The sequence below is a fragment of the Pseudomonas sp. PDM26 genome, from assembly GCF_019219185.1.
Lineage (GTDB): Bacteria > Pseudomonadota > Gammaproteobacteria > Pseudomonadales > Pseudomonadaceae > Aquipseudomonas.
On record NZ_JAHUWC010000014.1, the window covers coordinates 1 to 57,355 of the forward strand.

Below are 57,355 nucleotides of genomic sequence, written 5' to 3' on the forward strand. Positions count from 1 at the left end.
ACGTCAGGCGCGACTCTCATCGTGGCGCGGGGCATGCCCCAGATAGACGCCGGATAGATTTAAGCAAGCCAACCACTTCACCCATTAATCAGTATTGCAAAAATGGGGGTGACCATAGATTTTTTTGGATCAATTACCAGCCGATCATATCCTTATTGTGACCTCGTCATTTTCCGGAGCATGAGATCCGCGCAACTTGCCAAATGTAGTGAAGTGCCAACAGTGTTGGCCCCAGGACTGCCCAGCTAATCCATATGTCGTGGTCGGGGTATGTAAACAAAATCAGCAACGGAGGAAACATCGCCAGTAATCCCATCATTAACATTGCTGTTATAGCCAGCCTACGTCGCGACTCGGTAGTAGCGGGTCTGTTTAACGCCGCCAAAACAAGTCCGCAGGTTCCTAGCCATGCGAGCGTGCTGAGCAACACGTAAAAAACCTCACCGGACCCATAAAAACAAGGCTGAGAAACGCCAGTCCTAAGGCAGGCAGGATGCCTCCAGCTATATACATAGCTGACCGAAGAATGCATACAACCATGTATATCTACTCCATTAAAAAGTTCTCGAGCTGCATAAACTCTCGAAAGCGCGAGTCAAGGATTAACCCACGGCCTGGCAACTTGTAGTTTGATGAGATAACGCTCCTCTGTGGGACGCTTGTCGTCTCTAAAACGATTGACCACCAGCATCGCTTGATACTGATTACCCGCTTGCCAGGTAGACGTGCCGCCTTTGTTCACGTCTCGCAACCGAGCACGCCATTCGGGAGTGTCAGCAAACGGTGGGTCGTCGTTGACCCGAATCGGTATCCAGCCACCGTGGCGCCATTGCGCCTGCAAATCCAGCACGACTTTGAGTGTATCGTCGAGCAACAGTGGCTCGATTTGCGGGGACATGCGCAGACTTCTGACTAACCCATCACGATCGAAACTAACCGTGAAAAAGCGAGCTAATGGGGTCACGAATCCGAACTGAGAATCCAGGAAACGAAGACGAGCATCCGACTTGGGCAATCTCCCCCAAAAATGCCCAGCAATGGCTGGATCAATGACCGCGCTGGAGCGCTGACGCATGATTTCCCAAGGCTCGCCAATCACCAGTGCAATCTCCGGCTCGCCCGAAAGCGCTCGGACTGCTGCCACTATCAGCAGCGCCGCGACTGCGAGTGACAAGATCCTGCGTCGCCAATCCATGCGTCGCAGCAGACTCATCGCACGCCCCGGCCTGCGGCAATGTCGAGAATCGCCTGTTCGATCAGGTGGCGATCAGAGCGTCGTAGCAGATCATCAAATTGCGTCGCGGCCTTGAGCACAAAGGGCATGCGCTGGTCGATATCGGCCAGGTTGGCAAAGTAATCGCTGCTGAAGCCAACTGTACGTCCGTCTTCGCTGGGACGGCACTGGCTGGCCAGGGTCAGTTCGACGGCTGCAGCGGCGCCGGTGGGGAAGTTCGTGACATAGGCAAATTGATTGTCACGTAGCAGAGATACCAGCTGCGCGTCGCTGTACATTGCTGATTGCAGAATGTTCTGTTGTTCGTGCCAAGCCAGATGCACAACGCTTTCGGCAATGTTACCAGCCTCAATGGCCGCAAAGGCTTGCAGTATTTCCTCATGGTAAGTGCCAAACTCCAGTTTCTTCTGCTCGATCGGCCACAACACCGGTTGTTGTACATGCCCAAATATGTTTTTTCGTGATGCGAGGCATGTCTTGAGCGCCCACAATCCACGCTCCTTGTAAAAAGCATGCAACGGAAATACATCCAGAAACAGCGTGGTATTGCCCAGCGCCAGCATGTCGTGCACGTACTGGAGTTGCTTCTGCACGTACGACAATGATTCGCCGTCGTTACGCAGGTCAACGCCCGGTATCGGGTTATTGCTTCGGGTTAGCTCGTAGTCGCGTTGAGACTGTTTGTCTGTCTTGCCGAACAATTCAATCCCAAAGAATTTCCAGCGACGCTGGGCGCTGTCGACCATGCGCTTTCCCGCCTCGTATTCATTCTGAACCCTCTCGACTGATTCAGCCGCATGCAACAACCCACAACCCACCTGCTTGGAGGCGAACGCCGCGAGGCCCGCCCATTGGAAGCGCTGATCCTCCAGCCACAATCGGGCGTACGCCGCATTGATCGCGCGATTACGCGCCTTTGGGTCGGCAATCAAGATGCCACCCGGTGCCACGATGGCCTCGGCTCTTTGCTGGTAGCCGCGCCACAAGTTCTCGCAAACCAAAGACGGTGTCGCGGGGCTTGCGGCAGGTGCAAGACCAGAGGGACGCGGTGCCGCTCGCGCGGGACTGGTTGCAGACGGCGCGGCAGATTGGGCAGCGGCTCTTGTCCCCGAGGCGACCTGCACATCGTCGAACTGTTGAGAACGGAGTGTCTGGTTAGCAATCAACCTGGGTGGCGGGTCGCATTTGCATCTGCAGAGATCGTTGTCCAAGGCAGCCTGGCGGCCGTCCATCTCATCCACCAAGTGCGGGCCGTCGAGGACAATCACACCGATGCTGTCGCACTTCGGGCAATAGACTTCATCACCTTCGCGGGCCATGGCCTGGTCTTCGATGGTGCTGTACTGATAGCCCGTACGCACGGTGCCACCGACGGTGGTTCTAGCACCGACAGTGATGTGATAGCGCTTCATGCGAAATGTGTCCTTGTCAGATCGAAAGGACGCACGCTAGAAGAGGCGAAGCGGAGGAAAAATCAGACGTTTCCTTGATTGATGTAGGTCAATTCTGAAATGAGACTGGATAGGGACGTCGGTGTGCTCGAGTTAACCGTCGAACATGAAAATGCCCCGCCAAGTGCGGGGCATTTTTTGCGAGCGTTAATCCTGCGGGTCGAGGTTATCCAGTGCCTGATTCACCGCCAGCTCGCCCAGCATGATGACCTGCGCAATCCCCAGCATTGTGCTGCGTTGCGAGCCTTCCAGCAGTCCGGCGAAATCGCTGGCCATGACATTGGCCGAGGCGAGTGATTCGCAGGCGTGGGCCAACAGGGTTTCGGTGTCGAGGCCGGGCGCGATCAAGAATGTTCGGCTGGGTTTGCGCGGGGTGGTGTTGATGTGGGCGGAGAGGTTGTCTGGCTCTGGAGGATCGGGGGTAACTTTTAGCATTGATGAATCTCCTGGAGGAATTAGGAGCCATCACTCTCGCTACCAAACGAAGGTGGCGGCCATACGCAGGTTGGTAGACCGGTCCAGGAACCCGGCGCGCTCGCAAACGCCCTACGCATGACCACCATAAAAAGCAGATTCGAAAACCTGCCGAAGGTTGAGCCATACGCCTGGAAAATCCGGGCTACCAAACCCGATCACTGATTGTCAGCGACGCGGAAACGATAGAAGCCAGCCTCCAAGCATACAAGTCGGCGGATTCTGAAGTAGTCGTAGTCCCTTACGCAAGAATGTGCGGGTAGTCACTGTCAGAAATGACGATCAACCAGATCCTTTTTTCTCCACTCAGCCTCATTGCGCAAAGCTCGTTCAAGAAGTGAGCAAACAGATATGATCAAATATTGTTAAGTTCTAACATGCATTTACGAAGAATGTCGAATTTTCCTACATGCATACTGCCTGATTCCTAACTCTAACGAGCATATACTCTAGGAATTAATGGCCTACGAAATGATTAATCACTCAAAAAAACACCTAAAAAATAAGTTTTTGCTAGCACCTAGCCAACGAATACACATAGCGCTATCTTCAATAGGCAGGCATACAAGCCATGGGGACATTCACGTCTAACAAAAGGTCTTGCTTGAAAAGGATTTAGCATGCGTTTTGACGGAAGCATTGACGAACTAAAGAAAAAACTTGAACCAATTTCGTCGACCGGAGAATGGAGAGAGATAAACAAAAACCAATATCAGTTCAAAACAAAAAGCAAAGGAAGTTTAAATTGGTATCTTTCAACGGGCGGAATCCATTTTCAAGGAAAAGCTCACTCCGCGCAAAAACTAAAGATGCTAGTAGAACCACTTCTGAATACGGAGACGCGTGCAAATTTATTAGCCGAAGACATATCTAAAAGCACGCAAAACATAGTAGAAGATTTATCGACCGAAGACTTTTCAGAAAACACTTATTTCATAGACGGCACTTATTCCGACTCAGAACTTATTATCGGACTAGTCGGCACTATTGGAACGGACCTTCCCGAAGTTTCAAAACTCATATCAGATAGATTAAAAACATTCAAATACGAAACAAGAATTATAAAAATATCTACGGACATAATCGCAAACATTGGAGATCCGTCAAAAAGCACGCATGAGTTCGATAGAATAACTTCATATATGGAGGAAGGTAATCGACTCAGAAAAGAAAGCCAAGACAATTCGATTCTGGCTTTAGGCGCCGCTGCCCAGATCAACAAAACAAGAGGCAAGCAAGAACCGCTTCGGCGAAGTGCGTTCATTATAAATTCTTTAAAGAGCCCAGCCGAAGTACAGAAACTTAGGAAAATATATTCAGATGGGTTTTTCTTGATAGGTGTCCATGCTGATCATACGCGTAGACACGAATTTTTAACTAAAGACAAATCCATGACTCAAGAACAGGCCTCGCGATTAATTGAGCGAGACGCCGATGAGAGAGAGGAATATGGCCAACACACTCGTGACACCTACCATCTTTCGGATTTTTTCATTGATTACAATGGAAATTCAGACTCTTTAAAAAAGCAAATATGGAGAATTTTGGATCTGCTTTTTGGAAAGCCATATATAACTCCGACATTTGATGAATACGCAATGTTTATGGCATTTTCGGCCTCACTAAGATCTGCTGACCTATCGCGTCAAGTCGGTGCAGTACTAACCAAAAATCGCTGCATTATTTCAACAGGAGCAAATGATGTGCCTAAGGCACACGGAGGATTATATTGGCCGGACCTTGATGAAAAAACTCATGAAATAGCTGACGTCGCAGATGGCCGCGACTACATGAAAGGAGAGGACTCCAATGCAATTCAAAAAAATTAATAATCGAAGGCATAATTGAAGCCGTTCCGGAACAATATCGCGAAGAACTAGGCCCACTGATAAAAAACAGCAAGATAAAAGATATTACTGAGTATGGGCGGGTAGTTCACGCTGAAATGGAAGCGCTCCTCTCAAGTGCTAGATCAGGGACAAGCACGGCAGGTAGCGACTTATACTGCACAACATTCCCGTGCCACAACTGCGCCAAGCATATAGTTGCAGCTGGAATCAAAAGGGTCATTTATGTTGAGCCTTACCCTAAGAGTAAAGCTCTCGAATTCCATTCAGACTCCATATCTTTGGATAAAGATAGTGAGAATGTAGTTTTTGAACCGTTCATCGGTGTTGGACCAAGGAGCTTTTTCAATCTATTCTCAACGAATCTCGGTAGCGGATATCCCGTAGTTCGGAAAACCGACCAAGGTGAAATCATTGACTGGAAAGAATCAGATGCTAAATTGCGCACCCAGATGTTGCCTTGTTCGTACATGGAACGTGAAACCATAGCAGCAGCACTGCTATCAAGGTACATAGAGGAAAACTAACATGAACAGCAAAAAGCAAGATTTTATCAATTACCTCAATGAGTCTCGCCGGGTTGTAGAGCAGTGGCCCACATGGAAGCAAGAGACCTTGAAGGCCGCGCAAGGAACCTCACGGTCGCCATCCCCTCCTCCTCCTCGAGAGCGTGAAAAAATCTGAATGTAGCCGACTACGGCAGCTTCCTCGCGAGTAGGCTCACTCCCGCCTTTGAGAGAGTGAGCCTAATCTAACTTACTGAATCTCTTCAGGCTTGACGATCACCCAGTTCTTGTCAGCCGTCACCGTCAACCCTTCCTTGGTCTGGGCCGCGGCGTTCTTGGCCATCATGCCGTTGATCTGAGTCATGTACTTGTCTTTGCGGTTGACCCACAGGTGGATGCCGCCCTTGGCTACGTCAACGCTGTGGAACAGCATGTAACCATCGCTGCTCGGGGTGTCGCCGCCCACCAGCACCGGCTTTTTCCACTCGTCAATGTAGGTCAGGATCGCCGCCTGCTTGCCGGCCATCCAGGTCGCCGGGGTCCACAGGTACGGGGTCAGTTCCAGGCCGAGGTTGGCCTTCTCGTCATATTTGCCGGCGGTGACCTGCTTGCGCGCGGTGGTCAGCTCACCGGTCTTCGGGTCCTTGAGCAGCAGCGACACGCCGATCACGTTCTGCGGCTTGACGTTGTAGCCGTACTTCGGATCGGCCGCGACCATGCGCACCAGTTCTTCGGAGGCGGCGGTCATCACGTAGACCTCGATGCCGTTCTCCATCAATTTGTTGTACAGCTCTTGCTGGCCGGTGAAGATTTTCGGCGGGTTGACGTCGAGTTTCTTGACCACATCGCCTTCGTAATAAGTGGCCGGCACCGGTTTGCCGGACGCCATCATCTCGTCGACATAGCCCTTGAGTTCCTTGAGCGTGAAGCCGGAGAACACTTGGGCGACCCATGGATAGCAAACCATGTCGTCGACTTCGCAGAGGCGGTAGTAGTAGCTGAACAGGCTTTCCTTGTGGTCGGCGGTGTCCTTGAACGGCATCAGCTTCAGGGAAGGGTCGAGTTTGTCGCGGGTGATCAGGCCCTTGTTCTCCATGAACGGCAGCAACGACTCTTCGAGGTCGTAGCGATAACTGGTGTTGTCCATGTCGAACACCGCGTAGTTACCCTTGTTGGCGTTGGCGGCGATCATCGCGTCCAGCGCCTTGGCCTGATCGGCGGGCCAGTGTTTCAGATCCGTTGCGAGAACCTGGCCGGCGAGGCCGAGGCAAAGTGCTGCAGCCAGCAATTTCGGTGCGAACTTCATTGGCATGCTTCCCTTATAAAAAGACCCTGAATAAAGGAGATCGACGCTAACAAATAAGTGTGACAGTCCTCGCCTGTCAGCGACCGCCTGCGTCCCTTTCGCGCCAGTTGCATTTCTGACAGCGACACCCGCTTATTCCAAAAACGACGCAAACCATGCGTTTTTGATATTAATTCATTATTTTTCAAGCTGTTAGGCTTGCCGGTTCGCAGCTGCCCCGGAAGGCAGTTAGCAAAAGTCTAATGGGAGTTCCAATGAATCTGCCGCTGATCCTCAATCTGCTGGTGTTCCTCGCCCTGCTCCTTGGCTTGGCGAAAACCCGCCACACTACATGGAGCCTGGCGAAAAAAGTTTTGCTCGCGCTGGTGCTGGGCGTGACGTTCGGCGTGGCTTTGCACACCGTTTACGGTGCCGGCAACCCGGTGCTGAAAACCTCGATCGGCTGGTTCGATCTGGTAGGCAACGGTTATGTGCAACTGCTGCAAATGATCGTGATCCCGCTGGTATTCGCCTCGATCCTCAGCGCCGTGGCCCGTCTGCACAATGCTTCGTCTCTGGGCAAGATCAGCTTCCTGACCATCGGCACGCTGCTGTTCACCACCGCCATTGCAGCGCTGATCGGCATCGGCCTGACCAACCTGTTCGGCCTGACCGCCGAAGGCCTGGTGGCCGGCACCCAGGAAATGGCGCGCCTGCAAACCATCCAGACCGATTACGCCGGCAAGGTCGCTGACCTTAACGTGCCACAGTTGCTGCTGTCGTTCATCCCACAGAACCCGTTTGCCGATCTGGCGCGGGCCAAACCGACCTCGATCATCAGCGTGGTGATCTTCGCCGCGTTCCTGGGTGTCGCTGCGCTGCAATTGCTCAAGGATGATGCCGAGAAAGGTCAGAAAGTGATCAACGCCATCGACACCCTGCAAGCCTGGGTCATGCGTCTGGTGCGCTTGGTGATGAAGCTGACCCCGTACGGCGTGTTGGCACTGATGACCAAGGTGGTCGCCGGTTCGAACCTGCAAGACATCATCAAGCTCGGCAGTTTTGTCGTGGTGTCCTACATCGGCCTGGGCCTGATGTTCGTGGTGCATGGCGTGCTGGTGTCGGCCGCAGGGATCAATCCGCTGCGCTTCTTCCGCAAGATCTGGCCGGTGCTGACGTTTGCTTTCACCAGCCGTTCGAGCGCTGCGACGATTCCGCTGAGCATCGAGGCGCAGACCAGTCGTTTGGGCATTCCGCAGTCCATCGCCAGCTTCGCCGCTTCGTTTGGCGCAACCATTGGCCAGAACGGTTGCGCCGGCCTGTACCCGGCGATGTTGGCGGTAATGGTCGCGCCGACCGTGGGCATCAATCCGCTGGACCCATTGTGGATCGCGACGCTCGTGGCGATTGTCACGCTGAGCTCGGCCGGTGTGGCCGGGGTTGGCGGCGGTGCGACGTTTGCGGCGTTGATCGTGCTGCCGGCGATGGGCTTGCCGGTGTCACTGGTGGCTCTGCTGATTTCGGTCGAGCCGCTGATTGATATGGGGCGTACGGCGTTGAACGTGAGTGGTTCGATGACGGCGGGGGCGATCACCAGCCAGGTGATGCAGCAGACCGATAAGGCGTTGCTGGATGCGGATGAGCATTCGGCGTTGGCGCAGGCGTAGGAGCTGCCGCAGGCTGCGATCTTTTAGCAGCCAAGAAAGATCAAAAGATCGCAGGCTTCGCCAGCTCCTACAGAGCTTTGTGCTGATCCTGTAGGAGCTGGCGCAGGCTGCGATCTTTAGGCTTTTTCCCAGACTTCGAAGTTGTACGCCGGCTTGTCGCCCTCCGCCGGATTCGGCACATTCGACACCAGTTTCCATTGGGTCAAATCAAACGCCGGAAACCATGCATCCCCTTCCGGGCTCAGCGCCACGCGGGTCAGGTACAAGCGATCGGCCTGCGCCAACCCTTGCGCATACAACTGCGCACCACCAATCAGCATCAGCTCATCAACGCCCTGCTCCTTCGCCCACTCCTCGGCGCGAGCTACAGCGGCTTCCAGCGACGGATAAACCTCCGCGCCTTCCAGCACCAGATCCGCCTGACGGCTGACCACGATGTTCAAGCGGCCGGGCAACGGGCGACCGAGGGAATCCCAGGTCTTGCGTCCCATGATGATCGGCTTGCCGAGGGTGGTGGCCTTGAAGTATTTGAAGTCCCCCGGCAGGTGCCAGGGCATGCTGTTGTCGACGCCGATCACGCGGTTTTCACCGAGGGCTGCGATCAGGCTGAGGGGGAGTGATTTAGTCATGCTGGCGAGGATACCAGAGCCGCGCTTTCGCCGATAAGCGCCACAGCGGTTATGCTCACAGCTCAATTAAGCGACGGGATGCCGCGTGACTGAACTCAATACCCTCTGGCTGACAGAAACCATTCGACTGCGCGAAGAACACGCAGGTCCTCTGGAAGACCTCGAAGCCAACCGACTGGCCCGTAGCGCCGGCGGCGATTTGCCGTCGCGCATTCAACGCCGGGCCCTGTGGCTGGCTGAACGCGATGGCTTGGCTACGGCCCTCAAACACTGGCTGCAAGGCGCGCGACTGGCGCTGATCGTCATGGCGGTGCTGGCAGTGATCAGTGGCGCCGGCCTGGCCTTTGCTGCACTGGGCGACGGCTTGCACCCGGTGAATGTGTTCTGGGCCTTGGGCAGCCTGCTCGGGCTCAATCTGATCCTGCTGCTGAGCTGGGCCCTGGGATTGGTGTTCGCCGGTGAACAAGGCGCCAGTCTCGCACGCCTGTGGCTGTGGCTAAGTGAAAAACTCGCGCGTGACGCCAAAGCCGCACAACTGGCACCGGCCCTGCTCCTGTTGCTGCAACGCCAGAAACTCAATCGCTGGGCCATCGGTGTGCTGGTCAACAGCCTGTGGTTGCTGGCGATGCTCAGCGCCTTGGTGATCCTGCTGATGTTGATGGCGACCCGGCGCTACGGCTTCGTCTGGGAAACCACGATCCTCAGTGCCGACACTTTTATCGCCGTCACTCAGGCGTTTGGCGTGCTACCGGCCCTGCTCGGCTTCAGCGTGCCGACAGAGGAAATGATCCGCGCCAGTGGCGATGCCGCACTGAACATAGAAAGTGCCCGTCAGGCCTGGGCCGCGTGGCTGGTCGGAGTCTTGCTGGTCTACGGTGTTGTGCCGCGTCTGCTGCTGGCGCTGTTTTGCCTGTGGCGCTGGAAGACCGGGCAAACGGCGCTGCGTCTGGATTTGAACCTGCCCGGTTACGCACAACTGCGCGAACGCTTGATGCCCACCAGCGAGCGCCTCGGCGTCAGCGATATCGCACCCGCGCAGCTGCATCGCGTAGAAAGCGGCGTGACTGAACAGCAAAGCGATGGTGCGTTACTGGTCGCCATCGAGCTGGACGACCAGCGCCCGTGGCCACCGCAATTGCCGAAAAACGTGAGCAACGCCGGCGTCATCGACAGCCGCGAATCGCGACACAAACTCCTCGAACAATTGAGCCGTTTCCCCCCGGCGCGCCTGGCCATCGCGTGCGATCCACGGCGCTCACCGGATCGCGGCAGTCTGGCCTTGATTGCCGAACTGGCCCGCAGCGCCAGCGCCACCCGCGTGTGGTTGTTGCAGGCGCCCCCCGGTGAAGCGCTGGACGCCGAACGCCTGGGCGACTGGCACGTGGCGCTGCAACAGCTTGAGCTGCCGTTTGCCGATTGTGCACCGATGAACTGGCTGGAGACAGGTCATGACTGACACCTGGAAACAGCCTCTGAAACTCGCCGTGGTCGGCCACACCAATGTTGGCAAAACCTCGTTGCTGCGTACGCTGACCCGCGACGTCGGCTTCGGTGAAGTGTCCCATCGCCCCAGCACCACGCGGCATGTCGAGGGCGCACGGTTGTCGGTGGATGGCGAGCCGTTGCTCGACCTCTATGACACCCCCGGACTGGAAGACGCCATCGCCCTGCTCGATTACCTCGAACGCCTGGAGCGTCCCGGTGAACGCCTCGACGGCCCAGCACGCCTGGCGCGCTTCCTCGATGGAAGCGAAGCCCGGCAACGCTTCGAACAGGAGGCCAAGGTGCTGCGCCAGTTGCTGGCGTCGGACGCCGGGCTCTATGTGATCGACGCCCGGGAGCCGGTGCTGGCCAAGTATCGCGACGAGCTGGAAGTACTGGCCAATTGCGGCAAACCCTTGCTGCCGGTGCTGAACTTCGTCAGCAGCGCCAACCACCGCGAGCCGGCATGGCGTGAAGCGCTGGCGCGGCTGGGATTGCATGCGTTGGTGCGCTTCGACAGCGTCGCGCCGCCGGAGGATGGCGAGCGTCGGCTCTATGAAAGTCTCGCCCTGTTGCTGGAGTCTGCCCGGCCACAACTGGAACGCCTGATTTGCGATCAGCAAGCCCAGCGTTTGGCCCGCCAGCAAAGTGCGGCGCGGTTGATTGCCGAATTATTGATCGATTGCGCGGCCTGCCGACGCAGCGTGGTCAGTGATGCCGAACAGGAACGACAGGCGATCAGCGAACTGCGCAAGGCCGTGCGGCAACGGGAGCAGCGTTGTGTCGAGGCCCTGCTCAAGCTCTACGCTTTCCGCCCACAGGACGCCGCGGCCAGTGAGTTGCCGTTGCTCGACGGCCGTTGGGGCGATGACCTGTTCAACCCGGAAACCCTCAAGCAACTGGGCGTGCGCGTCGGTGGCGGGATCGCGGCGGGGGCTGCTGCAGGGGCTGGGGTCGATTTGCTGGTAGGTGGCATTACCCTCGGCGCTGCCGCACTGGCCGGTGCCATCGCCGGCGGCGCGCTGCAAACCGCGCGCAGTTACGGCAGCCGCTTGCTCGGCAAGGTCAAGGGCCAACGCGAACTGACGGTGGACGACAACGTGCTGCGGCTGTTGGCGCTGCGTCAGCGGCAATTGCTGCAAGCGCTCAATACCCGTGGGCACGCGGCGATGGACAGCATTCAGGTCGCCACACCACAGGACAAGAGTTGGCGCGAAGGCAAACTGCCTGAACCACTGAACAAGGCCCGGGCGTATCCGCAGTGGTCGTCGCTCAATCCTCATTCCAAATTGAATCAGGCGGAGCGGCAGGAGCAGATCGAGGTTCTGGCACAGCAGCTGTAGAGACAGAACACTTGCTTTGGCCGGACTGACGCCATCGCGAGCAGGCTCGCTCCTACAGGGGATTTGTGTCGACCACAGATCCAATGTGGGAGTGAGCCAGCTCGCGATGGCAGCAACTCGGTATCACAGGCTTTATGCAGCCAACAACCGCACCGCTTTGCCCTTCAACACCGCCAGATCAATCACCGGCACATGCATCTCTTTCGCCAGTTCATCCCACTGGCGCATGCGCAAGCTCACGGCACACAGCGGGTCCTGCTCGAACGCCTCAGCCTCGGCCTCCGTCATCACCCCGCCCTGATATTCCAGGGTTCGACGACTGGCTTCACTCAGGCGCTTGTAGTATCCCGCCTCCTTGAGCGTCAGATAACGCTTGGTTTGTACGTGGTATTCGACCAGCCGCGCCATACGCTCGCTGAATCCGGCGCGGCGCAGATAATCCGCGCCCAGGCGCTCATGGCTGACCACACCGAAGCCGCCCATGTTCTCCGCGCTTTCAGCGCAGATATGCCCGATGTCGTGGAAGAACGCCGCCAGCACCACTTCATCGTCGAAGTCTTCGGCCATGGCCAATTGCGCCGCCTGGGACATGTGCTCGATCTGCGACACCGGCTCGCCGATGTAGTCGCTGTCGCCAAAGCGCTCGTACAAACCGAACACCTCGGCAATCACTTGCTCGTTGCGCTCCATCAGATTTCCTCCAGTACCGTAGCGACGGATCGCTACCGTAATGGTGCGAATCGCCAATGATCAGCTCGCCATAGGGCGTCGCGCTGATCAGCATGTCGTTGTGTTGCGTCATCTAAAGGTGCCCTGAACTCAAGGCCCCCGAAGAGGCCCTGTCAGTCGATGAAAATCTTACTTGGCCGCCACTTTCTCGGACTTGCCGTCATAGCGTTTGCGCCATTCGGTCAGGATTTCGTCGCGGTTCTTCGAAGCCCAGGCGAAGTCGTTCTTGATCAAACGCTGTTCGTAGTCGGCCGGCAGTTCGGTCTGTGGCTTGGCGATGCCAGGCTGGGCGAGCACGGCGAAGTTTTCCTTGTAGAGCTCCATCGCCTCGGGGCTCGCGGAGAAGTCAGCCAGTTTCTTCGCCGCGTCTTCGTGGGCAGTGCCCTTGATCACGGCAGTCGCTTCGATCTCCCAGCCCAGGCCTTCCTTCGGCAGGATGATGTCCAGCGGTGCGCCCTGGCGCTTCAGTTGAACAGCTGGGTACTCGAAGGAAATACCGATCGGGAATTCGCCAGCCGCCGCCAGCTTGCAAGGTTTGGAACCGGAGTGAACGTACTGGCCGATGTTCTGGTGCAGGCCGTCCATGTACGCCCAGCCCTGCTTCTCGCCGAAGGTTTGCAGCCAGGCGCTGACGTCGAGGAAACCGGTGCCGGACGATGCCGGGTTCGGCATGACGATCTTGCCTTTGTACTCAGGCTTGGTCAGGTCTTGCCAGCTCACGGGTTTGGTCAGGCCCTGCTTTTCGGCTTCGATGGTGTTGAAGCAAATAGTCGCGGCCCAGACATCCATGCCGACCCAGGCTGGAGGGTTGGCGGCGTCGCGGTAGTTGGCGCCGATCTTGGCCAGGTCTTTCGGTGCATAGCTTTGCAGCATGCCTTGCTGATCGAGAATCGCCAGGCTCGAAGCGGCCAGCCCCCATACGGCGTCAGCCTGCGGGCGCTCTTTTTCGGCCAGCAGTTTGGCGGTGATGATGCCGGTGGAGTCACGCACCCACTTGATTTCGACGTCCGGGTAGGTCTTCTCGAAAGCCTCTTTGTAGGTCTTCAGTTGTTCGGCTTCGAGGGCGGTGTACACCGTCAACTCGGTTTTCGCCGCAAAGGCGTTCAGGCTGAAAGCGGTGAGAACAGCAGCGGCCAGGGCCATAGGCTTGAACATGATCTTTTCCTGTTTTTTGAGTTGAGGGGTTGTGCAGATTCAATGACCGGGCGCGGTCTGCCGCCAGGCCTGGGAGCGGCGCAGCAAGCCACGCGAAGCCCAGGCCAGCAACAGGGACACGCCCGCCGAGGTGAACAGAATCAGGGTCGACATCGCCGCCGCGCCGCCGACGTTGCCGGCGTCGTCCATGTTCAGCACCGCCACTGCCGCGAGGATGGTGTCGGGGCTGTAGAGGAAGATCGCCGCCGAAACGGTGGTCATGGCCGAGACGAACAGGTAGCGCACGATGTCCAGCAACGCCGGTAGGCAGATCGGCACGGTGACTCGCAGGTAGTGGCGGTACAGCGGCGCCTTGAGCGAGAGCGCGGCGGCTTCGAACTCGGCATCGAGTTGACGCAGCGCGGTGGTGGCGGTCATTTGCGCGGTGGTCAAATAGTGCGCAATGGTGCAGACGATCAGCAGCGTCATGCTGCCGTAGAGCACGTGCAGCGGATTGCCGGTCAGGTTGAAGAAGAAGACGTAACCCAACCCCAACACTAGGCCCGGCACCGCCATCGGTACGAAACTGAGCATGCGCAAGGTCAGGTTAAGACCGCGCTGACCCCTGGTTTTTTCCATCAGGTAGGCGCCAGTGAAGATCAGCATGGAGCCGATAAACGCGGTGCCCAAGGCCATCTTCAGGCTGTTGCCATAGGCCAGCCAGCCACCGCCGGCGGTTTCATTGAACTGGTAATGGTTGAGCGACAGCGACAGGTTGTACGGCCAGAACTTCACCAGGGACGAGAACACCGCCATGCCGAATACCAGCAGCAATGCGGTGCAGATCAGCAGGACGATGGCCAGGTAACAGCCGTCGCGCAGCTTCGATGGAGCAGGTTTGAATACCTGGGCACGACCGCTCATGGAGTCTCCGAGATGTCGACGCAACCAGGCATCGACGCCGAAACTGAACAGCGCCGGCAGCAGCAACACCAGGCCGATCAACGCACCACGACCGAACTGCTGCTGGCCGACCACGGCTTTGTAGGCTTCCAGCGCCAGCACTTGATAGTCGCCACCGACTACCACCGGTACACCGAAATCGGTGATGGTCAGGGTGAACACGAGGCAGAACGCAGCGAACACAGCCTGACGGGTCGCCGGCCAGGTGATGCTGCGGAACGCTTTGGCGGGACTCGCGCCCATGCTGGAGGCGGCATCGAACAGCCGCGCATCGGCCAGGGACAAGGCCGACAGCAGAATCATCAAGGCGTGGGGGAAGGTATAGATGACTTCGCCGAGCACAATGCCCCAGAAGCCGTAGATGTTGTCCGAGAGCAGGCCACGCAGCATGCCCTGGTTGCCTAACAGATAAACCAGCGCGATGCCGGGCAACATCGATGGTGCCATCAATGGCAGCAGCGAAATGCCACGCCAGATGCCTTTGGCCGGAATCAAGGTGCGTTGCAAGGCGTAGGCAAACAGGTAGGCCAGCGGTACGACGATGGCTGCGACGCTGAGGGAAACTTTCAGGCTATTGCCCAGGAGCCAGTGGAAGTTCTCACTGGTCACCAGCTCTTTCGCGGCGACCCAGCCACCGCCCTGCCCGGCCTCGGCGTTGAAACCACGCCAGAAGATCGCCAGCAACGGCATCAATACGGCAACGCCGAGCAACACCAGCAAGAGGACCTTTCCACCGACCACGAACAACCGGTCACCGATCTCGGCGCGGGTGGTCTGCCGAACCTGCTTGTGTGGCAGCGGCAGCGCGATGTTCGCGCTCATCAGGCAAACACCTGCAGGCTGCGCGGCGGCAAGGCGACCATGATCTGCTGGGCGCCAAGGCGCGGCATGGCTTCCGGCGCCAGTTCCGCCAACAGCGCGTGGCCCGGCAATTGATCGAGTTCGAAGCTCATGCGGCAGCGGTTGCCGAGGAAGGTGATTTCACGAACCTTGGCCGGGAACAGGTTTTCCTCATGCACCAGCGGGTTGACGTTGATCGCTTCCGGACGGCAGAACAAACGGCCCGACGCGGCCTTGGCGCCGCCATCGGCCAGTCGCATGCTCATTGCACCGACCTGAGCGTGGCTGTCGCTGCTGCGCTGGAACGGCAACCAGTTACCCTGGCCGACGAACCCCGCCACGAATGGCGTGGCCGGGCGATTGTAGATTTCCTGCGGCGTGGCGTACTGCTCGACCTTGCCGTTGTTCATCACGGCGATACGGTCGGCCATCAGCATGGCCTCGTCCTGATTGTGGGTGACCATCAGGGTGGTGATGCCGAGGTTGCTTTGCAGCTGGCGCAATTCGGTGCACAGATGCTCGCGCACCCGGGCATCGAGGGCCGACATCGGTTCGTCCAGCAACAACAACGAAGGCGCAGGCGCCAGCGCGCGGGCCAGTGCCACACGTTGCTGCTGACCGCCAGACAACTGACCCGGGTATTTTTTCTCGCTGCCGGTCAGGCCAACCAGTTCCAGCATCTGACCGACACGTTGGCGAATCTGGTCGCGACCATTGCCGGCGAGGCCGTAGGCAATGTTCGCTTCGACGGTGAGATTGGGAAACAACGCGTAGGACTGGAACAGAATGCCGTAGTCCCGCGCCTGGGGTGCCAGGTGGGAAACGTCGCGATCACCCAAGTACAACTCGCCGCTGTCCTGTTTTTCCAGACCGGCGATGCAGCGCAGCAAGGTGGTTTTGCCACAGCCCGAAGGGCCGAGCAGACACACCAGCTCACCGGCCGCCACGTCGAGGGAAACATTATCCAGCGCCGTGAAGGCGCCAAAACGCTTCTGTACGCCGCGCACTTTCATCGGTGCGCCGGGGTTGGTCAGGGCAGTTGCGATCGGGTTGTTCATGGACGGAGCTCATCTGGCAGATGGGGCCATCCTAGGGTTGTAATGAGTCCGTCATGTGGCAGTAAGGCAAAAACCGCTGATAGTGGTATTCAGGATTTTTGGTTATTCCTGTGCTGGCTGATCTACCGCCATCGCGAGCAGGCTCGCTCCTACAGGGGAATGCGGTCAACTGTAGGAGCGAGCCTGCTCGCGATGAGGCCGGGACAGGCGATAAAGACCTTTAGGCCGGCGCCATTTCCTGCGCCAACCCCAGAAACGCCGCCGGTAGCCGCGCGCCTTTGCGCTCCTTGAGGCAGTACAGATACTCGGGAATTTGCGGCGCATTCTCGATGGTCAGCACCCGCAGCTGCGGATCATGGGGCACTTCCTGGCGGGCAATGATGCTGATACCGATATTGCGCAGTACCGCTTCGCGGATCGATTCGCGGCTGCCAATCTCCAGCAACGGCCCGAAATTCACTCCCGCGCTGGCCAGCAACGCTTCGGTCAAACGACGGGTGGTCGAACCCGGTTCGCGCATCAGCAAGGTATGCCCGGCCAATGCACTGAGCGAAACGTGATCGTGAACCGCCAGCGGATGATTGCGATGCACCGCCAGCACCAGCGGATCGCTGCCGAGCACCCGGCGAATCAGCCGCGCGTCATCGAGCAACTGCGACGACGCCGCGACATCGACCCGATAATCCTCCAGCGCTTCAAGCACCTGCTGGGAGTTGCCGATTTCCACCGACACCTCCACTTGCGGCAGACGTTCGCGGAATGTTTTCACCAGGTCGAGGATGTAATACGGTGCCGTGGCGGCAATGCGCAATGAGCCATGGACCTGGCCGCAGTTACGCAGGAAAAACTCGATGTCGGCCGCCTGTTGCGTCAGCACCTTGACCATCGGTAGCAGCCGCGCGCCCTCTTCGCTGACACTGAGACGCCGGCCACCACGGTAGAACAGCTCGACCGAATACTGACTTTCGAGGTTGCGGATCTGCGTCGTCACCGTCGGCTGGCTCAGGCCGAGCTTTTTGGCGGCCTGGGTAATGCTGCCCAGGCGGGCCACCATGTAAAACGCCTTCAGCTCCGCACTCAGCACAACCGTCCCTCATCCTTTACTTGCGCAGCAGGCGCAAACCGTTGAACACCACCAGCAGACTCACGCCCATGTCGGCGAACACCGCCATCCACATGGTAGCGAGCCCGGCGAAGGTTACCCCAAGAAAGATCGCCTTGATGACCAAAGCCAGGGCGATGTTCTGTTTGAGGATGCTCGATGTCTGGCGCGATAGGCGAATGAATGCCGGGACTTTGCGCAGATCGTCGTCCATCAAGGCGACATCGGCGGTTTCGATCGCGGTATCGGTGCCTGCGGCGGCCATGGCGAAACCGATCTCGGAACGCGCCAGTGCCGGAGCGTCATTGATGCCATCGCCGACCATACCGACCCGATGTCCTTGGGCATAAAGGGCATCGATAGCCTGCAATTTGTCACCCGGCAACAGGTCGCCCCTGGCCTCGTCGATGCCGACTTGCGCGGCAATGGCTTGCGCGGTGTGGACGTTATCGCCCGTGAGCATCAGGGTTTTGATGCCCAGGTCATGCAGTTGCCGGATGGCCTCGCGGCTGGACGCTTTTACCGTATCGGCGACGGCGAACAGCGCCAATGGCCCGGACTGATCAAGCAACAGCACCACCGACTTGCCCTGTTTTTCCAGGGCGAACAGTTTCTCTTCCAGCGCCGGCGAGCACAGCCCCAGATCCTCCACCAGTCGATGGTTGCCCAGGTGGTAGAGCTGGCCGTTGATTTCGCCGCGCACACCGCGCCCGCCCAGCGCTTCGAAGTTATCCACAATCAGCGTCGCGGTTGGGTTATCCACAGCCGCTTTGGCAATGGCCTGGGAAACCGGGTGATCCGAGCGCCTGGCCAGCGCGGTGGCAATGGCAGGCGCTGAATCGGCGGCGGTCGAATCCAGCGACAGGTAGTCGGTCTGCACCGGTTTGCCGTGGGTGATGGTGCCAGTCTTGTCCAGGGCCAGGTAGTCGAGCTTGTAACCGCCCTCCAGATAGACGCCGCCCTTGACCAGGATGCCTTTGCGCGCTGCCGCCGCGAGGCCACTGACGATGGTCACCGGCGTGGAAATCACCAGCGCACAGGGGCAGGCCACCACCAGCAGCACCAGCGCCCGATAAATCCAGTCGAACCACAACGCGCCCATGAACAATGGCGGGATCACCGCCACGACCAGAGCCAGAACGAACACCGCCGGGGTGTAGATTTTCGAGAAACTGTCGACGAAACGCTGGGTCGGCGCCCGCGCGCCCTGCGCTTGTTCAACCGCGTGGATGATACGGGCCAGGGTCGAGTTGTCGGCCGCCGCGGTTACTTCATATTCCAGGGATCCGGCCTGATTGATGGTGCCGGCGAATACCTTGTCGTCGACGGTTTTCTCCACCGGCATGCTTTCACCAGTGATTGGCGCCTGATCGATGGTCGAGCGACCGGACAGCACTTCGCCGTCCAGGCCGATGCGCTCACCGGGGCGGACCCGCACCCGCGCGCCGAGCCCAATGGATTTGACATCCTGCTCAAGCCAGCTCCCGTCAGCCTGCAACACCGTTGCCGTGTCCGGGGTCATCTGCATCAGGCCACCGATGGCATTGCGCGCGCGGTCGAGGGACCTGGCTTCGATCAACTCGGCCACAGTGAACAGGAACATCACCATTGCCGCTTCCGGCCACTGGCCGATCAGCACCGCGCCGGTCACGGCAATGCTCATCAGCGCGTTGATGTTCAGGTTGCGGTTTTTAAGGGCGATCCAGCCTTTTTTGTAGGTACCGAGACCACCGCTGAGGATCGAAACAAGCGCAATAACCGCCACCACCCAGTTCGGTGCGGAACCGGTGAAGTGGATAACTTCTGCCAGCAATGCACCAACACCGGACAGTGTCAAGGGCCACCATGGCTTTTGCCGGGGCACCGGTGTCGGGGTTTCAGCACCCTGGTCCATCGGCTCGGCCTGCATTCCCAAGGATTTGATGGCTTCGACGATCGGCTCGATACCAGGCAAATCGTGGGTCACGCCAAGCACCCGATTAATCAGATTGAACTCCAGCTGCTGCACACCGGTCAGTTTGCTTAGCTTGTTCTGGATAAGCGTCTGTTCGGTTGGACAGTCCATCGCCTCGATGCGAAAACTGCTCAGTCGGGCTCCGGGCGTCGACGATTCGCTCAGTCTTATCAACGCGGGCGCCGTCGCCCTGGAGGAACAGCAGGAATCGCCGTGACCGCCGTGGTCATGTTTTTGCACGGGCTTGAGCTTGTGGTTGTGCCCGTGTTCAGGCCCGGGTTTGTGTGAATGCAGGGAATCGCTCATTGGTTGCGTCCATAAGAGTGCCTGTTGCCAAGTAAAGACCCTGTAGCCACTATAGGGTCAAGCACCCTTTCTGGAGTTTTGGAGATTGGCGTCATGAAAATTGGAGAATTGGCGAAACTCACGGACTGCGCCGTGGAAACGATCCGCTACTACGAGCGCGAGAGCCTTCTGCCGGAACCGGCTCGCAGTGATGGCAATTATCGCCTCTACACCCAGGCCCACGCCGAGCGCCTGACCTTCATCCGTAACTGTCGCACCCTGGACATGACGCTTGAGGAAATCCGCAGTCTGCTGGCCTTTCGCGACAGTCCGCAGGACCAGTGCGAAAGCGTCAACGCGCTGATCGACGAGCACATCCATCACGTCAGGGCGCGGATCGACGGCTTGCTGGCCTTGCAGACACAACTGCTCGACCTGCGCCAACGCTGCGACGAGGGGCCGGATATCGATCAATGCGGGATTTTGCAGCGGCTGGAAGTGAATGGCGGGGTTGTGACGACGGAGGTGGAGCATTCTCATGTCGGCCGCAGTCACGGCCACTAAGCACACCACCTACCCCTGTAGGAGCGAGCCTGCTCGCGATGAACTCAAGGACGACGCATTTTTTCAGACAATACGCGTCATCGTTCACGTCCATCGCGAGCAAGCTCGCTCCTACAGGGGGGCTGCGTGAGGCTTCAGACCGCCATCGGCGCGGTCATCGGTGCGTGGTGCTCGTAGCCTTCCAGAGAGAAATCGCCCGGTTCCACCAGTTCCAGCCACTCCGGCTGATACTCACCAGTCTTGGCAAACTCCGGCACACGCTCGGAAATCACCAGTTTCGGCATCGGGAACGGCTCGCGCTTGAGCTGTTCGTTGAGCATGTCCAGGTGGTTTTCGTAGACGTGGGCATCACCGATGAAATAGGTGAACCAGCGCGGCGTGTACCCGGTCAGGCGACCGATCAGGCTCAGCAGCGCGGCGCCTTCGGTGAGGTTGAACGGTGTGCCCAGGCCCAGGTCGTTGGAGCGGATGTAGAGGGTCAAGGAAATCTCCCTGGTCTCGACATTCGGATGGAACTGGTACAGCAGGTGGCACGGTGGCAAAGCCATTTCATCGAGCTGGGCGCAGTTCCAGCCGTGGAACAGGATACGGCGGCTGCCCGGGTCCTTAATGATGGTGTCGACGCACTGGCGGACCTGGTCAATCGCCTTGTACAGCACCACATAAGCCTGGCCATCCTCTTCGCCTTCGGCGATCTGACGATAGCCTTGGCTCAGAGTCTGCTTGATGGCGGCCGGGTTGCTGACCGGAATCTGCTTGTACGCCGGCCACTTGCGCCATTGCACGCCGTAGATTTCGCCAAGGTCGTCTTCACCCTGACGGAACGGGTTGGCCAGCCACTGGGCGTTTTCGTTGGCGTTCTGGTCCCAGACCTTGCAACCCAGGGCACGGAACTCGGCAGCGTTGTTCACGCCACGCAGGAATCCGCACATTTCGCCGATGGCCGATTTGAAGGCCATCTTGCGCGTGGTGATCGCCGGGAAGCCTTCCTGCAGGTCATAACGCAGCATCGCACCGGGAAAACTGATGGTGTTCACGCCGGTACGGTTGGCCTGCTTGGTGCCGTTCTTGATGACGTGGGCGACCAGTTCGAGATATTGCTTCATGAGTTACCTGTGTCCTTGAACCCGGGACCGAAGCCCCGGGGTTCGATTTTATACTGCTGCCGCTGGAGTCGCCGGAGTGCGGTGATAGGCCAGCCAGATCAGGAACAACCCGCCGACGATCATCGGCACGCACAGCACCTGGCCCATGGTCAGCCAGTTCCAGGCCAAATAGCCCAGTTGCGCGTCCGGTACACGGACGAACTCGACGATGAAACGGAAGATGCCATAGAACAGCGCGAACATCCCCGATACCGCCATGGTCGGCCGCGGCTTGCGCGAGAACAGCCAGAGGATGGCGAACAGTGCCACGCCTTCCAGCGCGAACTGGTACAGCTGCGACGGGTGACGCGCCAGTTGCGCCGGATCGGTAGGGAAGATCATCGCCCAAGGCACGTCAGTCGCCTTGCCCCACAGCTCGGCATTGATGAAGTTGCCGATACGACCGGCACCCAGGCCAATCGGCACCATCGGCGCAACGAAATCCATCAGCTGGAAGAACGATTTGTTGTTCTTTTTACCGAACCACAACGCCGCCAGCATCACACCGATGAAACCGCCGTGGAATGACATTCCGCCCTTCCACACTTCGAAAATCAGCGTCGGGTTGGCCAGATAAGCGCTCAGATCGTAGAACAGCACGTAACCCAGTCGCCCGCCGACGATCACCCCCATCGACATCCAGAACACCATGTCGGAGAGTTTCTCCCTGGTCCAGGTCGGGTCGAAGCGGTTCAAGCGACGGGACGCCAGCAGCCAGGCGCCGCCGATGCCGATCAGGTACATCAGACCGTACCAGTGGATTTTCAGCGGACCGATGGCCAGGGCCACCGGGTCGATCTGCGGGTAAGGCAGCATTGCGACTCCTCGTTAGAGTTCAAATCTTAAAAATTCCCGGGCGACGCTGCCACCTCAGGATTAAGCCAGGATTGCGCTGCCGGTCAGAGCAGGAAGTTCAGGCCGACGCAGAACAGCAACGCGGCAAACAGCCTTTTCAGCAACTTCGGTGACAACCTGTGGGCCAATCGCGCGCCCAAGCGGGCGAACACCATGCTGGTCAGGGCAATGCCCAGCAACGCCGGCAAATAAATGAAACCGAGACTATGGGCCGGGAGCAACGGATCGTGCCAGCCCAGAATCATGAAACTTAATGCACTGGCCAGGGCAATCGGCAGACCGCAGGCCGAGGAAGTAGCCACGGCTTGCTGCATCGGCACGCTGCGCCAGGTCAGGAATGGCACGGTCAGCGAACCGCCACCGATGCCGAAAATCGCCGAAGCCCAGCCAATTGCGCTGCCGGCCACGGTCAGACCGAGTTTGCCCGGCACGGTTCGGCTGGCCTTGGGTTTGACCTCCAGCGCCAGTTGAGCGGCGATCACCAGGGCAAATACACCAATGAGTTTTTGCAGGTTAGGGCCGGAAATCGCTTCCGCCGTCAGCGCGCCGAATCCGGCACCGACCAGAATGCCGACGGTCATCCACATGAAGATCGGCCAACGCACGGCACCACGGCGGTGATGCTCTCGTACCGCGTTGACCGAGGTAAAGATGATCGTCGCCAGGGAGGTACCCACTGCCAGGTGCGTGAGGATCGATGGATCGAACCCTTGGGCCTTGAAGCTGAACACCAGCACCGGGACGATGATGATCCCGCCGCCCACGCCAAACAGCCCGGCGAGTACACCTGCACAGGCGCCGAGCGCCAGATAGAGCAGAAATTCCATGATCGTCTCGCCCGCATCCCCAAAACCGGAGCGGCATGGTAACGGATGCATGGCCTCAAGCTCCACTGCGCAAGGCGATGGATCGATGAGCGATGTCTGCGTAGAGTGAGCAAAAAACACACAAGGACAGCCTTATGTGCCTGATTGTTTTTGCCTGGCGCCCGGGTCATGCCCAGCCGCTGGTCGTGGCAGCCAATCGCGATGAGTTCTACGCCCGCCCCAGCCTGCCTCTGGCGCCATGGCCCGAAGCGCCGCACGTACATGCGGGGCGTGACCTCGAGGCCGGTGGCACCTGGCTCGGTATCGGTGCCAACGGACGTTTTGCGGCGCTGACCAATATCCGAGACCCCAATCGACCGCCAGGGCGCAAGTCTCGTGGGGAGCTGGTGGCGCAATTTCTCACCGGGGAAATGTCAATTGGCAACTATTTAGCCGACGTTGTCGACCGTTCGCTGGAATATGGTGGATTTAACCTGCTGATCGGCAATACCAATGAGCTCTGGCACTTCAATCAACGGGAATCGCAAGCGCTGATGCTGGCCCCGGGGGTCTACGGGTTATCCAATGCCGGGCTGGATACGCCGTGGCCGAAACTGCTCAAAGCCAAGGCGGCGTTGAGCGAGGTGCTGGATGATCCGCAGCCTCAGGCGTTGTTGGCTTTATTGAGCGATGCGCAGACCGCGCCGCTTGCCGAGTTGCCGGATACCGGCGTGGGACTGGCCACCGAGACGTTGCTGTCGAGTGTGTTCATTGCCAGTCAGAGTTATGGAACGCGGGCGAGTACGGCGTTGATTGTGCGGGCGGATGGGACGCTGCATATGGTCGAACGCAGTTTCGGGCCGTATGGCGGGCATCTTGGGGAAGTGGAGATCAGGCTTTAGATATTTGTCGTCAGGACCGGCCTCTTCGCGGGCAAGCCCACTCCTACAGTTTTCGTAGCGCTCACAAAATACGCGAACGACTCAATTTTGTAGGAGCTGGCTTGCCAGCGAAGAGGCCATCCGCCCTTTAGAGAGGCTTGATCGCCGCCGGATTGATCATCCGCGCCAGCCCGAGGTTCTTCAGCGCCAGTTGCAACGAGCTGTGAATCACTTGCGGGTTGTCGATGGTCATCAGCTCGGCCAGCAACTCCTTGGCCTTGCTCAGGTTGATCTGGCGCAGCATCCACTTCACTTTTGGCAAGTTGGTGGCGTTCATCGACAGGCTGTCGAAACCCATCGCCATCAATAGCACCGCCGCCGCCGGGTCACCGGCCATTTCGCCGCAGATGCTCACCGGCTTGCCTTCGGCATGGGCGTCGCGCACTACGGTTTGCAGGGCTTGCAGCACTGCCGGGTGCAGGTAGTCGTAAAGATCGGCCACGCGCGGGTTGTTGCGGTCCACGGCCAGCAGGTACTGGGTCAGGTCGTTGGAACCGACTGACAGGAAGTCCACTTGCCGCGCCAGTTCCTTGGTCTGATAAACAGCGGCCGGAATCTCGATCATCACGCCAACCGGCGGCATCGGCACGTCGCAGCCTTCGTCGCGGACTTCGCCCCAGGCGCGATGGATCAGGTGCAAGGCCTCTTCCAGCTCGTGAGTGCCGGAGATCATCGGCAGCAGGATGCGCAGGTTGTTCAGGCCTTCGCTGGCCTTGAGCATGGCGCGGGTCTGCACCAGGAAGATTTCCGGGTGGTCGAGGGTGACGCGAATGCCGCGCCAGCCGAGGAACGGGTTGTCTTCCTTGATCGGGAAGTATGACAGTGACTTATCGCCACCGATGTCCAGGGTGCGCATGGTCACCGGTTGCGGATGAAACGCGGCGAGCTGCTCGCGGTAGATCGCCAGTTGTTCCTTTTCGCTCGGGAAGCGCTGGTTGATCATGAACGGCACTTCGGTGCGATACAGGCCCACGCCTTCGGCACCGCGTTTCTGCGCGCGCGCCACATCCGCCAGCAGGCCGGTATTGACCCACAGCGGCATGCGGTGGCCATCGACCGTCACGCACGGCAGATCGCGCAGCGCATCCAGCCCGAGGGCCAGTTGTTTCTCTTCCTCGACCACCTCGGCAAACTGCTTGCGCAGCACTTCACTCGGGTTGGTGTAGACCTCGCCGTGGAAGCCATCGACGATCATCTGGATGCCGTCGACCTTCGAGTACGGCAGGTCGACCAGGCCCATCACGGTCGGAATGCCCATGGCGCGGGCCAGGATGGCGACGTGGGAGTTGCCGGAACCGAGTACCGACACCAGGCCGACCAGCTTGCCTTCCGGCACCTCGCCGAGCATCGCCGGCGTCAGTTCTTCGCTGACCAGAATGGTGTTGTCGGGGTAGACCAGAGTTTGCTGACGCTCTTCCTGCAAGTAAGCCAGCAATCGCCGACCAAGGTCCTTGACGTCCGAGGCCCGCTCGCGCAGATAGGCATCGTCCATCAATTCGAAACGGTTGACGTGATCGGTGACCACCTGGCGCAAAGCGCCCTGGGCCCACTGCCCGGTCTTGATCACAGTGGTGACTTCGCTGCCCAGCGCCGCATCGTCGAGCATCATCAGGTAGACGTCGAACAAGGCCCGCTCTTCCGGGCGCAGCTGCGTGGCGAGTTTGGTGGACAAGGTGCGCATGTCGGCGCGCACGCCTTCGATGGCGGTCTTGAACAAACCGAGTTCGGCGTCGATGTCGGTGATGTTCTTGTCCGGCACCACGTCCAGATCGGCGGGCGGCAGCATGACCACCGCCGTACCGACTGCCGCACCCGGCGACCCCGGAACACCGATGAACTTGGCCTCCTGAATGCCTTTCCCCTGACGGCCCAGGCCGCGGATCGAACCGGTGGCCTCGGCGTGGGCGATAACACCGGCGAGCTGCGCACTCATGGTCACGAGGAAGGCTTCTTCACCTTCATCGAACTGGCGACGTTCTTTTTGCTGGATGACCAACACGCCGACAACGCGGCGGTGGTGAATGATAGGTGCCCCGAGGAATGAGGCGAAGCGCTCTTCACCGGTCTCGGCGAAGTAGCGGTAGCGCGGGTGATCCGCAGCGTTTTCGAGGTTCAGGGGTTCTTCGCGCGTACCGACCAGGCCAACCAGACCTTCGTTGGGTGCCATGCTGACTTTACCGATCGAGCGCTTGTTCAAGCCTTCGGTGGCCATCAGCACGAAGCGGTTGGTCTCGGGGTCAAGCAGGTAGACCGAGCAGACCTGGCTGCCCATGGCCTCTTTGACGCGCAACACAATAATCCCCAACGCCGCCTTGAGATCCTTGGCGGAGTTAACTTCCTGGACGATCTTGCGCAGCGTATTGAGCATGGCTCGGGGTCGAACTCCGTCGTCAGTCGCGCGCTAAAAGGCGCGGGGCAAGCTCTTTGAGAGCGCGTCGATACACCTCGCGCTTGAATGTCACCACCTGGCCTAACGGATACCAATAGCTGACCCAGCGCCAGCCATCGAATTCCGGTTTACCGGTCAAATCCATCCGCACCCGCTGCTCGTTGGAGATCAGGCGCAGGAGAAACCATTTCTGTTTCTGGCCGATGCACAGCGGTTGGCTGTGGGTACGCACCAGACGTTGCGGCAAACGATAGCGCAACCAGCCCCGGGTGCAGGCAAGAATTTCAACATCTTCGCGCTCAAGGCCAACTTCTTCGTTCAGCTCGCGGTACAAGGCGTCTTCCGGCGTCTCTTCGGGGTTGATTCCCCCCTGCGGAAATTGCCAGGCATCTTGATTGATTCGGCGAGCCCATAGCACCTGGCCGGCGTCATTCGTCAGAATGATCCCGACATTGGGGCGAAAACCATCGGGGTCGATCACGGCAACAACCTCGCAAACGCATGTCGCCGCATTGTTCCACAAAGGTTGTGAAGGCGGCAACGAAGGTTCCTACCTTATGTGCACTCTTGTGAAAAGACCGTATTCTTGTCGCCTTTTTACTGACTTTTCAGCGGGTAACTGCAATGCGCCTGGCTTTATTCGATTTGGACAACACCCTTCTGGGCGGTGACAGCGATCACGCTTGGGGCGATTACCTGTGCGAGCGCGGCTTTCTTGACGCCGTCGCCTACAAGGCTCGCAACGATGCGTTCTACCAGGATTACCTGGCCGGCAAACTCGATAATGCCGCTTACCTGAACTTCTGCCTGGAAGTCCTCGGCCGCACCGAAATGGCCACGCTGGATCAGTGGCACAGCGATTACATGCGTGACTGCATCGAACCGATCGTGCTGCCCAAGGCCATCGACCTTTTGGCCAAACACCGCGCAGCCGGCGACAAACTGGTGATCATCACTGCGACCAACCGCTTCGTCACCGGGCCGATTGCCGTGCGCCTGGGCGTCGAAACCCTGATCGCCACCGAATGCGAAATGGTCGACGGCCGCTACACCGGGCGCAGCACCGATGTGCCGTGCTTTCGCGAAGGCAAGGTGACGCGCTTGAATCGGTGGCTGGAAGAAACCGGGTATACGCTGGAAGACAGCTACTTCTACAGCGACTCGATGAATGATTTTCCGTTGCTGGAGCAGGTGGCCCATCCGGTGGCGGTCGATCCGGACCCGAATCTGCGGGCCGAGGCCGAGAAGCGGGGTTGGCCGGTGATATCGTTGCGCGACTGATAAAGCAAAAGATCGCAGCCTTCGGCAGCTCCTACAGGGTACCGCGCACACCTGTAGGAGCTGCCGAAGGCTGCGATCTTTTTGGGTCAAACAGGCTTGGCCCCCATCAACCCGGCAATGGCCACAAGACAGACAAAACTGAACAACGCCAAGGCAAAGGTGAGTTTCCCCACGCCACCCGGCGTCTTGCGCAGCTTGTTCAGCCGCACCAGCAACCAGAACCAAGCCAGCGCCGCCACGGTGTACAGCACGCTGGAGGCCAGCAACCAGGTCTGACCCAGAGGCCAGCCCACCAGATGCACCATCCACCAGCCGGTAAACGGCATGCTCAGCAGCGCCAACCCCATCAACAGCCAGACAAATACACGTGGCCGTTGCAGGGTGCGGCTTCCCGCCGTCGCATCACCCTTGCGCCGCGCAAGCAAAACCCAGATACCCAGACCCAGCGCACAAGCCAGCAGTACAACCGTTGCCACCATGTGCGCCATTTTCAGGGCAGTTAACGTTTCCATTGTCAGATTTCCTTATTACCTGCCCGTCAGCGTAGCCGTTCAGCCAAGAAACAGCTGATAGGCCGGATTGTCGCTTTCGTCCCAGTACGGGTAACCGATTGCTTCCAGCGCCGCCGGCACCAGGTGGCGCTCGTCGTGGGGCACTTGCAGGCCTGCGACGACCCGGCCATCCGCCGCGCCATGGTTGCGGTAGTGGAACATCGAGATGTTCCAGCGCCCGCCAAGCTTGTTGAGGAAGTTGAACAGCGCGCCCGGACGCTCCGGGAATTCGAAGCGCAGAATCACTTCATCGACCACATGCGCCGCACGCCCACCGACCATGTGGCGGATGTGCAGCTTGGCCAGTTCGTTGTCGGTCAGGTCCAGCACCGGAAAACCCTGCTCGCCAAGGCTGGCGAGCAACGCGCTGCGCGGGTCGCTTTCCGGGTGCGTCTGCACACCGACAAAGATGTGCGCTTCGCTGCCGGTGTTGTAGCGGTAGTTGAATTCGGTGATCTGGCGCTTGCCGATAGCCTCGCAGAACGCCTTGAAGCTGCCCGGCTTTTCGGGAATGGTCACGGCGATGATGGCTTCGCGGCCCTCGCCCAGCTCCGCACGCTCGGCAACGTGGCGCAGGCGGTCGAAGTTGACGTTGGCCCCGGAGTCGATGGCCACGAAGGTCTGGCCGCTGACGCCGCACTGCTCGACATATTTCTTGATCCCGGCCACGCCCAAAGCGCCGGCAGGTTCGGTGATCGAGCGGGTATCGTCGTAGATATCCTTGATGGCAGCGCAGATTTCATCGGTACTGACGGTGATCACTTCGTCGACATGGTCTTTGCAGATGTCAAAGGTGTGCTGACCGATCTGGGCCACAGCAACACCGTCGGCGAAAAGGCCCACGGTCGGCAATACCACACGCTCGCCGGCCGCCATGGCCGCTTGCAGGCAATTGGAGTCATCCGGCTCGACGCCGATGATCTTGATGTCCGGGCGCAGATACTTCACGTACGCCGCGATACCGGCGATCAGGCCGCCGCCGCCCACCGGGACGAAAATCGCGTCCAGTGGCTGCGGGTGCTGGCGCAGAATTTCCATTGCCACGGTGCCCTGCCCGGCAATGGTGTGGGGATCGTCGTAAGGGTGAATGTAGACATAGCCTTTTTCGTCGACCAGTTTCAGCGAGTAAGCCAGGGCTTCCGGGAACGAATCGCCGTGCAGCACCACCTTGCCGCCACGGGAGCGCACGCCTTCGACCTTGATCTCCGGGGTGGTCTTGGGCATGACGATGGTCGCTTTCACGCCCAACACCTTCGCCGCCAGGGCCAGGCCTTGGGCATGGTTGCCCGCCGACGCGGTGACCACACCGCGAGCGCGTTCTTCTTCGCTCAACTGGGTCAACTTGTTGTAGGCGCCGCGAATCTTGAACGAGAACACCGGCTGCAAGTCTTCGCGCTTGAGCCAAATGCTGTTACCCAGCCGCTCGGAGAGCTGGCGGGCAGACTGCAGCGGGGTTTCTACGGCAACGTCATAAACGCGCGAGGTGAGGATCTTTTTGACGTACTGTTCAAGCATCGGAAAGCATCACTGAGCGGGTTGGGCAGGACCACGGAGTCTAACCCGGCTTTTGGCCGCACGACCACACTAAACCGGTGGTTTTAGGAACCATGAAACCATTGTGGCGAGGGAGCTTGCTCCCGCTCGGCTGCGAAGCGGCCGCAAAACCTGTGCATACGGTACATCCAGAAGAAAGCAGGGGAGCGCTTCGCACTCCAGCGGGAGCAAGCTCCCTCGCCACAAAGCCCTGTTTGCCCAGGCATACCGTCGCACCTGCCAATCGGGCAATGACCTTCCCCGCCCCGGAGCCTATAATGCCGGCCTTTCGTTCCCTCCTCGGCACCCCGGAGCCCGCATGAACCAGGATCAACTCAAACAGGCTGTGGCTCAGGCCGCCGTCGACTTCATCCTTCCGAAACTCGACGACAAGAGCATCGTCGGGGTCGGCACCGGCTCCACCGCCAACTGCTTCATCGATGCCCTGGCCCAGCACAAAGGTGCGTTCGACGGCGCCGTCGCCAGTTCCGAAGCCACCGCCGCGCGCCTCAAGGGCCACGGGATTCCGGTGTACGAACTGAACACCGTCAGCGACCTGGAGTTCTACGTCGACGGCGCCGATGAAAGCGACGAACACCTGAACCTGATCAAGGGCGGTGGCGCCGCCCTGACCCGCGAGAAGATTGTCGCGGCCGTGGCCAAGACCTTCATTTGCATCGCCGACGCCAGCAAACTGGTGCCGGTCCTCGGTGCTTTCCCACTGCCGGTGGAAGTGATCCCGATGGCCCGCAGCCACGTGGCCCGCGAGCTGGTGAAGCTCGGCGGCGACCCGGTTTACCGCGAAGGCGTACTGACCGACAACGGCAACATCATCCTCGACGTGTTCAACATGCAGATCACCAATCCGGTGGAGCTGGAGACGCAGATCAATCAGATCGTCGGCGTGGTCACCAATGGTTTGTTCGCGGCGCGCCCGGCGGATCTGCTGCTGCTGGGTACCAGCGAAGGTGTAAAAACCCTGCGCGCGCAGTAAGTCACATACCACCGTTGCACTCTGTAGGAGCTGGCTTGCCAGCGAAGAGGCCGTAACATTCAACATCAATGTTGGCCGTTACATCGCTTTCGCTGGCAAGCCAGCTCCTACACGAGCCGGGCAAGCTTCAGGGCTGTCCTGGTTTCTTGAAAACGTAAAACAGGTTTGGCTCACTGACGAGGTACAGCGTACCGTCGTCGTCCATGGCAACCCCTTCCGCTTGCGGTACGTTTTTCTGCAGGCCGTGCTGCCACTTGCTCAATGACATTGTGCTCAGCGGACGCCCATCCACATCCAGCTCCAGAATCAATCGCGACTCATCCGATAGCGCCAGCAAATGCCCGCTGCGCTCGTCGTATTGCAAACCCGACAGGTCCCGCACAAACAACCCGGCATCACGCTTGGGGTCGTTGACCACGTGCACCGACCAGGATTCTTCAGGATTGAATCGCGGAAAACCGTACACCTCGTAGATCAGCATCGGGTCGCGCTCCTTGGCGACGAACAGGCGCTTGCCCACCGAATCGTAAGCCAAGCCTTCGAAGCCCTTGTTGTCGCCCATGTTTACGCCAACGGTCATCTGCTCGGCGTCTGCCGCATCGACGAAGGTGGTGCCCTGCTCCAGACGAATCTTGATCAGCCGCTGCTGGCTTTCGTCAGTGACCACGTAGGTGTTCTCGCTGATGAACTCCACTGCCTCCGGATCGCCGAAACCGACCAGTGCCACACGGCGCAAGATCCTGCCGTCGAGGGACAACTCGATCAACTCGCTTCGCTTGTTGGTAACGGTGAACAGACTTTTGCGCACCGGGTCGTAGGTCAATGCTGAAACGTTGTCAACCTGGCCATCGATCACCTGCGCTTCGGTCACGACCTGATATTGGTCCAGGCCGATGGACCTGGAACTCACCGGCTGCCACAGCGTATGCAGATTGAACCAGGCGCGCTCGAACAGGCGCATGTGCTGGGCGATCCCGATCAACGCGATCAGCGAGACCGCCGACAGGATCAGAATCAGGGATTTGAGGCGGGTAAATCGACGCATTCGGGTGGGCTCAGGGTCAATACAGGCGGATGAAATATCACGCCCGCCTGAACTGCAGCTTAATGGCCGTGAGCCTTTTACGCATACGCAATCAGCGTAGGAGCTGTCGCAGGCTGCGATCTTTAGCGTTCTGGTTGATGCCAGAGTCAAGAGATCGCAGCCTTCGGCAGCTCCTGCACAGAGGCACTACCTCTGTTTTTCGAAGCGATAGAACAGGTTCGGCTCACTCACCATATACAGCGTGCCCGCTTCATCCATGGTCACGCCTTCGGCACGCGGAATGGTATTTTTCAGGCCGTTGAAGCCACGCAGCAAAGTAATGAAACTGACCTGCTCACCCTTATTGTCCAGCTCCAGCAACAGGTGCGAGTCGGCGGACAGCACCAGCATGTGGCCAGTCCGCGGGTCGATGGCCAGTGCCGACAGGTTACGCATGTCCAGCGCATGACTGGCCAGCTTCAGCTTGTCGCCGGTAAGGACTTTGCTGTCACCTTTCCAGGCAAACAATGCCGGCGGGCGCTCTTCGCCCAGCAGCAGCTGCTGATTGCGCGGATCCCAGGTGACACCCTCGAAAGCCTTGTTCTGGTCTTTGGAAGGACCCAGGTCGTATGTCGGGAAATCGGCGATGTTCAGTTCGCGGGTGTCGGCATCGACCTTGACGATGGCGATCAGGTGGTCGCGCTCATCGACAATAGCCAGTCGGCCGTCGCCCAGCACGGTGACGCCCTCAGGGTTGCTCCAGCCGACCAACGGCATTTTGCGCAGCACATCGCCCTGCAAGTTCAATTCAATCAGAAACGGGTTCTTGCCCATGACCGAAAACAGGGTCTTGGTCTGGGGGGCGTAGGCCAGGTCCGATGCTTCGTCCTTCTCCATGCCCGGCAACGGCTTGGCATCGATCACCGCCCGATAGTCGGGAAGCCAGATACTGGCCTGACGCTCGGCCGGGCTCTTGAATTGCTCTTTCACCCAGAGCACGCCCCGCGCATCCCAGTGCATGGCAAACGCAACGCCGTAGGCGACAACGACCACCAGCAGTAGCCAGATTTGCCAACGCAGGGCGAAGCGTGAGCGGCGGGCAGGTTCAAGCGTGGAAAGCGGAGAAGTGGCCATCAGGGATACGTTCCAGAAATTCAGGCTAGGGGTAATTGCTGTAGGAGCTGGCTTGCCAGCGAAAGCGGTGTAACAAACAACATGGATGTTGAATGTCGCGGCCTCATCGCTGGCAAGCCAGCTCCTACATTGGGCGTGGCGTGATTAGCGAACGCTGCTGGTGAAGCGGCTCGCGCCCGGCAGTTCCAGAACGATCTCGTCACCGACATTCAGCGGACCGACACCCACTGGTGTGCCAGTCAGAATCACATCGCCGGCCTGCAGCGAGAAGCAGCCGGCCATGTGCTGGATCATTGGCACGATCGGATTGAGCATTGCACTGCTGTTGCCGTCCTGGCGCACCTCACCGTTGATGGTCAGGCGGATACCAATGTCGGTCAGATCGGCAAACGTGCTGCCGGACACAAACGGAGCAATCACCGCCGCACCGTCGAAGCACTTGGCGATTTCCCAGGGCAAACCCTTGGATTTCAGCTCGGCCTGCTTGTCGCGCAGGGTCAGGTCCAGGGCCGGGGCGAAACCGGAGATGGCGTCGAGCACTTCTTCGCGGCTCGGCCTGGTCGACAACGGCTTGCCGATCAAGACCGCGATTTCCGCTTCGTAATGCACCGAACCGCGCTCGGTCGGAATGCTGAAACCGCCTTCCAGCGGCACAACACAACTGCCCGGCTTGATGAACAGCAGTGGCTCGGTCGGTACCGGGTTATCCAGTTCCTTGGCGTGTTCGGCGTAGTTACGGCCGATGCACACCACTTTCCCCAGCGGGAAATGAATACGCGTACCGTCGACATACTGGTGCTGATAGCTCATTACCGACTCCTGCCTTCATGGATGCTTAAAGATTGCCGATCAAACCGCGAAGATCTTGCCCGGGTTCATGATGCCGTTCGGGTCGAACACTGCCTTGACCGCTTTCATGTACTCGATCTCGACCGGGGAGCGGCTGTAGGTCAAGTAGTCACGCTTGGTCATGCCCACGCCATGCTCGGCGGAAATCGAACCGTTGTACTTCTCGACGGTTTCGAACACCCACTTGTTGACGGTGGCGCACTTGGCGAAGAACTCGTCCTTGCTCAGGTTATCCGGCTTGAGGATGTTCAAGTGCAGGTTGCCGTCGCCGATGTGGCCGAACCAGACGATTTCGAAGTCCGGGTAGTGTTCGCCGACGATCGCGTCGATTTCCTTCAGGAACGCCGGGACTTTCGACACGGTGACCGAGATGTCGTTCTTGTACGGCGTCCAGTGGGAAATGGTTTCGGAGATGTATTCGCGCAGCTTCCACAGGTTTTGCAGCTGGGTTTCGCTCTGGCTCATCACGCCGTCCAGTACCCAGCCCTGCTCGACGCAGTGCTCGAAGGTTTCCAGGGCGTGGTTGGCTACATCTTCGGTGGTCGCTTCGAATTCCAGCAGCGCGTAGAACGGGCAGTCGGTTTCGAACGGCGCCGGGACATCGCCACGACCCATGACTTTGGCCAGGGCCTTGTCGGAGAAGAATTCGAAGGCGGTCAGGTCAAGCTTGCTCTGGAAGGCGTGCAGCACCGGCATGATCGAGTCGAAATCGGCGGCACCGAGGACCATTGCGGTGAGGTTTTTCGGCGCGCGATCCAGGCGCATGGTCGCTTCGACCACGAAGCCGAGGGTGCCTTCGGCGCCGATGAACAGCTGACGCATGTCGTAGCCGGTAGCGTTCTTGATCAGGTCGCGGTTCAGTTCCAGCACGTCGCCCTTGCCGGTGACCACTTTCATGCCCGCGACCCAGTTACGGGTCATGCCGTAGCGAATCACCTTGATCCCGCCGGCATTGGTGCCGATATTGCCGCCAATCTGGCTCGATCCTGCCGAAGCGAAGTCCACCGGGTAGTACAGGCCTTTTTCTTCGGCCACGTTCTGCAGATGCTCGGTGACCACGCCCGGCTGACAAACCGCGGTGCGGTCCGTGAGGTTCACGTCGAGGATCTGGTTCATATAGTCGAACGACACGACCACTTCGCCATTGGCCGCCACGGCAGCAGCGGACAACCCGGTACGACCGCCGGACGGCACCAGTGCCACCTTGTGTTTATTGGCCCACAGGACAATGGCCTGGACCTGCTCGGTGGTCTTGGGGAACACGATGGCGGTCGGGGCCGGGGCGAAATGCTTGGTCCAATCCTTTCCGTAAGCATTCAGGGAGTCGGCATCGGTCAGCACCTTGCCAGGCTCAACCAGTGTCTTCAGCTCATCAATCAGGGCAGGATTGGTCATCGACAGAACTCTCGAACAATTCATGGTCATCCTGAGAACGCTTCACGTCGCAGGAATGAGTGTTTAGCGGGGCGCATATGCTAGCATACCGCCCCCGCAGGATAGTGCCCAAGGGCTGTTCTGCGGTGACGGCTGTCGTGCCGTCCGGGTCAGCGTCTGCTGGCTATCTCCTGCCATTTTTCTCCGGGATACAGGTTTACGCAGATGAGCAAGACTTCTCTCGATAAGAGCAAGATCAAGTTCCTTCTTCTCGAAGGCGTCCACCAATCGGCTGTCGACGTCCTCAAGGCGGCGGGCTACACCAGCATCGAGTACCTCACCGGTTCTCTGCCGGAAGCCCAGCTCAAGGAAAAGATCGCTGATGCTCACTTCATCGGCATTCGCTCCCGCACTCAACTGACCGAAGAGATCTTCGATCACGCGAAGAAGCTCGTGGCTGTAGGGTGTTTCTGCATCGGCACCAACCAGGTCGACCTGGACGCGGCCCGTGAGCGCGGTATCGCCGTGTTCAACGCGCCGTACTCCAACACCCGTTCCGTAGCGGAGCTGGTGCTGGCCGAAGCGATCCTGCTGTTGCGCGGCATCCCCGAGAAGAACGCTTCCTGCCACCGTGGCGGCTGGATCAAGAGCGCGGCCAACTCCTTCGAGATCCGCGGCAAGAAGCTGGGCATCGTCGGTTATGGTTCGATCGGTACTCAACTGTCGGTCCTGGCTGAAGGCCTGGGGATGCAGGTGTACTTCTACGACACCATCACCAAGCTGCCATTGGGTAACGCTACTCAGGTAGGCAAGCTGCACGAGCTGCTGGCGATGTCCGACATCGTTTCGCTGCACGTACCGGAAACCGCCGCCACCCAGTGGATGATGGGCGAGAAAGAAATCCGCGCCATCAAGAAAGGCGGCATCCTGATCAACGCCGCCCGCGGCACCGTGGTCGAACTGGACGCCCTTGCGGACGCGATCAAGGACAAGCACCTGATCGGCGCAGCCATCGACGTATTCCCGGTGGAGCCACGCTCCAACGAAGAAGAGTTCGAAAGCCCGCTGCGTGGCCTGGACAACGTGATCCTGACCCCGCACATCGGTGGTTCCACCGCTGAAGCCCAGGCCAACATCGGTCTGGAAGTGGCGGAAAAACTGGTCAAGTACAGCGACAACGGTACTTCGGTATCGTCCGTGAACTTCCCGGAAGTGGCCCTGCCGGCTCACCCTGGCAAGCACCGCCTGCTGCACATCCACGAGAACATCCCGGGCGTGATGAGCGAGATCAACAAGGTCTTCGCCGAAAACGGCATCAACATCTCCGGTCAGTTCCTGCAGACCAACGAGAAGGTCGGCTACGTGGTGATCGACGTCGACGCCGAGTACTCGGACCTGGCGCAAGAGAAGCTGCAACACGTCAACGGCACCATCCGTAGCCGCGTGCTGTTCTAAAGAACAGCGGCGAGCTTGCGTGTAATAAAAAGGGAGCCCCTGCGAAGGGGCTCCCTTTTTTTATTTCACATTGACGGTGATCTTCTCGGAAACGATCGGCGGCTCGAACGGTATGTGGTTGCTATCGCCCAGTTCAAGCTGCAGGGTGTGTTTGCCCGGCGTGAGCGTTATTTCAGCCTGGGTCTGCGCACCGCCGAAATGCAGGTGGTTGGCATCCTTGGGGATCGGCGTACCGGCGGCTGGCAGCTTATCGACGTCGATCAGCACGTGATGATGACCGGTGTTCTTGGTGGTATCGCCCGCCGGTGCCAAGGCAATGTTCTCGACCGCGAACTTGACGACGACGGTCTGTGGAATCGTCGCACCGTCCTCGGGAGAAACAATGGACACTTCGGCGCCTTTCGGAGCCGGCGTTGCAGCACTAGCCAGCACCGAAACACCCATCAACAGGCCAGCCAAAGCAGCACGTGACATAAAGGTTTTCATTCTCTTCTCCAGTTTTTCCGTAAAATTCGCGTGGTCATGACAACTTCATGGCCATTTGTTGTCGAAGGCACTCGACAACCATAGCAAAGCGAGCCTGAATCAGAGGGTCGCGATAAAAAATTCAAAGGAGTGACCATGCGCTTTCTGCCTGGCCTGATCTGCCTGCTACCCCTTTTGAGCCCCTTGGCTCACGCCGAACTGATTGATGACATCAACGACCGGGGCGAATTGCGTATTGCCGTTGAAGCCAACACCCCTCCATTCAATTTCAAGGATGACGACAAACTCACCGGTTTCGAAGTCGAGCTGGGCCAACTGCTGGCAAGTGAACTCGATGTCCGGGCCGACTTTGTCGTCACCGACGGCAGCGATCTGCTGACTGGCGTCGAAAGTGGCAAATACGACATCGCCATCAACCACATAGCAGCGACCCCGGACCTCCAGGATCGTTTCGATTTCAGCGAACCTTACGTTCAAACACATGCGCAATTGATCGCGCAAAAAGAACAGCCGCGCTCCATTCTGCTGGTGCAGTCGCTGACAGAAGAGAAGCCTAAAACCAACCCGGCCGTGAGCCTGGCGATTCCGTTTCAAAAGGGTAATCCGGCGTTCCATGCCAGCCTGGAAAACGCGCTGCAGCGGATCAAGGATGATGGGCGACTGCAAGCGCTGGAGCAGAAGTGGTTGGGGGCAGATGCGGGTGTGGTGCCGAAGCCTTGAGCCACTGCATGCAAACCCCGTAGGAGCGAGCCTGCTCGCGATGGCGGCCTGACATTCAACATCAATGTTGACTGGACTGGCCTCATCGCGAGCAGGCTCGCTCCTACAGTGTCTTGTGTTGCTCGTTAATCGAGTGTTGCCAACGCCTGCGTCGCCTCCGCCAACTCCAGCTCGCTGAACACCTGCACCCCATGGCGACTGAGCAACGCCGCCGTCACGCCCTCGCCACTGACCTTCACACCACTGAATGTCCCGTCATAGGTCAGCAGATTGCCGCAGGACGGGCTGTTGGCCTTGAGGATGGCGATGCGGATGCCATGCTTGCGGATCAGCTCAAGTGCCTGATACGCCCCCGACAAAAACTGCGCACTGACATCCTCGCCCTCGGTAGTGATCACCAGCGCCTGGCCGTCGAGAACTTGCGCGCCCTGCCCGCCCGGAATTTCCGCCGCCGCCCGTGGCGTCGGCAAGCCGCCGGCGACCTCTGGGCACAAGGGTACGACCCGACCTTCATCAAGCCACTGCGCAAGCTGATCGAACGGCCCGCTGGCCCCGCCGTCGTAACGAACCCGGTGGCCCAACAGGCAGCGGCTGACGAGAATTTTCTGCATGATCAGAACGGCTCGTTACCACGCCGGCGGAACCAGCCGGTCAGCGACAGGCGATCCCGGGTCGCGGGCAGGACTTCGTGGGGAACCTCTGCGGAGAGAAACACCACCAGGCAGCCGCCGATAGGTTGCACGTCTTGGACACGATCATTGTCGAGGTACATGCGCAATTGGCCGCCGTGCTCGGGAAGCCAGCCGTCATTGAGGTAAACCACCGCCGAAACCATGCGCCGGTCGTCATCGCGAAAGCGGTCGACATGCTTCAAGTAAAAGGCACCGGGCGGGTACATCGCAAAATGGCTTTCGAAATCCTCCAGGCCAAGAAACAGACCGCGATTGATCGCCTCGCGCAGGCTGCCCATCAATCTCAGGTAGCTGTCGCAAGCCTCAGCCTGGCCGGGGTCGATCCACTGGATATGGTCGCCACGAATCCCTTCGCGGATCTCCGATGACGGCCCACGCCCCACGGCAGCCGGAGCCAGCTCACCCTCGACAGCACGCTTGCGACACTCGGCCGCCAGCGCCTGGGTCAGATCCAGAGGCAGGAAAATATTCTGCTGCGACCAACCGTGCTCGGCCAGATCGTCGACGATTCGTAACAGCAGTGGGTGATCAGAGGATATTTGCATGCCGCGCATAGTATTCCTGTACCCGGAAATCCGACAGAGCCGCGCAGCGGGCTGATACGAATTCTCGACAAGTACGGATGCCGCACGGAGAATAGTCGCCTGCTGACTGGAGTCCCTATGCGCCGTTTGCTTTTATCACTGCTGATATTCTGCGTATTGCCCGCCTGGGCAGACGGCCACGACCAGTTGTACAAGGTCGCCGGCTGGCCGGAACAACGCGCGCATTTCAACGACGCCCTCTCGGCTGCTCAGCAACGCTACCAGGGCAGCCTGCCTCCAGCGGTGTTTCAGGCACTGGTCAATAACAGCAATCAGCGTTTTTCCGCCCAGGCCGTGGACCAGCGTGCCGAAGCGCAATTGCGCAATAAGCTCGCCAATCCCAAACCCGCGCTGACGTTTTTCCAATCGCCCCTGGGCAAGAAAATCGTCGCCGCCGAGCTGCTGGCGACCCGTCGCGACCAACTGGCCAAAAACGCCAAGGGTCTGCCGAAAATGCAGGCCAGCGACAGCCGCCTGCTGATCATCGGCCATTTGGCACAAGCCCTGCCCGCACGCGAGGCCGGCGCGGAAGTCAGCCTGGCGATTGCCGGCGTCGCCGCTGATAGCTTGAGCTCGATGATTCCCGGGCTGCTCGGTGCCGGTCAGGCACAGGGCATGCTGAACGGACAACGTCAGCGCCTGATGGACCAGATCGGCAGCGACCTCAACAACACGCTGTTGTATGTCTATCGCGACCTGTCGGACGACGAGCTGGAAGAGTTCGCAACCTTTGCCGAATCGGCGGAAGGCCAGGCTTATTATCAGGCCGCATTGGCTGCGATTCGGGCGGGGTTGGCGGTGGGGCAGAGCAATTCGAACCTGACCCAGTAAAAAAGATCGCAGCCTTCGGCAGCTCCTACAAACGCTCTGTAGGAGCTGCCGAAGGCTGCGATCTTTCGATTTTGACTCATCGATATTGCCGGCTCATCCGCCTGGTCAAAAACCCGAAATACTCCTGCCGCATCACCAACGTTTCATTCGCCAGATGATGCCGTGCCTCGGGCAGCATCAGCACCTGCGGCCGATCAAACTTGCCCCGCAAAACGTCCAGGTTGTGCTCCCAATCCACTGTCATGTCGGCCTGGCCCTGCACGATCAGCGGCCGCCGCGTGCTCGTGGGTGCGGCTTCGATACGCTTGATCCAGCGTGCCAATGCGCCCACCCAGGCTGTCGGCAGGCGAAGCGGCTGCAACGGATCTGCTTGCAGGAATGGCAAAAACGCCGGGTCGTTGGAGTTCTCGCTGAAACGCCGGGCGATGGCTTTGACGAAAGGCTTGAGCAGGTAGTAACTCAGTTGTGACCAACCCCACGCCCGCGGCCGCACCAACGGCGACAGCAGAATCACCTGACCCTGGGCCGGGCTGTTCGCCCCCGCATTCAACACATGATCGATCACGATCGCCCCGCCGGTACTCTGCCCGCACAAGTGCCACGGTTGCGGCAAGTCGAGGGATTGCGCCTCGCGGAACAAGCCCTGCAACGCGTCCTGATATTCGGCGAAATCCTTGATGCTCGCCCGTTCGCCACTGGACAAGCCGTGCCCCGGCAAGTCGCAGGCAATCACCGCAAAGCCCTGGTCCAGCGCCCACTCGATCACATGCCGGTAGAGCCCGATGTGATCGTAGAAACCGTGGATGACAAACAGCGTCGCCTTCGCCCGCTCGGGCCACCAGACCTGGCTGACCAGCTCATAACCATCGACCTCGAACCGCCCAAGGCCACTGCGCACCTGACGCTGCGCAAAATCCAGCCCGTAGAATCGCTGGTAAGCCTGCGCCTGTGCTGACAACGGCTGCCCGGCTGCCAGAGGCAGCAAGCTGGCGCGTAGAAGATCAGGGTCGAAAGTAGCCGGCATGGACGATTCCAGAACGTGAAACGGACTTTATAGGCCTGCGATATTCATCTGTCGCGGCAAGCATGGCAAGCTAGCCGACCTTCGAGGATTGAACCGATGCGTCCGCCCTTTCGCGCCACCCTGTTTGCCTGCCTGCTCGCCGTGGTGTGTGCCGGCGTGTTGTGGGCGGCCTACGACTGGTTCCAGGGGCGTTACCTGCGCACGTTCAGCGAGCACACGGCGATGTTTTCGGGGGATCCGCTGCGCCTTCCCGAATCCCTCGCCGGCCCTGGCGCCATCCGCCTGGTGCATTTCTGGGACCCGGCCTGCCCGTGCAATGTCGGCAATCAACAACACCTGACCGAACTGGTCGAGCGCTATGTACCCCATGGCGTGGAATTCTATGTCGTGCAAAAACCCGGTAGCCACGGCCAATTGCCGGGCACCTTGAGCAGCCTCAAATCCATCGACATCCTGCCCGGCTCCGAACAGGTCCCCGCCAGCCCGGCCGTGGCGATCTGGGATCGCAGCGGCAAACTGGCGTACTTCGGCCCGTACAGCGAAGGCCTGACCTGTAATTCCAGCAACAGCTTTATCGAGCCGATTCTGCAGGCGCTCGATGAAGGTCGTGCGGTGAGTGCCACGCATACATTGGCTGTGGGGTGTTACTGCCCGTGGCCTGTCGATCCCGCGAAGTAGGCAAAGACCTGGTAATACGAATCCCTCCTACGGGCGATGCGCCATATCGGCGCGCCGTGTTACACAGTGGCGCCAGGAATCACAATAACAAGGAGTCACCATGAAACGCAGCCTGACCGCTCTCGCTCTGCTGATCGTCGTGCTGACCGCCGGGGCCGGCGGGTACCTCTACAGCAAGCAGCCGTCACGCCAGGGCATGGTGGAACTGCAACATCTGCAAGGCTCCGTCACCGTGCGCTACGACGAGCGTGGTGTTCCGCATATCCGTGCCGACAACGAAACCGACCTGTACCGTGCCCTCGGCTACGTCCATGCCCAGGACCGCCTGTTCCAGATGGAGGTCTTGCGTCGCCTGGCCCGTGGCGAACTGGCTGAAGTGCTCGGGCCGAAACTGCTCGACACCGACAAACTGATGCGCAGCCTGCGCATTCGCGAACGCGCCGAAACCTACTTCGCGAACCTCGACAAGCAGTCGCCCTCCTTCATCGCCATGCAAGCCTATCTGGACGGCATCAACCAGTATCAGGACAGTCACGCAAAACCCCTGGAGTTCGACGTGCTGGGTATTCCAAAACGCCCATTCACGGCCCAGGACACCATCAGCATCGCCGGGTACATGGCCTACAGTTTTGCCGCGGCATTTCGTACCGAACCCTTGCTGACATTCGTGCGCGATCAACTGGGGCCTGAATACCTGAACATCTTCGATCTCGACTGGCAGCCAAAAGGCATGCTCAACGGGACCGCCCCCTCATTGGCCAGCGCCGACTGGAAAGACCTCAACGCCCTCGCCCGCCTGAGCGAACAAGCCTTGGCTGACAACGGCCTGCCACAGTTCGAGGGCAGCAACGCCTGGGTCGTCGCGGGCAGCCGGACCCAAAGCGGCAAGCCGCTGCTGGCGGGCGATCCGCATATCCGTTTTTCTGCGCCGTCGGTGTGGTACGAAGCGCAGCTCTCGGCGCCGGGCTTTGAACTCTACGGCCACTATCAGGCCCTGATGCCGTTCGCCTCCCTGGGCATGAACCACGACTTCGGCTGGAGCATCACCATGTTCCAGAACGATGACCTCGACCTGATCGCCGAGAAGGTCAACCCGGACAACCCCAATCAGGTCTGGTATCGCGGCAAGTGGGTAGACATGACGACCAGCGAGCAGCAGATCGCGGTCAAGGGCCAGGCGCCAGTCACCCTGGTGTTGCGTCAATCGCCCCACGGCCCGATCGTCAACGATGCCCTGGGCAGCGGCGGCGGCAAGACACCGATTGCGATGTGGTGGGCGTTTCTCGAAAGCCAGAACCCGATACTCGAGGGTTTCTATCAGCTCAATCGCGCCGACACCCTGGCCAAGGCCCGCGGTGCCGCGGCAAAAATCCAGGCTCCGGGCCTGAACGTTGTCTGGGCGAATGCCAAGGGTGACATCGGCTGGTGGGCAGCGGCGCAATTGCCCAAGCGCCCGGTGGGGGTTCGCCCGTGGTTCATCCTCGACGGCAGCACCGCCGAGGCGGACAAGGATGGCTTCTACCCGTTCAGCGCCAACCCCCAGGAAGAAAACCCGGCGCGGGGCTACATTGTCTCGGCCAACTTTCAGCCGGTATCACCGACCGGCATGGAGATTCCCGGTTACTACAACCTTGCCGATCGTGGCCAGCAACTCAATCGTCAGCTCAGCGACAAAGCGCTCAAATGGAACCTGGAAAACAGCCAGCAGCTGCAACTGGGCACCACCACCGCCTATGGCCCGCGCCTGTTGGCACCGCTGTTGCCGGTGTTGCGCGAAGTGCTGAGCGATCCCGCCGAACTCAAACTGGTGGAGCAACTGGCCCAGTGGAAAGGCGATTACCCGCTCGACTCGATCAGCGCCACGCTGTTCAACCAGTTTCTGTTCAACCTGACTGACGCGACGATGCACGATGAGCTGGGTAACGACTTCTTCGAAACGCTGCTCTCGACCCGGGTGATCGACGCCGCGTTACCCCGCCTGGCCGCCAGCGCAGATTCGCCGTGGTGGGACAACCGCACCACCCTCGACAAGGAAACCCGTGCCGACATAGTGAAGGCCGCCTGGCAAGCCAGCATCGCGCACCTCAAGACCATCCTAGGCGCAGACTCCGCGCAATGGCAGTGGGGCAAGGCGCACACATTGACCCATGGCCATCCGCTGGGGCAGCAAAAGCCGCTGGACCTGATCTTCAACGTCGGCCCCTTCGCCGCACCCGGCACCCATGAAGTGCCGAACAACCTCTCGGCGAAGATAGGCCCGGCTCCGTGGCCCGTCACCTACGGCCCTTCGACCCGGCGCCTGATCGACTTCGCCGACCCAGCCCACAGCCTGACCGTCAACCCGGTCGGCCAGAGCGGCGTACTGTTCGACAGTCACTATGATGATCAGGCCGAGGCCTACATCGAGGGGATGTACTTCCAGGCGCATCTCAATGACGAAGAAGTCACGGCCAATACCCGCAGTACCTTGAAGCTGTTGCCGGCGCGGGCTGTGCCATAGATTTTTGCTGGCCGGGCCGGCCCCATCGCGAGCAGGCTCGCTCCTACAGGTTTTTCTGGTGTTCACAAAATTTGTGTTCGACAGCGATCCCTGTAGGAGCGAGCCTGCTCGCGATGGGGACCTGACAGACAACAACAATGTCTCCTCAAACCATCGCCGCAAAATTCAACCGAAACTGCTGCGGCGTCACCCCCAGCCTGCGATTGAACACACTGCGCATGTGCTGGGCATCGCGGAAGCCGCACTGATAGGCCACAGTCTTGAGCGGCGCGCGGGTGCTTTCGAGCATCACCCGCGCCGCATCGACCCGTGCACGCTCGACAAACTCGGCCGGGGTGATTTTCGCTTCCCTGGCGAACACCCGGGAGAAGTTGCGTGCACTCATATTGGCGGCATTGGCCAGGTCGGCGATGGTCAAATCTCCCGTCAGGTTGGCCAGCACGTAATGCTGGACCATCGCCACCGCCGAATCCGGTTCGGCGTGAGGCACAAGGAACGGGCTGAATTGCGATTGCCCGCCCGAACGCTGGGTGAACACCACCAACCGCTTGGCGACATTCAGCGCCACTTCCGGCCCGTGATCCTGGCCCAGCAGGTACAGGGACAGATCGATGCCCGCAGTGACCCCGGCCGAGGTGAACAGCTCCCCGTCCTCAACATACAGTCGATCCGCCTCCACCCGCGACGAGGGACACAACACCGCCAGATCCGATGCGTCCTGCCAATGCGTGGTGACCGTGCGCCCCTCCAGCAACCCGGCCCTGGCGAGAATGAACGCGCCATTGCAGATCGAGCCAAAGCGCTTGGCCCGCGCGCAGGCATCGCGCAACCAGGTGTCGAATGCCACACCGAAACTCATGAACGGCAACTGCGGCCCGCCAGCCACCAGCAACAGGTCATACGGCTCCAGCGCTTCGCTGAAATGTCGATGGGCATTGAGTGCCAAACCGTTGGAGCACGCCATCATTCCGCGCTCGACGCCGATCACCTCAAGACGATAGTGATCCTGCGGGGCAAGGAAACGATTGGCCTCGGAAAACACATCCATGGGCCCGGTGACATCCAGTGACTGGACGCCGGCGAACACCACGATAGCTACGGTTTTACTCATGACGTGAATCGCCCTCCAGGGATCTGATTGCACCATCTCCTGTAGGAGCGAGCTTGCTCGCGATGTACACAAGAGTGCCGCGCTCATCCAGGCAGCCCCCGCCATCGTTGACGTCCATCGCGAGCAAGCTCGCTCCTACAGAGACTGCGTGCACCCTAGCCAATCCACAAGCAACAAGCGAGGTTGGCGCGATATGCACGCTCATTGGCCGGGATCGCAGCCATGGATCGATTGTCCGGTTTCGGGGGCCGGAACAGACTGAAACCCTCATCACGAAGAGGAGAACTCCATGAGCACCACCATCGCCGGCATCAAGATCCCCGACAGCGCACTGGCCAAGGCCACCACCGAATACATCCGCGACATCGAGTCCGACCTGCTCTACCACCACTCGCGCCGGGTCTTCCTGTTCGGTGCACTGAGCGGTAAGCGCAAGCGATTGGCCTACAACCCGGAGTTGCTGTACGTCGGCGCGATGTTCCATGACCTGGGCCTGGTGCAAGGTCATCGCAGTGAAAACGAACGCTTCGAAGTCGATGGAGCCAATGCGGCAGCCGCATTTCTCAAGCCGTACGGATTGAGCGATGACGACATCGAACAGGTCTGGCTATCGATTGCCCTGCACACCACACCGGGCGTGCCTCAGCACTTGCGGCCCACCGTGGCGCTGGTCACGGCGGGCGTCGAGATGGACGTGCTGGGCATGGACTACGCCGCGTTCTCCAGCGTGCAGCGCGAAGCAGTGGTGCATGCGCATCCACGGGGCGAGGGATTCAAGGAGTGCATCATCTGCGCGTTTGCCGACGGTTTGCGCCATCGTCCGCAGACTACATTCGGTAATGTGAAGACCGATGTGCTGGTGGATCAGGAGCCGGGGTTCAAGCCGATGAACTTCGTCGAGGTCATCCGCAAATCCCCCTGGACTGCATAAAAACCGTGTAGGAGCGAGCTTGCTCGCGAAGGTGTGTCAGCCGAGGCAAGGTGACTGACACACCTTCGCGAGCAAGCTCGCTCCTACAGAGGGATCGGGTTGGCCACAAGGGCCAACCCGACTTCAGGCTCAAGCCGCTTCCGGTGCCTGTGCGCGACGCACGTCCGGTTGCTTCCATGAATCGGCTGCCGCTTCTTCGATCGCTTGCTGGATCGCACGCTTGCGGCTTTCTTCGGCACGACGGCTGAAGAACCAGACCATGAAGGTCACGATCGACACCGCCAACAGGATCAGGCTGGCCACGGCGTTGATCTCGGGCTTCACGCCCAAACGCACCGCCGAGAACACTTCCATCGGCAGGGTCGTGGAACCCGGACCCGACACGAAGCTCGCCAGCACCAGGTCATCCAGCGACAGGGCGAAGGACATCATGCCGCCCGCTGCCAGCGATGGGGCGATCATCGGGATGGTGATCAGGAAGAACACCTTCCACGGCTTCGCGCCCAGGTCCATGGCCGCCTCCTCGATGGACAGGTCCAGCTCGCGCAAACGCGCCGAGACCACCACCGCCACATAGGCCGCACAGAACGTGGTGTGGGCGATCCAGATGGTGACGATGCCGCGTTCCTGCGGCCAGCCGATCAACTGCGCCATGGCCACGAACAGCAGCAACAGCGACAGACCGGTGATCACCTCAGGCATGACCAGTGGCGCGGTGACCAGGCCACCGAACAGGGTGCGGCCCTTGAAGCGCGTAATGCGCGTCAGGACGAACGCCGCCAATGTACCCAGTGCCACCGCCGCCACCGCCGTGTAGCAGGCGATTTCCAGCGAGCGCACCACCGAGCCCATCAACTGGCTGTTGTCGAGCAGGCCGACGTACCACTTGATCGACCAGCCGCCCCACACCGTCACCAGTTTGGAGGCGTTGAACGAGTAGATCACCAGGATCAGCATCGGCGCGTAGATGAATAGCAAACCCGCTATCAGCATGAAACTTGAGAAACGGAAGCGCTTCATTCCTTGCCCTCCATTTCTTTGGCCTGACTACGGTTGAACAGAATGATCGGAACAATCAGGATCGCCAGCATCACCACCGCCAGGGCAGACGCCACCGGCCAGTCACGGTTGTTGAAGAACTCCTGCCAGAGCACTTTACCGATCATCAGGGTTTCCGGACCGCCCAGCAGTTCCGGGATCACGAATTCGCCCACCACCGGGATGAACACCAGCATGCAGCCTGCGATGATGCCGTTTTTCGACAGCGGCACGGTGATTTTCCAGAAGCTGTTGAAGGTGCTCGAACCCAGGTCCGACGCGGCTTCCAGCAGGCTCTGGTCGTGCTTCACCAGGTTGGCGTACAGCGGCAGGATCATGAACGGCAGGTAGGAATAGACCACGCCGATGTAGACCGCCAGGTTGGTGTTGAGGATCTGCAGCGGTTCGTCGATCCAGCCCATGCTCATCAGGAAACCATTGAGCAGGCCGTTGTTGCTGAGAATGCCCATCCACGCATAAACGCGGATCAGGATCGCGGTCCAGGTCGGCATCATGATCAGCAGCACCAGCACCGTCTGCACTTCCTTGCGGGCAACGGAGATGCCGTAGGCCATCGGGTAGCCGATCAGCAGGCAGAGGATGGTGCTGAAAAGCGCCATCTTCAACGAGCCGAGGTAAGCGGCGATGTACAGCTCGTCACCGGCCAGCATCGCGTAGTTGCCCAGGTTAAGCAGCAACTGCAGCTTCTGCTCGGCGTAGCTGTAGATTTCAGTGTACGGCGGAATGGCGACGTCCGCTTCGGCGAAGCTGATCTTCAGAACGATGAAGAACGGCAGCATGAAGAACAGGAACAGCCAGATGAAAGGAACTCCGATGACCATCTGACGGCCACCGGGAATTATTCGATTGAGACGGCGTTTGAGTTTGCGCATGTTCATGAGCGAAGTACCACGCCGCTGTCGTCTTCCCAGTACACGTAGACTTGATCACCCCAGGTTGGACGCTGCCCGCGACGCTCGGCGTTGGCCACGAACGACTGCACCAGCTTGCCGCTTGGCAGTTCGACATAGAACACCGAATGGCCGCCGAGGTAGGCGATGTCGTGCACCTTGCCGCTGGACCAGTTGTACTGGCAGGTCGGCATGTTGGCGGTGACCAGCAGTTTTTCCGGACGTATCGCGTAGGTAACCGACTTGTCCTGCACCGAAGTGCTGATGCCGTGGCCGACATAGATCTGACGATCCAGGTCCTTGCAGGTAATGATCGCGTGGCCTTCGGCGTCGTCGATCACTTCGCCTTCGAAGATGTTCACGTTGCCGATGAATTCGCAGACCAGGCGGCTGGTCGGGGTTTCGTAGATGTCGATCGGGCTGCCGATCTGGGCGATCCAGCCCAGGTGCATGATCGCGATGCGCTCGGCCATGGTCATGGCCTCTTCCTGGTCGTGGGTCACCATCACGCAGGTCACGCCGACGCGCTCGATGATTTCCACCAGCTCCAGCTGCATTTGCGAACGCAGCTTCTTGTCCAGTGCGCCCATCGGTTCGTCGAGCAGCAGCAATTTCGGACGCTTGGCCAGGGAACGGGCCAGGGCCACGCGCTGACGCTGGCCGCCGGACAACTGATGCGGCTTGCGCTTGGCGTACTGGCTCATCTGTACCAGCTTGAGCATGTCGGCCACCCGCGCATCGACTTCAGCGGCGGGCAGCTTGTCCTGCTTGAGGCCGAAGGCGATGTTCTGCGCCACGGTCATGTGCGGGAACAAGGCGTAGGACTGGAACATCATGTTGATCGGCCGCTCGTAGGGCGGCATGTCAGTGATGTCTACGCCATCGAGGAAAATGCGCCCCTCCGTGGGCCGTTCGAAACCTGCGAGCATGCGCAGCAACGTGGACTTGCCCGATCCCGAGCCGCCGAGCAGGGCGAATATTTCGCCTTTCTTGATTTCCAGGGACACATCGTCCACGGCAATCGTCTCGTCGAACTTCTTCGTGACCCGGTCGATTTTGACCAGCACCTGTTTAGGTGACTGGTCGCCCTCGAGGGCTTTCTTATAGGCGCCGGAGGCAACTGCCATTTACGAAACTCCCAACAAAATTTTCAGTTCGCTCAAGGTGAGCCTTGAAACTATTTACCCGACTTGACCTTGGTCCAGCTGCGGGTCATCAAACGTTGAATATTCGGCGGCAGCTCGATGGACACATAAGTCTTGTCGAGCACCGCTTGCGGTGGATAAACCGCTTCGTCGGTGCGAATGGACTGTTCCATCAGTTTGTCCGACTTAGGGTTTGGGTTGGCATAGCCGACGTAATCACTGACCTGGGCAATCACCTCAGGCTTGAGCAAATAGTTGATGAAGGCATTGGCCTGCTTCACGTTGGCCGAGTCCTTCGGAATCGCCAGCATGTCGAACCAGAGCGCGCCGCCCTCTTTCGGGATCGAGTAGGCGATGTTCACGCCTTTCTTGGCTTCTTCGGCGCGATTCTTCGCCTGGAAGATGTCGCCAGAGAAGCCGATCGCCACGCAGATGTCGCCGTTGGCCAGATCCGCGATGTATTTCGAAGAGTGGAAGTAGGTCACGTAAGGTCGCACTGCAAGCAACTTGGCGGTGGCCTTTTCGTAGTCCTTGGGATCGGTGCTGTTGGCATTCAGGCCCATGTAGTTGAGCACTGTCGGCATCATTTCATCGGCGGAGTCGAGGAAGGCTACACCACAGCTTTGCAGCTTCTTGATATTCTGCGGCTCGAACAGCACGCCCCAGGAATCGATCGTGTCGACGCCCAGCACAGCCTTGACCTTGTCGACGTTGTAGCCAATGCCATTGGTGCCCCACAGGTACGGCACGGCGTACAGGTTGCCCGGATCGTTCTGTTCCAGGCGCTTGAGCAACACCGGGTCGAGGTTCGAATAATTCGGCAGCTGCGACCTGTCGAGCTTCTGGAATGCCCCGGCCTTGATCTGTTTGCCGAGGAAGTGGTTCGACGGCACGACCACGTCATAACCGGTACGCCCGGCCAGCAACTTGCCTTCCAGGGTTTCGTTGGAATCGAAGACGTCATAAACCGGCTTGATACCGGTCTCTTTCTGGAAGTCGGCCAGGGTGGTCTCACCGATGTAGTCCGACCAGTTATAAATATGCACGGTGCCGGCGGCCTGGACACTGACAGCAATCGTCAGCCCGGCGCCGACCAGCATGGCTTTGCGCAAGAAAGAAAAAACAGGCAAGTGGAGGTCCTCTGAAATTAGTTGGGCCCAAGTTGCCCCGCGCTACATGACAACCGTGGTTGCCCGGCAACAAAACCGGCGCGCAACTTACCCTCGAAAAACCGTTCCAGCAAAACTTTTATGCAGATACCACGACCCTTGTAGGAGCGAGCTTGCTCGCGATGGCCGTCAACGATAACGCGTTGTGCCTGACACCCCGCGGCGTTTCGGTTTTTTTCGCGAGCAATCGAACGTCGACCGGCTGCTCCTACAAGGTTTACTTATTATTTACCGGATTTGATCTTGGTCCAGCTGCGGGTCAATTCCCGCTGAGTCGCCGCTGGCAGGTCGGCGATGGCATACAACTTGGCCAGCACATCGGCTGGCGGGTAGATGCCTGGATCGCTGGTGATGTCTTTGTCGACCAGAGCCGTTGCAGCGGCGTTACCGTTCGGGAAGCGTACGGCGTTGGTGATACCGGCCATGACTTCAGGCTTCTGCAGGAAGGTCATGAACTTGTAGGCGCCCTGAACGTTCTCGGCATCCTTGGGAATCGCGACCATGTCGTAGAAGGTGCCAGCGCCTTCTTTCGGAATGGCGTAGCTGACTTTGACCTTGTCACCCGCCTCTGCGGCACGGGACTTGGCCTGCTGAACGTCACCCGAGTAGCCAACCGCTACGCAGATGTTGCCGTTAGCCAGGTCCGAGATGTACTTGGACGAGTGGAAGTAGGTGATCGAAGGACGAATCTTGAGGAACAGATCCTCGGCTTTCTTGATGTCTTCTTTCTTCTGGCTGTCGGTTGGCAGGCCCAGGTAGTGCAGCGCGACCGGGATCATTTCGGTCGGCGAATCGAGGAAACTCACACCGCAACCCTTGAGCTTGGCAATGTTTTCCGGTTTGAGCAGCACGTCCCAGGAGTCGATGGTATCGACGCCCAACGCGGCCTTGACCTTCTCTGGGTTGTAACCGATGCCGATCGAGCCCCACATGTACGGGAAGGCGTGCTTGTTGCCAGGGTCACTGACCGAAACGGCCTTGAGCAGATCCTGGTTCAGGTTTTTCCAGTTAGGCAGCTTGGACTGGTCCAGCTCCTGATATACGCCGGCCTTGATCTGCTTGGCCAGGAAGTTGTTCGATGGCACGACCACGTCGTAGCCGGACTTGCCCGCCAGCAGTTTGGCTTCCAGGGTCTCGTTGCTGTCGAATACGTCGTAAACGACCTTGATCCCCGACTCTTTCTCGAAGTTCGCGATGGTGTCCGGAGCGATATAGTCCGACCAGTTGTAGACGTGCAACACCTTGTCGTCCGCCTGAACCGCACCCGCCATCATGCCCGCGACGGACAGGGCGAGAAGTGTCTTGCCAGCAAGCTTTTTACCTAATGCCTTCATGCGTCATGCTCCAAATTTTTCTTTTTTGAACCACTTTGTTCAGCGGCCGAACCCTGACAACTGGAACTGCGGCTAGTCTGGCAAGATCCGAGGCGGTCTTTCAAGAAAAGACCGGCCTTTGTGACAGCTTTGAGCGAGAGCGCCGCAGCTCCCTCGCTCAGAGCCTAGCACTTAGCCCTGCAATGCACTCAGGGTCAGGTCAAGGCACTTGCGAGCCTTGGTTACCAGTTCATCGATTTCCGCCGGCGTGATCACCAGTGGCGGAGCGATGATCATGGTGTCGCCGACTGCGCGCATGATCAGGCCGTTGTCGAAGCAGAACTGACGGCAGATCATGCCGACGCCCTTGCCCTCGTAACGCTTGCGAGTGGCCTTGTCCTGGACCAGTTCGATGGCCCCCAACAACCCGACCCCACGAACTTCACCCACCAGCGGGTGATCGTTCAGTTCCCGCAGACGCTTTTGCAAATACGGTGCCGTTTCTGACTTCACGCGCTCGACAATTTTTTCGTCGCGCAGGATACGGATGTTTTCCAGCCCCACAGCCGCCGCCACCGGGTGCCCGGAGTAGGTGAAACCGTGGTTGAAGTCACCGCCCTCGTTGAGCACGTCCACCACTTCGTCTCGCACGATCAGGCCGCCCATCGGGATGTAGCCCGAGGTCAGGCCCTTGGCGATGGTCATCATGTCTGGCTTGAGGCCGTAGAAATCGCTGCCGAACCACTCGCCAGTACGACCGAAACCGCAAATCACTTCGTCCGCCACGAACAGGATGTCGTATTTGGCGAGGATTTCCTTGATGCGCGGCCAATAGGTCGCTGGCGGAATGATCACGCCACCGGCACCCTGGATCGGCTCGGCAATAAAGGCACCGACGTTGTCGACGCCGACTTCCAGAATCTTTTCTTCCAGCTGGTTGGCCGCCCAGATACCGAATTCTTCCGGAGTCATGTCGCCGCCTTCGGCGAACCAGTACGGCTGGGCAATGTGGACGATGCCCGGGATCGGCAAGTCGCCCTGTTCGTGCATGTACGTCATGCCACCCAGGCTCGCGCCAGCCACAGTGGAACCGTGGTAGCCGTTCTTGCGGCTGATGATGACTTTCTTTTTCGGCTGGCCCTTGATCGCCCAGTAGTGACGAACCATACGCAGCATGGTGTCGTTGCCTTCAGAGCCGGAACCGGTGAAGAACACATGGTTCATACCCTCTGGCGCGATGTCGGCGATAGCCTTGGCCAGTTCCAGTACCGGCGGGTGCGCGGTCTGGAAGAACAGGTTGTAGTAAGGCAGTTCGCGCATCTGTTTACTGGCGGCATCGGCCAGTTCATCGCGACCATAACCAATCGCAACACACCACAGGCCGGCCATGCCGTCGAGGATCTTGTTGCCTTCGCTGTCCCAGAGGTAAACGCCCTTGGCGTTGGTGATGATCCGCGGGCCTTTCTCTTTCAGCTGCTTGAAGTCGCTGAACGGAGCCAGGTGGTGATCATTGCTCAGGATTTGCCATTCACGGGTTTGCGGATTGTTGCTGGTCATACGGATCTCCTAAAACAATCAGGTGAAGGCGCCGCCAGGCAGCGGCGGCGCCCGGCGTATCAGACGGCAAAGAGCAGGAATTCCCTTTCCCACGAACTGATCACGCGCTTGAAGTTTTCATGCTCGGCCCGCTTGACCGCGACGTAGCCAGTGATGAAATTTTTGCCCAGGTAACGCTCGATGATCGCGCTGTTTTCCATGCGTTCCAGCGCGTCTTCGATGGTCAGCGGCAGGCGCAGGTTGCGGCGTTCATAACCACGACCCACCACCGGCGCACTCGGATTCAGGCCTTCGACCATGCCGATGTAACCGCAGAGCAGGCTCGCGGCAATCGCCAGGTACGGGTTGGCATCGGCGCCCGGCAGGCGGTTTTCCACCCGACGGTTCTGTGGCCCGGCATCCGGCACCCGCAGGCCCACGGTGCGGTTCTCTTCGCCCCACTCCACGTTCACTGGCGCCGAAGTGTCCGGCAGGAAACGGCGGAACGAGTTGACGTTGGGTGCGAACAGCGGCAACAGCTCGGGGATGAGTTTCTGCAGACCACCGATGTGGTGCAGGAACAGCTGGCTCATGGTCCCGTCTTCATTAGAGAAGATGTTCTTGCCCGTCTCGATGTCGATGATGCTCTGGTGCAAGTGCATGGCACTGCCCGGCTCGCCGGTCATCGGCTTGGCCATGAAGGTCGCTGCGACGTTGTGCTTGAGCGCGGCCTCGCGCATGGTGCGCTTGAACACCAGGATCTGGTCGGCTAGGGACAAGGCATCGCCGTGACGGAAGTTGATTTCCATCTGTGCCGTGCCGTCCTCGTGGATCAGCGTGTCGAGGTCCAGGTCCTGGAGTTCACACCAGTCGTAGACGTCTTCGAACAGCGGATCGAATTCGTTCGCTGCTTCGATGGAGAACGACTGACGACCGGTTTCCGGGCGACCGGAGCGGCCGATCGGCGGTTGCAGCGGGTAATCCGGGTCGTCACTGCGCTTGGTCAGGTAAAACTCCATTTCCGGCGCCACGATCGGCTGCCAGCCTTTGTCGGTATAGAGTTTCAGGACTTTCTTGAGCACGTTGCGTGGCGACAGCTCGATCGGGTTGCCTTGCTTGTCGTAGGTATCGTGGATGACGATGGCGGTCGGCTCGATGGCCCACGGCACCAGGTACACCGCGTTCTGGTCGGGACGGCAGATCATGTCGATGTCGGCCGGGTCGAGCAGTTCGTAATAGATGTCGTCTTCGACGTAATCGCCGGTCACTGTCTGCAACAGCACGCTTTCTGGCAGGCGCATGCCTTTTTCGGCGATGAATTTGTTGGTCGGCGAAATCTTGCCCCGGGTAATGCCGGTCAAGTCGGCGATCATGCATTCGACTTCTGTGATCTTGTGGTTTTTCAACCAATCGGTGAGCTGGTCGAGGTTGTTACTCATAAATGCCTCTAGGCTTGAGTTGTCTGACCCTTTTAAGGTCAGGCATTGTTTGACGCATCGGCGTCGCGTTGTAGAGCGTTTGCGCGGAAGATTATCGTGCTTGCCGACACGGCTGCAGAAGGCGGGCGTGCAGAATCGCGAGCGGTGCCCTGTACGATGGTCAGGCCGCTATTGTGAATCGGTTCTATATTGAATGGAGTAACCGTAATGGGGGTGCCATCGCGACCGTCCAGAATATCGGACGGGGACGGTCGAACCATCAGGGACGCAAGGATCACCGGAACCGCTGAGGCCACGGAACGGACGGGCGTGTCATCACTGATGTGATAAACATGCCGACCGACCTGTCTTGAGCAGTCAGTGACGCCGATTATCGGCAGGCGAGACATGAAGCACCCCGGTATTATTGCTGTTATGGGTTTGATTCGAGCTTAGCCTTGTTCATTTTTTTACACAACACCCCCGTAAAAAATACAACACGGCCCGCTCAAGCCTGCGGGCGCCACAGGGGCCAAGGGCATAAAAACGCCCCAAATCGCCTCAAAAAAGCCACACGAGCGCTTTTTTAGGGCAAAAAAGGCCTCGCTTGACTTCGGCATGCCGTTCGGGTTGACTGGAATCTGAAAAGATCAATGATTGATATTTTTAACAACAAAGGTGTTGCATCATGTCGGTACCCCCGCGTGCCGTTCAGCTTAACGAAGCGAACGCGTTCCTTAAGGAACATCCTGAGGTTCTGTACGTTGACCTTCTGATTGCGGATATGAATGGTGTGGTGCGCGGCAAGCGCATCGAACGCACCAGCCTCCACAAGGTTTACGAGAAAGGCATCAACCTGCCGGCCTCTCTATTTGCTCTGGATATCAATGGCTCGACGGTGGAAAGCACCGGTCTGGGCCTGGACATCGGTGATGCTGACCGAATCTGCTATCCAATCCCCGATACCCTATGCAACGAGCCATGGCAGAAGCGCCCGACCGCGCAACTGCTGATGACCATGCACGAACTCGAAGGCGAGCCATTCTTCGCCGACCCGCGTGAAGTGCTGGCCAATGTGGTACGCAAGTTCGACGAAATGGGCCTGACCATCTGCGCCGCGTTCGAACTGGAGTTCTACCTGATCGACCAGGAGAACGTGAACGGTCGTCCGCAACCCCCTCGCTCGCCGGTTTCCGGCAAACGTCCGCACTCGACACAGGTCTACCTGATCGACGACCTCGACGAATACGTCGACTGCCTCCAGGACATCCTCGAAGGTGCCAAGGAGCAAGGCATCCCGGCCGACGCCATCGTCAAGGAAAGTGCCCCGGCGCAGTTCGAAGTGAACCTGCACCACGTGGCCGACCCGATCAAGGCCTGTGACTACGCGGTCCTGCTCAAGCGCCTGATCAAGAACATCGCCTACGACCATGAAATGGACACCACCTTCATGGCCAAGCCGTATCCGGGCCAGGCGGGTAATGGTCTGCACGTCCACATCTCGATTCTCGACAAAGACGGCAAGAATATTTTTGCCAGTGAGGATCCCGAGCAGAACGCCGCACTGCGTCACGCGATCGGCGGTGTGCTCGAGACCCTACCGGCGCAGATGGCCTTCCTCTGCCCGAACGTCAACTCGTACCGCCGTTTCGGCGCACAGTTCTACGTGCCGAACTCGCCGTGCTGGGGCCTGGATAACCGTACCGTGGCGATTCGCGTACCGACCGGTTCGCCAGACTCGGTGCGCATCGAACACCGTGTAGCCGGCGCCGATGCCAACCCGTACCTGCTGATGGCGTCGGTCCTGGCAGGCGTGCACCACGGTCTGGTCAACAAGATCGAACCGGGCGCCCCGGTGGAAGGCAACAGCTACGAGCAGAACGAGCAGAGCCTGCCGAACAACCTGCGCGATGCACTGCGCGAGCTGGACGACAGCGAAGTCATGGCCAAGTACATTGATCCGAAATACATCGATATTTTCGTGGCCTGTAAAGAGAGCGAGCTGGAGGAGTTCGAACACTCCATCTCCGACCTCGAGTACAACTGGTATCTGCATACTGTGTAATCAGTTGCCGTTGTAAAAAAACGCCGCCGGCCTCACAGCCTGCGGCGTTTTTTTATGGGTTCATTCCAGCTGAATGATGACTGGCATTTTCGGGACAACTCCTACATAACCATCAGACAGTGATTACATCGATTGCCTCCCAGCAAGATCAAACTTCAGGGTCCCGAGATTTGATCCGGTTGCCCCTCCAAGTGTTGAGTTTTGCATTTATGACTAAAATTCTATTAGGTACAGCCATTACCTTGATCGCCGCTGGTTTGTGCGCCACTGCCTGGGCCAAAGCCCCCAATACCGCCCCATGGAGTTACGCAAGCCCCTCTGGCCC

General features: G+C 59.2%; 51 protein-coding genes (1 of these 51 cut by a window edge). 17 read left to right on the top strand and 34 right to left on the bottom strand.

The features are described from left to right. Positions 1–595: 595 nt before the first annotated feature. From KW849_RS24230 to KW849_RS24245, 3 genes are all read right to left on the bottom strand, one after another. A complete protein-coding gene (locus KW849_RS24230; RefSeq protein ID WP_218431574.1) occupies positions 596–1,213 on the bottom strand; it encodes a hypothetical protein in 618 nt (205 codons plus the stop codon). Beyond that, entirely contained in the window at positions 1,210–2,646 is a 1,437-nt protein-coding gene (locus KW849_RS24235) for a PAAR domain-containing protein (RefSeq protein WP_256357358.1), read from the bottom strand. Before KW849_RS24235 ends, KW849_RS24230 begins: the two co-directional genes overlap by 4 nt. A gap of 186 nt (positions 2,647–2,832) precedes the next feature. Next, complete coding sequence (locus KW849_RS24245; protein ID WP_218431575.1) at positions 2,833–3,120, bottom strand: DUF6124 family protein; 288 nt, start codon at positions 3,118–3,120, stop codon at positions 2,833–2,835. A gap of 659 nt (positions 3,121–3,779) precedes the next feature. Between KW849_RS24245 and KW849_RS24250 the strand changes: the two genes are divergently transcribed. Continuing rightward, entirely contained in the window at positions 3,780–4,988 is a 1,209-nt protein-coding gene (locus KW849_RS24250; RefSeq protein ID WP_256357359.1) for a cytidine deaminase, read from the top strand. Positions 4,989–5,104: 116 nt separating this feature from the next. Then, a complete protein-coding gene (locus KW849_RS31495) occupies positions 5,105–5,533 on the top strand; it encodes a hypothetical protein (protein WP_256357360.1) in 429 nt (142 codons plus the stop codon). 229 nt (positions 5,534–5,762) lie between these two features. On the opposite strand, the gene KW849_RS24255 is transcribed toward KW849_RS31495, so the two are convergent. Beyond that, the gene (locus KW849_RS24255) at positions 5,763–6,818 is read right to left on the bottom strand and encodes a haloacid dehalogenase-like hydrolase (RefSeq protein ID WP_218431576.1); all 1,056 of its coding nucleotides are present in this window, start codon (positions 6,816–6,818) and stop codon (positions 5,763–5,765) included. 254 nt (positions 6,819–7,072) lie between these two features. Here KW849_RS24255 and KW849_RS24260 point away from each other — a divergent pair, with 254 nt between their 5' ends. Continuing rightward, complete coding sequence (locus KW849_RS24260; protein ID WP_218431577.1) at positions 7,073–8,464, top strand: L-cystine transporter; 1,392 nt, start codon at positions 7,073–7,075, stop codon at positions 8,462–8,464. 116 nt (positions 8,465–8,580) lie between these two features. Here the strand turns inward: KW849_RS24260 and KW849_RS24265 are convergent, their stop codons facing one another. Beyond that, positions 8,581–9,093, bottom strand: a complete 513-nt coding sequence (locus KW849_RS24265) for a dihydrofolate reductase (protein WP_218431578.1) — start codon at positions 9,091–9,093, stop codon at positions 8,581–8,583. Positions 9,094–9,178: 85 nt separating this feature from the next. Between KW849_RS24265 and KW849_RS24270 the strand changes: the two genes are divergently transcribed. Together KW849_RS24270 and KW849_RS24275 are read left to right on the top strand one after the other, a co-directional pair. Continuing rightward, positions 9,179–10,549 (top strand): DUF2868 domain-containing protein, encoded by a 1,371-nt coding sequence (locus KW849_RS24270; RefSeq protein ID WP_218431579.1) that lies wholly within the window; start codon positions 9,179–9,181, stop codon positions 10,547–10,549. Beyond that, positions 10,542–11,918 carry a GTPase/DUF3482 domain-containing protein gene (locus KW849_RS24275; protein ID WP_218431580.1) on the top strand — a complete coding sequence of 459 codons (1,377 nt, stop codon included), beginning with the start codon at positions 10,542–10,544 and terminating at the stop codon, positions 11,916–11,918. The genes KW849_RS24270 and KW849_RS24275 overlap by 8 nt, the downstream gene beginning before the upstream one ends. A 132-nt stretch (positions 11,919–12,050) precedes the next feature. Here the strand turns inward: KW849_RS24275 and KW849_RS24280 are convergent, their stop codons facing one another. The 6 genes from KW849_RS24280 to KW849_RS24305 all read right to left on the bottom strand — a co-directional run bounded on the left by KW849_RS24280 (position 12,051) and on the right by KW849_RS24305 (position 20,004). Further along, the gene (locus tag KW849_RS24280; protein ID WP_218431581.1) at positions 12,051–12,608 is read right to left on the bottom strand and encodes a phosphonate degradation HD-domain oxygenase; all 558 of its coding nucleotides are present in this window, start codon (positions 12,606–12,608) and stop codon (positions 12,051–12,053) included. A 168-nt stretch (positions 12,609–12,776) separates the two neighbouring features. Further along, complete coding sequence (locus KW849_RS24285; protein ID WP_218431582.1) at positions 12,777–13,802, bottom strand: putative 2-aminoethylphosphonate ABC transporter substrate-binding protein; 1,026 nt, start codon at positions 13,800–13,802, stop codon at positions 12,777–12,779. 39 nt (positions 13,803–13,841) lie between these two features. After that, a complete protein-coding gene (locus tag KW849_RS24290; RefSeq protein WP_218431583.1) occupies positions 13,842–15,566 on the bottom strand; it encodes a putative 2-aminoethylphosphonate ABC transporter permease subunit in 1,725 nt (574 codons plus the stop codon). Further along, on the bottom strand, positions 15,566–16,642 hold the full coding sequence (locus KW849_RS24295; RefSeq protein WP_218431584.1) for a putative 2-aminoethylphosphonate ABC transporter ATP-binding protein: 1,077 nt from the start codon (positions 16,640–16,642) through the stop codon (positions 15,566–15,568). The genes KW849_RS24290 and KW849_RS24295 overlap by 1 nt, the downstream gene beginning before the upstream one ends. Positions 16,643–16,862: 220 nt before the next feature. Then, entirely contained in the window at positions 16,863–17,726 is an 864-nt protein-coding gene (locus KW849_RS24300) for a LysR family transcriptional regulator (RefSeq protein ID WP_218431585.1), read from the bottom strand. Between the two features lie 16 nt (positions 17,727–17,742). Next, on the bottom strand, positions 17,743–20,004 hold the full coding sequence (locus tag KW849_RS24305; RefSeq protein WP_218431586.1) for a heavy metal translocating P-type ATPase: 2,262 nt from the start codon (positions 20,002–20,004) through the stop codon (positions 17,743–17,745). Between the two features lie 93 nt (positions 20,005–20,097). On the opposite strand from KW849_RS24305, the gene cadR reads away from it, so the two are divergent. Further along, complete coding sequence (gene cadR, locus KW849_RS24310) at positions 20,098–20,547, top strand: Cd(II)/Pb(II)-responsive transcriptional regulator (protein ID WP_218431587.1); 450 nt, start codon at positions 20,098–20,100, stop codon at positions 20,545–20,547. A gap of 134 nt (positions 20,548–20,681) precedes the next feature. Here the strand turns inward: cadR and KW849_RS24315 are convergent, their stop codons facing one another. From KW849_RS24315 to KW849_RS24325, 3 genes are all read right to left on the bottom strand, one after another. Then, the gene (locus tag KW849_RS24315; RefSeq protein ID WP_218431588.1) at positions 20,682–21,653 is read right to left on the bottom strand and encodes a thymidylate synthase; all 972 of its coding nucleotides are present in this window, start codon (positions 21,651–21,653) and stop codon (positions 20,682–20,684) included. Between the two features lie 48 nt (positions 21,654–21,701). Further along, entirely contained in the window at positions 21,702–22,508 is an 807-nt protein-coding gene (lgt, locus tag KW849_RS24320) for a prolipoprotein diacylglyceryl transferase (protein ID WP_218431589.1), read from the bottom strand. Positions 22,509–22,591: 83 nt separating this feature from the next. Beyond that, positions 22,592–23,374, bottom strand: coding sequence for a sulfite exporter TauE/SafE family protein (locus tag KW849_RS24325; RefSeq protein ID WP_218431789.1), 783 nt, complete (start codon positions 23,372–23,374; stop codon positions 22,592–22,594). A gap of 134 nt (positions 23,375–23,508) precedes the next feature. On the opposite strand from KW849_RS24325, the gene KW849_RS24330 reads away from it, so the two are divergent. Then, a complete protein-coding gene (locus KW849_RS24330) occupies positions 23,509–24,255 on the top strand; it encodes an NRDE family protein (RefSeq protein WP_218431590.1) in 747 nt (248 codons plus the stop codon). Positions 24,256–24,382: 127 nt separating this feature from the next. Here the strand turns inward: KW849_RS24330 and ptsP are convergent, their stop codons facing one another. Beyond that, entirely contained in the window at positions 24,383–26,662 is a 2,280-nt protein-coding gene (ptsP, locus tag KW849_RS24335) for a phosphoenolpyruvate--protein phosphotransferase (RefSeq protein WP_218431591.1), read from the bottom strand. Positions 26,663–26,684: 22 nt separating this feature from the next. Further along, on the bottom strand, positions 26,685–27,164 hold the full coding sequence (locus KW849_RS24340; RefSeq protein ID WP_003229203.1) for an RNA pyrophosphohydrolase: 480 nt from the start codon (positions 27,162–27,164) through the stop codon (positions 26,685–26,687). 143 nt (positions 27,165–27,307) lie between these two features. Here KW849_RS24340 and KW849_RS24345 point away from each other — a divergent pair, with 143 nt between their 5' ends. Continuing rightward, positions 27,308–27,964 carry an HAD family phosphatase gene (locus KW849_RS24345; protein ID WP_218431592.1) on the top strand — a complete coding sequence of 219 codons (657 nt, stop codon included), beginning with the start codon at positions 27,308–27,310 and terminating at the stop codon, positions 27,962–27,964. 86 nt (positions 27,965–28,050) lie between these two features. On the opposite strand, the gene KW849_RS24350 is transcribed toward KW849_RS24345, so the two are convergent. Continuing rightward, positions 28,051–28,476, bottom strand: a complete 426-nt coding sequence (locus KW849_RS24350; protein WP_218431593.1) for a DUF2269 domain-containing protein — start codon at positions 28,474–28,476, stop codon at positions 28,051–28,053. A 39-nt stretch (positions 28,477–28,515) separates the two neighbouring features. After that, positions 28,516–30,030 carry a threonine ammonia-lyase, biosynthetic gene (gene ilvA / locus KW849_RS24355; protein WP_218431594.1) on the bottom strand — a complete coding sequence of 505 codons (1,515 nt, stop codon included), beginning with the start codon at positions 30,028–30,030 and terminating at the stop codon, positions 28,516–28,518. A gap of 337 nt (positions 30,031–30,367) precedes the next feature. Between ilvA and rpiA the strand changes: the two genes are divergently transcribed. Next, positions 30,368–31,042: a ribose-5-phosphate isomerase RpiA gene (rpiA, locus tag KW849_RS24360; RefSeq protein WP_218431595.1), complete on the top strand. Its 675-nt coding sequence runs from the start codon at positions 30,368–30,370 to the stop codon at positions 31,040–31,042. A 127-nt stretch (positions 31,043–31,169) separates the two neighbouring features. Here the strand turns inward: rpiA and KW849_RS24365 are convergent, their stop codons facing one another. The 4 genes from KW849_RS24365 to KW849_RS24380 all read right to left on the bottom strand — a co-directional run bounded on the left by KW849_RS24365 (position 31,170) and on the right by KW849_RS24380 (position 35,444). After that, entirely contained in the window at positions 31,170–32,087 is a 918-nt protein-coding gene (locus KW849_RS24365) for an SdiA-regulated domain-containing protein (protein ID WP_218431596.1), read from the bottom strand. Positions 32,088–32,273: 186 nt separating this feature from the next. Next, positions 32,274–33,200, bottom strand: coding sequence for an SdiA-regulated domain-containing protein (locus KW849_RS24370; protein ID WP_218431597.1), 927 nt, complete (start codon positions 33,198–33,200; stop codon positions 32,274–32,276). Positions 33,201–33,344: 144 nt separating this feature from the next. Then, positions 33,345–34,010, bottom strand: coding sequence for a fumarylacetoacetate hydrolase family protein (locus KW849_RS24375; RefSeq protein WP_218431598.1), 666 nt, complete (start codon positions 34,008–34,010; stop codon positions 33,345–33,347). 39 nt (positions 34,011–34,049) lie between these two features. Further along, on the bottom strand, positions 34,050–35,444 hold the full coding sequence (locus KW849_RS24380) for an FAD-binding oxidoreductase (protein ID WP_218431599.1): 1,395 nt from the start codon (positions 35,442–35,444) through the stop codon (positions 34,050–34,052). A 204-nt stretch (positions 35,445–35,648) separates the two neighbouring features. Here KW849_RS24380 and serA point away from each other — a divergent pair, with 204 nt between their 5' ends. Beyond that, entirely contained in the window at positions 35,649–36,878 is a 1,230-nt protein-coding gene (gene serA / locus KW849_RS24385) for a phosphoglycerate dehydrogenase (protein WP_108217112.1), read from the top strand. Between the two features lie 60 nt (positions 36,879–36,938). On the opposite strand, the gene KW849_RS24390 is transcribed toward serA, so the two are convergent. Then, positions 36,939–37,364 (bottom strand): DUF4399 domain-containing protein, encoded by a 426-nt coding sequence (locus tag KW849_RS24390; RefSeq protein WP_218431600.1) that lies wholly within the window; start codon positions 37,362–37,364, stop codon positions 36,939–36,941. 135 nt (positions 37,365–37,499) lie between these two features. Between KW849_RS24390 and KW849_RS24395 the strand changes: the two genes are divergently transcribed. Beyond that, on the top strand, positions 37,500–38,084 hold the full coding sequence (locus KW849_RS24395; protein ID WP_218431601.1) for a transporter substrate-binding domain-containing protein: 585 nt from the start codon (positions 37,500–37,502) through the stop codon (positions 38,082–38,084). A gap of 125 nt (positions 38,085–38,209) precedes the next feature. Here the strand turns inward: KW849_RS24395 and KW849_RS24400 are convergent, their stop codons facing one another. Together KW849_RS24400 and KW849_RS24405 are read right to left on the bottom strand one after the other, a co-directional pair. Then, complete coding sequence (locus KW849_RS24400) at positions 38,210–38,695, bottom strand: DUF523 domain-containing protein (RefSeq protein WP_218431602.1); 486 nt, start codon at positions 38,693–38,695, stop codon at positions 38,210–38,212. Between the two features lie 2 nt (positions 38,696–38,697). Beyond that, entirely contained in the window at positions 38,698–39,330 is a 633-nt protein-coding gene (locus KW849_RS24405; protein ID WP_108217116.1) for a 2OG-Fe(II) oxygenase, read from the bottom strand. Between the two features lie 108 nt (positions 39,331–39,438). Between KW849_RS24405 and KW849_RS24410 the strand changes: the two genes are divergently transcribed. Continuing rightward, complete coding sequence (locus tag KW849_RS24410) at positions 39,439–40,191, top strand: DUF2059 domain-containing protein (RefSeq protein WP_218431603.1); 753 nt, start codon at positions 39,439–39,441, stop codon at positions 40,189–40,191. A 76-nt stretch (positions 40,192–40,267) separates the two neighbouring features. On the opposite strand, the gene KW849_RS24415 is transcribed toward KW849_RS24410, so the two are convergent. Then, positions 40,268–41,215, bottom strand: coding sequence for an alpha/beta hydrolase (locus KW849_RS24415; protein WP_218431604.1), 948 nt, complete (start codon positions 41,213–41,215; stop codon positions 40,268–40,270). Between the two features lie 96 nt (positions 41,216–41,311). Between KW849_RS24415 and KW849_RS24420 the strand changes: the two genes are divergently transcribed. Together KW849_RS24420 and KW849_RS24425 are read left to right on the top strand one after the other, a co-directional pair. Then, positions 41,312–41,893, top strand: a complete 582-nt coding sequence (locus tag KW849_RS24420; RefSeq protein WP_108217119.1) for a DUF6436 domain-containing protein — start codon at positions 41,312–41,314, stop codon at positions 41,891–41,893. A gap of 100 nt (positions 41,894–41,993) precedes the next feature. Next, positions 41,994–44,393, top strand: a complete 2,400-nt coding sequence (locus KW849_RS24425; RefSeq protein ID WP_218431605.1) for a penicillin acylase family protein — start codon at positions 41,994–41,996, stop codon at positions 44,391–44,393. 145 nt (positions 44,394–44,538) lie between these two features. Here KW849_RS24425 and KW849_RS24430 read toward each other — a convergent pair whose 3' ends face one another. Further along, a complete protein-coding gene (locus tag KW849_RS24430; protein WP_218431606.1) occupies positions 44,539–45,504 on the bottom strand; it encodes a GlxA family transcriptional regulator in 966 nt (321 codons plus the stop codon). Positions 45,505–45,793: 289 nt separating this feature from the next. On the opposite strand from KW849_RS24430, the gene KW849_RS24435 reads away from it, so the two are divergent. After that, positions 45,794–46,435, top strand: coding sequence for an HD domain-containing protein (locus KW849_RS24435; RefSeq protein WP_218431607.1), 642 nt, complete (start codon positions 45,794–45,796; stop codon positions 46,433–46,435). Positions 46,436–46,564: 129 nt separating this feature from the next. On the opposite strand, the gene KW849_RS24440 is transcribed toward KW849_RS24435, so the two are convergent. From KW849_RS24440 to KW849_RS24470, 7 genes are all read right to left on the bottom strand, one after another. Beyond that, positions 46,565–47,455, bottom strand: a complete 891-nt coding sequence (locus KW849_RS24440; RefSeq protein WP_218431608.1) for an ABC transporter permease subunit — start codon at positions 47,453–47,455, stop codon at positions 46,565–46,567. Next, positions 47,452–48,333 (bottom strand): ABC transporter permease subunit, encoded by an 882-nt coding sequence (locus tag KW849_RS24445; protein WP_191622238.1) that lies wholly within the window; start codon positions 48,331–48,333, stop codon positions 47,452–47,454. Before KW849_RS24445 ends, KW849_RS24440 begins: the two co-directional genes overlap by 4 nt. A gap of 35 nt (positions 48,334–48,368) precedes the next feature. Further along, complete coding sequence (locus KW849_RS24450) at positions 48,369–49,511, bottom strand: ABC transporter ATP-binding protein (protein ID WP_218431609.1); 1,143 nt, start codon at positions 49,509–49,511, stop codon at positions 48,369–48,371. A gap of 50 nt (positions 49,512–49,561) precedes the next feature. After that, positions 49,562–50,659, bottom strand: coding sequence for a polyamine ABC transporter substrate-binding protein (locus KW849_RS24455; protein ID WP_108217126.1), 1,098 nt, complete (start codon positions 50,657–50,659; stop codon positions 49,562–49,564). 263 nt (positions 50,660–50,922) lie between these two features. Continuing rightward, entirely contained in the window at positions 50,923–52,032 is a 1,110-nt protein-coding gene (locus tag KW849_RS24460) for a polyamine ABC transporter substrate-binding protein (RefSeq protein ID WP_218431610.1), read from the bottom strand. A gap of 171 nt (positions 52,033–52,203) precedes the next feature. Next, positions 52,204–53,568: an aspartate aminotransferase family protein gene (locus KW849_RS24465; protein WP_218431611.1), complete on the bottom strand. Its 1,365-nt coding sequence runs from the start codon at positions 53,566–53,568 to the stop codon at positions 52,204–52,206. A 59-nt stretch (positions 53,569–53,627) separates the two neighbouring features. Beyond that, positions 53,628–54,986, bottom strand: coding sequence for a glutamine synthetase family protein (locus KW849_RS24470; protein ID WP_218431612.1), 1,359 nt, complete (start codon positions 54,984–54,986; stop codon positions 53,628–53,630). A 667-nt stretch (positions 54,987–55,653) separates the two neighbouring features. Here KW849_RS24470 and KW849_RS24475 point away from each other — a divergent pair. Together KW849_RS24475 and KW849_RS24480 are read left to right on the top strand one after the other, a co-directional pair. Beyond that, positions 55,654–57,030 (top strand): glutamine synthetase family protein, encoded by a 1,377-nt coding sequence (locus tag KW849_RS24475; RefSeq protein WP_218431613.1) that lies wholly within the window; start codon positions 55,654–55,656, stop codon positions 57,028–57,030. A gap of 209 nt (positions 57,031–57,239) precedes the next feature. Continuing rightward, a protein-coding gene (locus tag KW849_RS24480; RefSeq protein WP_218431614.1) for a carbonic anhydrase crosses the window boundary here: on the top strand, positions 57,240–57,355 show its beginning. It continues 637 nt past the right edge of the window; 116 of the gene's 753 nt are visible here — the first part of the coding sequence; its start codon is at positions 57,240–57,242; the stop codon falls past the right edge of the window.

Excerpts from the sequence above, each read along its gene's own strand:
- KW849_RS24230 (WP_218431574.1), bottom strand. The coding sequence starts at position 1,213 with ATGAGTCTGCTGCGACGCATGGATTGGCGACGCAGGATCTTGTCACTC.
- KW849_RS24235 (WP_256357358.1), bottom strand. The coding sequence starts at position 2,646 with ATGAAGCGCTATCACATCACTGTCGGTGCTAGAACCACCGTCGGTGGC.
- KW849_RS24245 (WP_218431575.1), bottom strand. The coding sequence starts at position 3,120 with ATGCTAAAAGTTACCCCCGATCCTCCAGAGCCAGACAACCTCTCCGCC.
- KW849_RS24250 (WP_256357359.1), top strand. The coding sequence starts at position 3,780 with ATGCGTTTTGACGGAAGCATTGACGAACTAAAGAAAAAACTTGAACCA.
- KW849_RS31495 (WP_256357360.1), top strand. The coding sequence starts at position 5,105 with ATGGAAGCGCTCCTCTCAAGTGCTAGATCAGGGACAAGCACGGCAGGT.
- KW849_RS24255 (WP_218431576.1), bottom strand. The coding sequence starts at position 6,818 with ATGAAGTTCGCACCGAAATTGCTGGCTGCAGCACTTTGCCTCGGCCTC.
- KW849_RS24260 (WP_218431577.1), top strand. The coding sequence starts at position 7,073 with ATGAATCTGCCGCTGATCCTCAATCTGCTGGTGTTCCTCGCCCTGCTC.
- KW849_RS24265 (WP_218431578.1), bottom strand. The coding sequence starts at position 9,093 with ATGACTAAATCACTCCCCCTCAGCCTGATCGCAGCCCTCGGTGAAAAC.
- KW849_RS24275 (WP_218431580.1), top strand. The coding sequence starts at position 10,542 with ATGACTGACACCTGGAAACAGCCTCTGAAACTCGCCGTGGTCGGCCAC.
- KW849_RS24280 (WP_218431581.1), bottom strand. The coding sequence starts at position 12,608 with ATGGAGCGCAACGAGCAAGTGATTGCCGAGGTGTTCGGTTTGTACGAG.
- KW849_RS24285 (WP_218431582.1), bottom strand. The coding sequence starts at position 13,802 with ATGTTCAAGCCTATGGCCCTGGCCGCTGCTGTTCTCACCGCTTTCAGC.
- KW849_RS24290 (WP_218431583.1), bottom strand. The coding sequence starts at position 15,566 with ATGAGCGCGAACATCGCGCTGCCGCTGCCACACAAGCAGGTTCGGCAG.
- KW849_RS24295 (WP_218431584.1), bottom strand. The coding sequence starts at position 16,642 with ATGAACAACCCGATCGCAACTGCCCTGACCAACCCCGGCGCACCGATG.
- KW849_RS24305 (WP_218431586.1), bottom strand. The coding sequence starts at position 20,004 with ATGAGCGATTCCCTGCATTCACACAAACCCGGGCCTGAACACGGGCAC.
- cadR (WP_218431587.1), top strand. The coding sequence starts at position 20,098 with ATGAAAATTGGAGAATTGGCGAAACTCACGGACTGCGCCGTGGAAACG.
- KW849_RS24315 (WP_218431588.1), bottom strand. The coding sequence starts at position 21,653 with ATGAAGCAATATCTCGAACTGGTCGCCCACGTCATCAAGAACGGCACC.
- lgt (WP_218431589.1), bottom strand. The coding sequence starts at position 22,508 with ATGCTGCCTTACCCGCAGATCGACCCGGTGGCCCTGGCCATCGGTCCG.
- KW849_RS24325 (WP_218431789.1), bottom strand. The coding sequence starts at position 23,374 with ATGGAATTTCTGCTCTATCTGGCGCTCGGCGCCTGTGCAGGTGTACTC.
- KW849_RS24330 (WP_218431590.1), top strand. The coding sequence starts at position 23,509 with ATGTGCCTGATTGTTTTTGCCTGGCGCCCGGGTCATGCCCAGCCGCTG.
- ptsP (WP_218431591.1), bottom strand. The coding sequence starts at position 26,662 with ATGCTCAATACGCTGCGCAAGATCGTCCAGGAAGTTAACTCCGCCAAG.
- KW849_RS24345 (WP_218431592.1), top strand. The coding sequence starts at position 27,308 with ATGCGCCTGGCTTTATTCGATTTGGACAACACCCTTCTGGGCGGTGAC.
- KW849_RS24350 (WP_218431593.1), bottom strand. The coding sequence starts at position 28,476 with ATGGAAACGTTAACTGCCCTGAAAATGGCGCACATGGTGGCAACGGTT.
- ilvA (WP_218431594.1), bottom strand. The coding sequence starts at position 30,030 with ATGCTTGAACAGTACGTCAAAAAGATCCTCACCTCGCGCGTTTATGAC.
- rpiA (WP_218431595.1), top strand. The coding sequence starts at position 30,368 with ATGAACCAGGATCAACTCAAACAGGCTGTGGCTCAGGCCGCCGTCGAC.
- KW849_RS24365 (WP_218431596.1), bottom strand. The coding sequence starts at position 32,087 with ATGCGTCGATTTACCCGCCTCAAATCCCTGATTCTGATCCTGTCGGCG.
- KW849_RS24370 (WP_218431597.1), bottom strand. The coding sequence starts at position 33,200 with ATGGCCACTTCTCCGCTTTCCACGCTTGAACCTGCCCGCCGCTCACGC.
- KW849_RS24375 (WP_218431598.1), bottom strand. The coding sequence starts at position 34,010 with ATGAGCTATCAGCACCAGTATGTCGACGGTACGCGTATTCATTTCCCG.
- KW849_RS24380 (WP_218431599.1), bottom strand. The coding sequence starts at position 35,444 with ATGACCAATCCTGCCCTGATTGATGAGCTGAAGACACTGGTTGAGCCT.
- serA (WP_108217112.1), top strand. The coding sequence starts at position 35,649 with ATGAGCAAGACTTCTCTCGATAAGAGCAAGATCAAGTTCCTTCTTCTC.
- KW849_RS24390 (WP_218431600.1), bottom strand. The coding sequence starts at position 37,364 with ATGAAAACCTTTATGTCACGTGCTGCTTTGGCTGGCCTGTTGATGGGT.
- KW849_RS24395 (WP_218431601.1), top strand. The coding sequence starts at position 37,500 with ATGCGCTTTCTGCCTGGCCTGATCTGCCTGCTACCCCTTTTGAGCCCC.
- KW849_RS24400 (WP_218431602.1), bottom strand. The coding sequence starts at position 38,695 with ATGCAGAAAATTCTCGTCAGCCGCTGCCTGTTGGGCCACCGGGTTCGT.
- KW849_RS24405 (WP_108217116.1), bottom strand. The coding sequence starts at position 39,330 with ATGCGCGGCATGCAAATATCCTCTGATCACCCACTGCTGTTACGAATC.
- KW849_RS24410 (WP_218431603.1), top strand. The coding sequence starts at position 39,439 with ATGCGCCGTTTGCTTTTATCACTGCTGATATTCTGCGTATTGCCCGCC.
- KW849_RS24415 (WP_218431604.1), bottom strand. The coding sequence starts at position 41,215 with ATGCCGGCTACTTTCGACCCTGATCTTCTACGCGCCAGCTTGCTGCCT.
- KW849_RS24420 (WP_108217119.1), top strand. The coding sequence starts at position 41,312 with ATGCGTCCGCCCTTTCGCGCCACCCTGTTTGCCTGCCTGCTCGCCGTG.
- KW849_RS24425 (WP_218431605.1), top strand. The coding sequence starts at position 41,994 with ATGAAACGCAGCCTGACCGCTCTCGCTCTGCTGATCGTCGTGCTGACC.
- KW849_RS24430 (WP_218431606.1), bottom strand. The coding sequence starts at position 45,504 with ATGAGTAAAACCGTAGCTATCGTGGTGTTCGCCGGCGTCCAGTCACTG.
- KW849_RS24435 (WP_218431607.1), top strand. The coding sequence starts at position 45,794 with ATGAGCACCACCATCGCCGGCATCAAGATCCCCGACAGCGCACTGGCC.
- KW849_RS24440 (WP_218431608.1), bottom strand. The coding sequence starts at position 47,455 with ATGAAGCGCTTCCGTTTCTCAAGTTTCATGCTGATAGCGGGTTTGCTA.
- KW849_RS24450 (WP_218431609.1), bottom strand. The coding sequence starts at position 49,511 with ATGGCAGTTGCCTCCGGCGCCTATAAGAAAGCCCTCGAGGGCGACCAG.
- KW849_RS24460 (WP_218431610.1), bottom strand. The coding sequence starts at position 52,032 with ATGAAGGCATTAGGTAAAAAGCTTGCTGGCAAGACACTTCTCGCCCTG.
- KW849_RS24465 (WP_218431611.1), bottom strand. The coding sequence starts at position 53,568 with ATGACCAGCAACAATCCGCAAACCCGTGAATGGCAAATCCTGAGCAAT.
- KW849_RS24470 (WP_218431612.1), bottom strand. The coding sequence starts at position 54,986 with ATGAGTAACAACCTCGACCAGCTCACCGATTGGTTGAAAAACCACAAG.
- KW849_RS24475 (WP_218431613.1), top strand. The coding sequence starts at position 55,654 with ATGTCGGTACCCCCGCGTGCCGTTCAGCTTAACGAAGCGAACGCGTTC.